We start from the raw sequence: 42,884 nt of genomic DNA on the forward strand, positions 1-42,884 counted from the left end.
GGACCTGCGCCGAGCCTCCCGTCCGCATCTGGGCCCCGCTCGGCGAGCGGGCGAAATGCCGGGCTGGTCCGTCCGCAGCACCCGGCCCTTCCGCCCGTTCGTCTGTTCGTCCGTCCGTCCGTCTGTTCATCCGTGGGCCTGACCGCCTGACCCACCGCGCGACCGGCGGCCCGCCGAGCGGGCGAAGTCGCGGGGTGGCGCGTGCTGCGCACGACGGCATTTCGCCCGCTCGTCCAGGGCGGCCGACGCCGCGTGACGCGGTCGTGGCATCCATGGGCCGGTGCGGCCGACGGCTCACCTTCCCGGTGGTCGAGCGGGCGAAAGCGTCCGGTGCTCGGCCTCGCGGACCGTGGCATTCCGCCCGCTCGTCCGTGGGGAGGCTTGCGGGAGGCGGCCGCGCGGCGGGCCCACGGTCGAGCGGGCGGGAACGGTGGGTCGCGTCAGCGGCGCACCACGGTGTTCCGCCCGCTCGGCCGGGGCTGGCGGCGGTCAGGCGGGCAGGGGGGGGGGGGGCGCAACGGACTGGAGGCCCGGTGCCGGTCTCGTGGACCGGCACCGGGCCTCCAGGGGAAGCGCCGCGGGCGCTCCGCTACGCGTGGAGCGCGGTGTTGAGCTGGATGCCCTCGCCCTGACGCTGGAGGGCCTCGACGGCGCCGGTCAGGCTGTTGCGGCGGAACAGCACGTTCGGGGCGCCCGAGAGCTCGACGGCCTTGACCGTGCGCGGGGTGCCGTCCGGGTTCGGGGCCGCGCCGACGAGGACGACCTTGGTACCGGCGGTGACGTACAGGCCGGACTCGACCACGGAGTCGTCCCCGAGGGAGATGCCGAGCCCGGCGTTCGCCCCGAGGAGTGCGCGCTCGCCGAGGGAGACACGGTGGGTGCCGCCGCCGGAGAGCGTGCCCATGATGGACGCGCCGCCGCCGATGTCGGTGCCGGCGCCGACGACGACGCCCTGCGAGATGCGGCCCTCGACCATGGCGTCACCGAGGGTGCCGGCGTTGAAGTTCACGAAGCCCTCGTGCATGACGGTGGTGCCGGGGGCCAGGTGCGCGCCGAGCCGGACGCGGTTGGCGTCGCCGATGCGCACCCGGTCGGGCACGACGTAGTCGACCAGCCGCGGGAACTTGTCGATCGCGTGGACGGCGATGCCCGCGCGCTGCAGCGACGGACGGAGTCGGGCGAGGTCGTCGGGGTGCACGGGACCCGCGTTGGTCCAGGCGACGATCGGCAGGTGCGCGAAGACGCCGTCGAGGTTCACCTCGTTCGGGCGCACGTGCAGGTGGCTCAGCAGGTGCAGGCGGAGGTAGGCGTCCGGGGTGCTCGTAGGGGGAGCGTCGATGGTGACCTCGGTCGTGACGGCCTCGATCCGGACCCCGCGGCGGGTGTCCTCGCCGAGGTGCTCCTGCAGCGCGAGCGGGAATTCGGCGTCAGCGGGGAGCTCGCCCAGGTGCGTCTCGGGGTACCAGGTGTCGAGTTCCGTGCCGTCGGCGGTGACGGTCGCGAGGCCGTGGCCCCAGGCATGGGTCGGTCGGGCGGCCTCGGTCGGCGCGGTCTGTGCGGTCGTGTCGGTCACCGCCCCAGGGTAGCGAGGCGTCGGGCGGTAGGCTTCAGCGCATGCCGGAGCAGCTCGACCTCACCGCCTCGTCCATCGACATCACCCGTGCCATCTGCGACATCGAGTCGGTGTCGGGCAACGAAGCGGCGCTCGCCGACGCGATCGAGGCGGTGCTCGCGCCGCTGCCACACCTCGACGTCGTGCGCGACGGCGACGCGATCGTGGCGCGGACGCACCTCGGGCGGGAGCGCCGGGTGGTCATCGCCGGGCACATCGACACCGTGCCGCTGAACAGCAACCTGCCGACGGAGTTCCGCACCGCCGAGGACGGCACCGAGATCCTCTGGGGTCGCGGCACCGTCGACATGAAGGCCGGCTGCGCGGTGCAGCTCAAGCTGGCGTACGACCTCACCGACCCCTCCGTCGACGTCACGTGGGTCTGGTACGACCACGAGGAGGTGTCGGACGCGCTGAACGGCCTCGGCCGCCTCGCCCGCACCCGCCCGGAACTGCTCGCCGCCGACTTCGCGATCCTGGGGGAGCCCTCGGGTGCCCAGATCGAGGGCGGCTGCAACGGCAACCTGCGCGCCGAGATCCGCACGTACGGCAAGCGGTCCCACAGTGCGCGCAGCTGGATCGGCGACAACGCGATCCACAAGACGGCGCCGATCCTCGCCACGCTGGCGGCCTACGAGCCCCGCACGGTCGAGGTCGACGGGCTCGAGTACCGCGAGGGCCTGAACGCCGTCGGCATCAGCAGCGGGATCGCCGGCAACATCATCCCCGACGAGGCGATGGTCCACGTCAACTACCGCTTCGCCCCCTCGCGTTCCGCCGAGGAGGCCGTGGCGCACATCCGCGAGCTGTTCGACGGCTACCAGGTGGACATCGTCGACCTGGCCGCCGGTGCCCGCCCCGGGCTCGACGCCCCGCTCGCCCAGGACTTCGTCGCGGCGGTCGGTGGCCCGGAGCCGCGCCCGAAGTACGGCTGGACGGACGTCGCCCGGTTCTCCGCGCTCGGCGTGCCGGCCGTCAACTACGGCCCGGGCGAACCCGTCTTCGCCCACCACGACGACGAGCAGGTCCCCGTCGCGCAGATCACCGCGGTCGAGGACGGTCTGCGCCGGTGGCTGACGGCCTGACGACGGCCGGGGCGGGGTCCCCGGACACCGGGTCGTCGCCGACGCTCCCTGGCGGGCGCAGGTCGACCGACGGGCGCGGACCCTCCGACGGGCGCCGGTCGTCCGAGGGACGCGGGTCGTCCGCGGGGCGCCGGTCGTCCGCGGCCGTCACCTGGTGGCGCGCGCGGTACCGGGTGGTGCCGTGGTGGGTCCGCATCACCGTCGTCTACGTCCTCGCACGGGTCGTCACCGGCGCGATGATGAGCGTCTACGCGGGGATGCAGACCGCCAACTCGTTCACCGGACAGCACCCGCGGTACCTGGCCTTCGCGTCGATCTGGGACGGCGCCTGGTACCGGGTGATCGCCACGGGCGGCTACCCCTCGACGCTCCCCGTCGATGCTGCGGGGCACGTGACCGAGAACGCGTGGGCGTTCATGCCCGCGTACCCGTTCCTCGTCCGGGCCCTGATGACCGCGACCGGAGCGTCGTTCGAGCTCGTCGCCGTGTCGGTCTCGCTCGTCGCGGGGTGGGGCGCCGCCCTGGTGTTCCGTCGGCTGATGGGACGCTTCCTCGACCCGACCCGTGCGACGTTCGCCACCGTGCTGTTCTGTGTCGCCCCGGTCTCGGCGATGTCCCAGGTCGCCTACGCCGAGTCGATGGGGTTGTTCCTGCTCCTCGTCGCCCTGCTGCTGCTGGTCGACCGGCGCTTCTGGACGATGCTGCCCGTCGTCCTGCTGCTCGGGATGACCCGGCCGACCGGGCTCGCCTTCGCACTGCTGATGGGCGCGTTCGTCGTCGTCTGGTTCGTCCGGCCCACCTGGCTCCGGCACGACCACCGCCCGACGGTCCGTCAGCTCGTGCCGCCCGTGGTGGTCGCCGCGGTGTCCGGCCTGGTCGGGCTCGCGTGGCCGGCGATCGCCTGGGCCGTGACCGGGGTGCCGCGGGCGTACACCGACACCGAGCTCGCCTGGCGGTCCTCGTACATCGGGTGGAAGGACCTCGTCCCCTTCGCGCCGTGGGTGCAGGGCTTCGGGTGGTGGTTCCAGCAGCCCGCCGGCAGTGTCCTGCTGGTGGTGGTGCTCGTCGGGTTCGTCGGGTTCGTGGTCATGCCGGCGTCGCGGCGCCTCGGGCTCGAGCTGCGGCTCTGGGCGGTCGCCTACCTCGTGTACCTGCTCGCCGTGTTCTTCCCGCAGTCGAGCACCTGGCGCATCCTGCTGCCGATCGCACCGCTGCTCGGGATCGTGGCGCTCCCGCGGTCACGGCTGTACCGGGTCGTCGTCGTGGTGCTGTTCCTCGTGCTGCAGTGGGTGTGGCTCGACTGGTGCTGGTGGGTCGACGGCTACGACTGGACCCCGCCGTGATCGACGCCCCGCGCTGGGTCCGCCCGATCTGACGTCAGCGCAGCCGACGCGGTCGTCCCGTCCGCGCCACTGACCCCGGCCCCTGCCTCGGCCTCGGCCTCGTTCCCGACCACGTCGCCGTCCTCGGGCCGCCACTGCGCCGCGGCCAGCACCATCGCGTTGACGGTCGCGATGAACGGCACGGCGAAGAACGCGCCGACGACCCCGGCGAGCGTGGTGCCCGCGACGACCCCGAGCGCGACGCCGAGCGGGTGCACCTTGACCGCGCTGCCGGTGAGGAACGGGTGCAGCACGTGGCTCTCGACCTGCTGCACGACGAGCACGACCCCGAGCATGAACAGCGCCGTCACCCAGCCGTTGAACACGAGCGCGAGGACGACGGCCACGGTCCCGGCGACGATCGCGCCGACCACGGGGACGAACGCGCCGAGGAAGACGATCACGGCGATCGGCACCGCGAGCGGGACCTGGAGTGCGAGTGCGCCGATCGCCACGCCGAGGGCGTCGGTCACGGCGACGATGAGCTGCACGCGGATGAAGCTCGTGAGGGTGTGCCACCCGGCCTCGCCGGCGACACCGATCCGCGCTCGGGCGCGGCGCGGGAACAGCCGGACGACCCAGCCCCAGATGCGCCGGCCGTCGATGAGGACGAACAGCGTCGTGAAGACCACGATGAACAGGCCCTCGAGGACGTGCACCGCGCCGGACCCGGCGGCCTGGAAGCCGGACAGGACCGACGAGGCGTGCGCCTGCAGGTAGTCGGTCCCCTTCGAGACCCACGCGTTGACTTCGTGCACGGTGATGCCGAACGGCTGGCTGTCGAGCAGGGTCTGCAGCGACAGGACGCTCCGGTGCAGGCGGTGCTCGAGGGACGGCAGGTCGTAGCGGATCTGCGCGGTGACGACGAGTGCGAGGGTGCCGATCGCCAGGACCAGCAGCACCAGGACCGAGAGCACGGCGCTCCACTTCGGCCAGCGGTGCCGCTGCAGGAACGCCGAGATCGGGGCGAGCAGCGCGCAGAGCAGCAGCGCGATGAGGAACGGCACCACGATGTCCTGCAGCACCACGACGAGCGCGACGACCACGGCCAGGGCGGCGGCGACGATGAGCAGCCGCCACGAGAACGACGCCGCGATCCGCATGCCCGCCGGTACGGCGTCAGGCCCCTCCGGAAGAGCGGCCTGCGGGCTCGGACGAGGCGTGGAGCGGATGATCGGCACGCGCTCAGGCTAGGAAGTCGAACCGCGAGAACGACCCGATCCAGGCCCCCCGACCTGGGCGGTTTCGCAGATGACCCCTCCGTACGGGATAATGGGCGCGCATGTACTGCGCGAAAGGGGACATCTGATGGCAGCCATGAAGCCGAGGACCGGTGACGGGCCGATGGAGGCTGTTAAGGAGGGTCGACTCATCATCGTGCGGGTTCCGCTCGAAGGAGGAGGCCGCCTGGTCGTCTCGGTCAACGACGCCGAGGCCAAGGAACTCCACGACGCACTCGCCGAGGTCGTCTCGGCCTAGGAAGTCGACACTCCACAGCACCACGGTACGACAAGCACCACACGCACCAAGCACCACAAGCACCAAGCACCACGGGAGAGGCCCGGGACACCATCGTCCCGGGCCTCTTGTCGTCCGTCGCCGCCATGATGGAGCCGTGCTCCGACCTCGCCGACCCGTCCGCCGCGTCGAGGAGCACGCCGCCGACCCGATGCCACGCGGGGTCTGGCCGGCGACGCTCGCTCCGGTGGCCCAGGTGCTCGACCACGGCCTCGACCTCGACACGGTGACCGTCTTCGTCGGGGAGAACGGCGCGGGCAAGTCCACGCTGGTCGAGGCCATCGCCCTGGCGTTCGGCATGGGACCCGAGGGTGGTTCGACCATGTCCGGCCACAGCACCCGGCCGAGCGAGTCACCGCTGTGGGAGCACCTCGCGCTGCACCGCGAACCCGGAGCGCCGAAGAGCGGTTTCTTCCTGCGGGCGGAGACCATGCACGGGCTCTTCACGTTCCTCGAGCAGCACCCCGGCGCCCGTCCCGAGCCGGTGTTCCACGAGCGCAGTCACGGGGAGTCGTTCCTCGACTTCGTCATCGACCGCTCGCAGTGGCCCGGCCTCTGGATCCTCGACGAGCCCGAGTCGGCGCTGTCCTTCCAGGGGTGCCTGGCGCTCATCGGGCTGCTGCAGGCCATCGTCGACGACGGCCTCGGGCAGGTGGTCCTGTCGACGCACTCGCCCGTGCTCGCCGCGTTCCCCGGAGCGACCATCCACGAGGTCGGCGAGTGGGGTCTCCGACGCAGTGCCTGGGCCGACCTCGATCTGGTGCGGAACCAACGGGCCTTCCTGAACGCTCCGGAGCAGTACCTGCGCCACCTCGACGCCGCCGCCGACGGCACGCGGCCGCCGACGCAGTGACGACCGGCAGTCACCGATGCCAGCGGCACGCAGCCGCCGACGGCGACCACTGACCGAAGCCGCCTACGCGGTGACCTTCGTCATCTGGAGCAGCCCGTCACCGGCCGGCGACAGGCTGCTGATGACCGCTCCGGACGTGGAGACCTCGGTCAGGAGCAGCCGGAAGTCCGTGGTGGCACGGTCGCGCTTCACCGGGTCCGCGACCCGTCCGCGCCACAGGGCGTGCGGGACGAGCACGGTCCCGCCGAGGCGCGCGAGCCGCAGCCCGTGCTCGACGTACTCGATGACGTGTTCGGGGTCGGCGTCGACGAGGACGACGTCGTAGGAGGCCTCGTTCATCCGGGGCAGCACCTGGTTCGCGCGGCCCGGGATCAGCCGGACGCGGGAGGGGGCCGTGCCGGCGGCGATGAAGGCGTCACGCGCGTACTGCTGGTGGTCCACCTCGACGTCGATCGTCGTCAGCGTCGCCTTCGGGGCCCCGCCGAGCAGGTACAGCCCGGAGACGCCCAGACCGGTCCCGATCTCGATGATGCCCGTGGCTCGGGACGCCGCAGCGATGACCCCGATCTGCGCACCGATCGCCGGCGAGATCGCCTCGACGCCCAGCTCCAGGGAGTGTTCACGCGCTCGGGCGATCGCCTCGGACTCGGAGACGATGTCCTCCGCGAACTTCCAGTTCGACTCTTTCTCTGACACGCACACTCCTCGGTGCACAACTCTAGGTGAGCGTGCGGTGTCAGGCGTTACGCTCGGTGCGTGTCCATCGACTTCAACAAGATCCTGATCATCGGGATCATCGCGGTGCTGCTGCTGGGACCGCAGCGCCTGCCGATGTACGCACAGAAGCTCGCGGAGTTCGTCAAGGCCGTCCGTCGGTTCGCCGACACCGCGAAGGACCGCATGCGCGACGAGATGGGCCCGGACTTCGACGACGTCGACTGGCAGAAGCTCGACCCGCGACAGTACGACCCGCGGCGCATCATCCGCGATGCCCTCATCGACTCCGCCACGGGCGCCGGCATGGCCGACGCCGCCCCGACGCAGGTCACCGCCAGCAGGGTGCGCGCACCGTCACCGGTGGTGCCGCTGGCCGCCGGCGAAGCCGCGCCCTTCGACGTCGAGGCGACCTGACGCCCGTCACGTGACCACGGATCGGACTGGAGGCCCGGTGCCAGCTGGCACCGGGCCTCCAGTCCGTCAGGTGGTCCCGACCTGCTACTTGAGGTCGGCGAGGAACCGGTCGGTCCAGGCCAGTGCCGCCGCGCCGCTGACGGAGCTGCACGTCGCCGACGCGGTGCTCGTCGGGGTGGCGCAGGGGGTGTCACGGTCCAGCGACCAGAGGTGCACGCCGGCGAGTCCGTGCGACTTCGCGTAGGTGGACACCGTGTCGACGTCGGCGAGGGTGAAGACCTCGTCGGAGGCGTCGTTCACGCCGAGCATCGGGGTGACCTCGATCTTCGACGCGGCGATGCCGTACGTGTGCTGCAGGTTCGTGACGGCCTGGATCGTCGACTGGCCCATCTGGCACGTCGAGCCGACGATCACGCAGTTCGCCGAGGTGGCCCGGCCGAAGTCCATGGTCATGAGGTTGACGGTGTAGTTCGTCAGGCTGGAGGCCTTGATCGCCTTCACGGTGGCGTCGCCGGTGCCGTTCAGGCCGCCGTACGACCCGTCCGACGCCGCGAGGGTCGCCAGCGTGAACGAGAACCGCAGACCCGGGTACTTCGCCTGGGCCAGTGCCGCCGCGTTCACCAGGTTCTGCACGTCGGCGGCGGACTGCCCGCTCTCGATGTCGAAGTCGACGCCGATCATGTGCGGGCTGGCGTATCGGGCGATGAAGCTCTGCAGCGCGGTGCCGGAACACTTGAACTGGCCGGCTGCTCCGCCCGTGCTGACGATGTAGTTCACGCCCGCGGCGTCGAGCTTCGGGATGTTCGCGCTCGCGAAGGCGTCGGCGGCGACCCCGCCCCAGTTCTCGCTGCCGCAGGTGCCGGTCGCGAAGGCGAGCGTGATGGCCTTGAGTCCGGGCTCGCGCGTGGACACCAGGCTGTTGCTCGACCCGACGACCGGGATCCGGCTGCCGGTGACCGCGGTGTTCATGACGTTCGTGTTCCAGTCGAGGTTCACGGTGACGTCCTTGTACGGGCTGAAGACCAGGCCGCTCGCGGTGCCCGTGCTCCCGTTGCCCGGTGTCGTGGTGCCGCCGCCCGGTGACGTCGTGCCGCCACCGCCCGTGCTGCCACCGGTGCAGACGCCCTTCGAGGTCCACGGCTGTCCGCTGCCGGTCGCCCCCGAGTGCGTCGCCGGGTCGTCGCCCTGCGTCCACCAGTTGGCGGTGTAGTTCGTGCCGTTCTCACTGACTGAGGTGCCGCCGTTGTAGGCGGTGCTCGATGCCCACGGGCTGGCGCACGTCGTCGCCGCCTGGGCGGTGACCGGTGCGGCGACGATCGTCCCGCCGACGATCGCTGCCACGGCGGCGCCGAGGGTGCCGATCCTGATCCGGGTGGTCCTGTTCACGCGGTTCTCCTGTTCCTCGCCCGGCGTCGTTGCCGGGAGGGTGGGACTCCTGCGCCCTGATTCCGCAGGAGCATTGTGCAATTACCTTGCATAATGCTCGCGACCATGGAGCAGCGTCCATGAGGGGACGTACAGGAAGCGCCGACCGGATGGGACCGGGTCAGGACGGCGAGAGCCCGAGCTTCCGACCGGCCAGCCCTCGGCCCATCGCCGTCACCCGGTCGGCGACGGCGACGAGCGCGAGCGCAGCCGGGTCCGTCGGCGCACCGAGCACCACGGGGAGGCCGGAGTCGCCGCCCTCGCGCAGGGGCACCGAGAGCGGGACGCTGCCGAGGACGGGCACGGGGGAGTCCTGCCCGCGGGACAGCCGCCTGGCGGTCTCCTCCCCGCCGCCCTCGCCGAAGAGGTGCAGCACGGAGCCGTCCGGCTGCACGAGCCCGGACATGTTCTCGATGACGCCGATGACCCGCTGCCCGGTCTGCCGGGCGACGATCCCGCTGCGCTCGGCCACGTCGGCCGCGGCAGCCTGGGGCGTGGTCACGACGAGGACCTCGGCGTGGGGGAGCAGCTGGCCGACGGAGATGGCCACGTCACCGGTTCCCGGCGGCATGTCGAGCAGGAGCACGTCGAGGTCGCCGAACCACACGTCCGACAGGAACTGGTTCACGGTGCGGTGCAGCATCGGCCCGCGCCAGGACACCGCGGTCGAGGCGTCGTCGACGAACATCCCGATCGAGATGACCTTCACGTCGTGGGCGACCGGCGGCAGGATCATGCTGTCGACCCGGGTGGGGCGCGGGGCGACGCCGTGCTCGTCAGTCAGGCCCACCAGCCCCGGGACGCTGAAGCCGTGCACGTCGACGTCGACGACCCCGACCCGCATGCCGCGGCGGGCCAGTGCGACGGCGAGGTTGACCGTGACGGTGGACTTGCCGACACCGCCCTTGCCGCTCGTGACCGCGATGACCCGGGTGAGCGAGTCCGGGGTGAACTGGACGCCCTGGGGCCGGCCCTCGCGGAGTCGCTCCGTCAGGGCGCGGCGCACGGCGGGGTCCATCACGGAGACGTCGACGTCGACGGTCGCCACGCCCGCGACGGAGCCGGCCGCGGCGCGGACGTCCCGTTCGATGGTGTCGGCAGCCGGGCACCCGACGATCGTGAGCTGCAGGTCGACCCGCACCGAGCCTCCTGGCTGGACGTCGACACCACGGATCATGTCGAGCTCCGTGACGGGGCGCCGGATCTCGGGGTCGATCACGCGACCGAGCGCGGTGAAGACCGCGGCGCCGAGCGCTTCGTCGTCCACGGGGCGCGTGGCGTCAGCCACGGAGGTCCGCCGTGCGCTCCGGGTCACCGTCGTCGATCGCGTCGCGGCGGTCCAGCTCCTCGAGCAGGGACCGGAGCTCGGCGCGGATGAAGTCCTTCGAGGCCATGTCGCGCATCGCCAGGCGCAGGGCGACGACCTCGCGAGCCAGGTACTCGGTGTCGGCGAGGTTGCGTTCGGCGCGCTGGCGGTCCTGCTCGAACTGCACGCGGTCGCGGTCGTCCTGCCGGTTCTGCGCGAGCAGGATCAGCGGGGCGGCGTACGAGGCCTGCAGCGAGAGCACGAGGGTCAGGGCGGTGAAGCCGATCGCTGCCGAGTCGAACTGCAGCGCCTTCGGCGTGAGGATGTTCCAGGCCATCCAGACCACACAGAAGAGCGTCAGGCCGACGAGGAACCAGGGCGTTCCCATCGCGCGAGCAATGCCCTCGGTCGCACGACCGAAGGTGTCGCCGCGGCCGTTGCGCCGGCGTGTGGGGAGCACGCGCGTGCGCATGCCCTTCGGGGAGTCGAGCCGTTCGTCGGGCCGCTCGCGTCGGTTCTCATCCGTTCGTGCCACGGGTCGTCCTCCTTCCCGTCGTCATCGGGGTCCTGCGGCTGCGGGTGCGCAGCCGTGCCGGTTCACCGTCGCCCTGACTTCGCCAGTCGTCGGGCAGGACGTGGTCGAGCACGTCGTCGATCGTCACCACCCCGACCAGGCGGTGGGCGTCGTCGACCACGGGGACGGACACGAGGTTGTAGGTCGCCATGACGCGCGTGACCTCGGCGGCGCTGGCGTCCACGCGCACCGGTTCGGTCTGCTGGTCGATGAGCGTGCCGAGGCGTTCGTTCGGCGGGTAGCGCAGCATCCGCTGGAAGTGCACGAGCCCGAGGAACCGGCCGGTCGGCGGCTCGTACGGGGGCAGCGTCACGCAGACGCTCGCACCGAGGGCGGGTGCGAGCTCGTGGCGGCGGATCAGGGCGAGGCCCTCGGCGACGGTGGCGTCCGCGGAGACGATCACGGGCTCGGTCGTCATGAGACCACCGGCGGTGTCGGGCTCGTACTCCAGGAGCATGCGGACGTCCTGCGCCTCCTCCGGCTCCATGAGCTGCAGGAGGGCCTCGCTCCGCTCGTCGGAGAGCTCGGCGAGCAGGTCGGCGGCGTCGTCCGGTTGCATCTGGTCGAGGACGTCGGCGGCGCGGGCGTCCTCGAGTGAGGACAGGATCTCGACGCGGTCCTGGTCGGGCATCTCCTCGAGCACGTCGGCGAGGCGGTCGTCGGGGAGCTCCTCGGCGACCTCGAGCCGCCGTTCGACGGGCAGGTCGAGCAGGGTCGACGCGAGGTCGGCTGCGACGAGGTCCGAGTACGCCGCGATGACGTGCTCGGCGGACTGCGACTCACCGGGGAGCTCGTCCTCGGTGACCTCGTTCCACGTGGCGAACGTCGTCGGGCCCTTGCCGAACGGGGACGGCGTGGTCTTGGGCTTGCGCAGGAACAGCTGCGCCACTTCCCAGTCGCCCTGGCCGCGGTCCTCGATCGCGATGTCCTCGATGGTGGCGCGGATGCGGTCACGGGTGATGAGGACCTTGCGCCCGAGCATCTCCGCGATGACCCGCACCTCGCCGCCGCGCTGCACGAAGCGGCGCATGTTCACGAGGCCGGTGGTGATGACCTGCCCGGCCCCGATCGAGGTGATGCGCCCGACCGACACGAAGATGCGGCGCTTGCCGGGGACCTCGACGATGAGCCCGACGACGTGCGGGGGGTCCGCCCGTCGGTAGACGACCAGGACGTCCCGGACCTTGCCGACGCGGTCGCCGGCGGGGTCGAAGACGGAGCACCCGGCCAGGCGGGCGACGAATACCTTCGTGGCGCTCACCCGACCAGCGTAGCCGCTCGCACGGGCCCTTCCCTGGCGGCTCTCGTGCGATCGCAAGGGGAACGGTGGAAGATGACTGTGTGAGCACTCAGAGCCCCTTCCGTGGACGTACGGCGCAGGTCTTCCCCACGTTGCCCCGCGGCGACGTCCTCGGCACCTTCGACAGCTACCCCGACGCCCAGGCGGTGGTGGCGAAGCTCGCCGAGTCCGACTTCCCGGTCAACAAGCTCTCGATCGTCGGCAACGAGCTCAAGACCGTCGAGCGCGTCACCGGCAAGATGACCTACGGCCGGGCCGCCCTCGCCGGAGCCCTCTCCGGGCTCTGGCTCGGGTTCTTCTTCGGCATCGTCCTGACGCTGTTCTCGCCCACCGCCAGCGGCCTCATCTTCGCCGCCGCCCTCATCGGTGCCGCGTTCGGCGTGCTCTACGGGGTCGTGTCCTTCGCGATCACCAAGCGGCAGCGCGACTTCACGAGCGTGCACCAGGTGCTCGCCACGAACTACCAGATCATCGTCGACCCGCAGCTCGTCGGGCAGGCGCAGCGGATCCTCGGGCAGTTCGGGGCCACGCCGCACGCCGCGTGGAACCCCGGACAGTCCTCGGGCGCGCCCTTCCAGGGACGTCCGCCCCAGCAGCAGGCCCCCCAGCAGCAGCAGCAGCCGCCGCAGCAGCAGTGGCGACCGGGTCCGGACCAGGGCTCGCCGTACGGCGGGCACGCCACGCCGCACAACCAGCCTGGAGGCTCGTCCCAGGCCGGTCCGTCGGCTCCGGCCCCGGGATCCCAGCCGCAGGCGCAGCCGCGGTACGGCACCAACGACGGTCCCCGCTACGGCGAGGTGACCCAGCCGGGGCAGCGACCGCAGCAGCCGGCTGCGCCGTCGGCCGCGCCAGCCCCGCGGGCGGACGAGCCGCCGCGGTACGGCGAGCGGGTCCCCGGTGCGACGCCGCCGGCTGCGTCCGACGAGGCTCCCGAGCGACGCCAGGACGACGACCAGCCCCGGGGTGACGACCGCCGCTGAGCGGTCACGACACCCCGCATCCCGACGCCGAACGGCCACGGATCGTCGCCCGCTGAACAGCGGGTGGACGGTTCGTGGCCGTTCGTCGTCGCGGCGTGTGCCGCTCGGGTCAGAGGAGCTTCGAGAAGCAGATCGACAGTGGAGCACCCTGGTAGGGGCCGAAGTTCGCGATGCGGGTGAAGCCCTCGCGCTCGTAGAACCGGATGGCCCGGGTCTGGGCGGGGCCGGTCTCGAGCACGACGGCGGGGGAGCCGAGGTCGAGCGCGGCTTCTTCGAGCCGGCGGAGGATGTCCGTCGCGACCCCGGCACCGCGGGACTCACGACGGACGTACATCCGCTTGATCTCCGTGATGCCGTCGTCGACGAGTCGCAGACCGCCACACCCGAGCGGGGTGCCGTCCTGGTCGCGGGCGACGAAGAACACCGCCATCGACTCGGCGGTCGGCTTGCGCCCCGGTTCGGTGTCGCCCCCGTAGGTGCTGTCGATCTCGATGCGCTGGGCGGCACGCAGCCGCTGGGCATCGGGCGAGTCGAAGTGCTCGACGTCGATCGTGATGCTCTGCGGGGTGACCTCGGGTGTGCTCACCCGTTCAGGCTAGCGCCGGAGCGGCCGATCCACCCCTCCACGTCCGAGGGGGTCCTGGGGATGCCGACCGACAGGTTCTCGGCCCCGTCGGCGGTCACCAGGACGTCGTCCTCGATGCGGACACCGATGCCGCGGAACTCCTCGGGGACGGTGAGGTCGTCCTGCTGGAAGTACAGCCCGGGCTCGATCGTGAAGACCATGCCCTCCTCCACGACGCCGTCGATGTAGAGCTCGCGGCGGGCCTTCGCGCAGTCGTGGACGTCGAGCCCGAGGTGGTGGCTCGTGCCGTGCACCATGTAGCGGCGGTGGAACTGGTTGTCCGGCTGGATCGACTCCTCGGCTGAGACGGGCAGGAAGCCCCACTCAGCGGTCTTCCGCGCGATGACCTCCATCGCCGTGGCGTGCACCTGCCGGAAGGTGATGCCCGGCTTCACGATCGCGAACGCGGCGTCGGCGGCCTCGAGCACGGCCTCGTAGACCATGCGCTGCACGGGCGTGAACGTCCCGCTGACGGGCAGCGTGCGGGTGATGTCCGCGGTGTAGAACGAGTCGACTTCCACCCCGGCGTCGATGAGGATGAGGTCGCCGGGCTGCACGGCGCCGTCGTTCCGCGTCCAGTGCAGGATGCACGCGTGGTGGCCCGATGCTGCGATCGTGTCGTACCCGACCGTGTTGCCGTCGGCGCGGGCGCGGCGGTTGAAGGTGCCCTCGACGATGCGTTCACCGCGGGGGTGCGCCAGCACGGCGTCGAAGTCGGCGATGACGTCGGCGAACCCGTGTGCGGTGGCGTCGACGGCCTTGCGGAGCTCGTTGACCTCGTACGCGTCCTTGACCAGGCGGAGCTCGGACAGGTCACGGGACAGGACGTCGTCCGTCGCGGCGGCGCCGTCGGTCTCGCTGGCGCCGCCGACGGGGGAGCCGAGGCGTTCGTCGAGCGAGCGGGTGAGCTCGGCGTCGGCGTCCCGGACGACGAGCGCGGTGTCGTCGAGGGCGTCGAGGACGGCGGGGAGATCCCCGAGGTCGGCGGTCGCCAGGCCGAGGTCCGCCGCGACCTCCTCCAGGGACGGACGCGGCCCGACCCAGAACTCGCCGATCTCCGGGTTGGCGTAGAACTCCTCGGAGTCACGACCGGCGGTGGCCCGGAAGTACACGGTGGCGTCGTGGCCGTCGGCGGTCGGCGTCATCACGAGCACCGAGCCGACGACGGTGTCGGTGCCCCAGCCGGTGAGGTGCGCGAACGTGGAGTGCGGGCGGAACGGGTAGTCGCAGTCGTTCGAGCGGACCTTGGCGGTGCCGGCGGGCACGACGACCGTGCGGCCGGGGTGCAGCTCCGACACCCGGGCCCGTCGGGCGGCGGCGAAGGGCGCCTGCTCACGCGGTGCGGGCGCGGGGCGGTCGTGCTCGGCCCACTGGGACCCGATGAAGTCCTTGAACGTGGCGGATCCGGGAGTGGTGGAGCGGTTGCTCGTCGCGCGGGGAGTGGTGTCGGCCATGCCCCCATCATCGCATCGAGGTCGGCCAGCGGTCCGTGCGTCCGCCGACCTGTGGATAGGATCAGCGGCGTGCCTGATCCGTTCATCGACCTGCACACGCACTCGAGTGTCTCCGACGGCACCGAACCGCCCGCAGCACTCGTCCGGGCAGCCGCCGCCGCCGGTCTCGACGGCGTGGCGCTCACCGACCACGACACCACGTCGGGGTGGGACGAAGCCGTCGCCGCGGTGCGTGAACTGCCCCTGACGCTCGTCCCGGGCCTCGAGCTCAGCACGCGTGTCGGGTACCGCAGCGTGCACGTCCTCGGCTACCTGGTGGACCCGGCCGACCCCGGCCTGGTCGCCGAGACCGGTCGGATCCGCGAGGGCAGGCTCTCCCGCGCGCGGCGTATGGTCGACCGCATCGGACAGGACCACCCGATCACGTGGGAGGACGTCCTCGCGCAGGCCCGCAGGGGTGCGACCATCGGCCGTCCGCACATCGCCGACGCCCTCGTCGCCCGCGGCCTCGAGTCCGACAGGAGCGCGGCCTTCCGCGGTATCCTGCACCCGGCCTCCGGCTACTACGAGCCGCACGACGCCCCCTCACCCCTGCGCGGTGTCGAGCTCATCCGCGCTGCCGGCGGTGTCCCCGTGATCGCGCACCCGGCGGCGTCGTCCCGCGGGGTCGTCATGGACGAGGACGACCTCCGCGAGCTCGTCGACGCCGGCCTCGGCGGGGTCGAGGTCGACCACCGCGAGAACGTCGCCCACGGCAAGCGCACGCTCCTCGAGTGGGCCGACCGCTACGGCCTGTTCGTCACCGGGTCGAGCGACTACCACGGCACCGGCAAGCCCAACCGCCTCGGCGAACACCGCACGGCGCGTCGATCGTTCGACGCCATCGTCGCGCAGGCCACCGGCAGCGCGCCCGTGGTCGGCCCCGGCTCGCGCCTGTCCTGACCGACCGAGACTCGCTCGCCCGGACACCGTGCGGGTCGCGGCCCGCGCGGACTGTCCGCATGGGTGAGACTCGGCCCGGACCGTGGGGATGACGAAGGGCCCGTCGCGTCAGCGACGGGCCCTTCTGCCGGGAGGCGCTACTCGCCGTCCGACGCCGGCTGCGGCGACGAGGCGGTCGCCTCGCCCCCCGTGCCGGCTCCGCGACGACGGCGGCGGCGACGCCGCTTGGTGGCGGCTGCCTCGCCGTCCGTGCTGTCCGGACCGGTGCTCTGGGCTTCGGGCTTCGACTCCGGGGCCGACGCTGCCGGCCGGTCGGGGCCTCCTGGGCGGGTACGACGACGCGGACGCGAGTCGCTCGACTCACGCGACTCGCGCGCTTCCCGGGGCGGCCGTGCGCTGCCGGTGCGCGGGGCGGATGCACCGGCGGTCGCGGCGTGCGACGAGGTGCCGGGCAGGCGACCCTTCGTGCCGGCGGGGATGTCGAGCTCCTCGAACAGGTGCGGCGACGACGAGTAGGTCTCGACGGGCTCGGGGATGCCGAACTCGAGGGCCTTGTCGATCAGCGTCCACTTGTGCAGGTCGTCCCAGTCGACGAACGTGACCGCGATGCCCGTCTTGCCGGCACGGCCGGTGCGGCCGGCGCGGTGCAGGTACGTGTCGGGGTCGTCCGGGATCGTGTGGTTGATGACGTGCGTGACGTCGTCCACGTCGATGCCGCGGGCGGCGACGTCGGTCGCGATGAGCACGTCGTGCTTGCCGGCCTTGAAGGCGGCCATGGCACGCTCGCGCTGCTCCTGGTTGAGGTCGCCGTGGACGGCTGCGGCGTTGAAGCCGCGGTCCTTCAGCTCCTCGACCAGCTTCGCCGCCGCACGCTTGGTGCGGGTGAAGATCACGGTCTTGCCGCGGCCCTCGGCCTGGAGGATGCGGGCGATGACCTCGTCCTTGTCGAGCGAGTGCGCCCGGAAGACGAGGTGCTTGATGTTGGCCTGCATGAGGCCCTCGTCCGGGTCCGTCGCGCGGATGTGCACCGGACGCGACATGAACCGGCGAGCGAGCGCGACGATCGGCGCCGGCATCGTGGCCGAGAACAGCATCGTGTGGCGCACCTCTGGCACGGCCTGGAAGATCCGCTCGATGTCCGAGAGGAACCCGAGGTCCAGCATGCGGTCGGCCTCGTCGAGGACGACCTCCTGCACGTGGGAGAGGTCGAGCAGCCGCTGGCGCTGCAGGTCGATGAGGCGCCCGGGGGTGCCCACGACGATCTGCGCGCCGGCCTTGAGCTGGTCGACCTGGCCTTCGTACGCCTTGCCGCCGTAGATCGCGGCGACCGCCGTCGGGCGGTTCGAGGTCGCGAGCTCGAGGTCCTCGGCCACCTGCACCGCGAGTTCGCGGGTCGGGACCACGACGAGCGCCTTGACGCCGTGCGCGGGGTCGGCGCCGAGGCGCTGGATGAGGGGGAGGCCGAACCCGAGGGTCTTGCCGGTACCGGTCTTGGCCTGGCCGATGATGTCCTGGCCGGTGAGGGCGAGCGGGATCGTCTGCTCCTGGATCGGGAAGGGCTCGATGATGCCCTTGCCGGCCAGGGCATCGACGATGTCCTGCTCGATGTTGAGGTCTGAGAAAGTCAAAAAGGTCACCCTGTCCTATCGGGGAGTCCCGGGCAGTCTACCGGCGCGCGGAGCCCTCCGGTCGTTCCCCCTATGCTGGTGGCGTGGTGTCGTGGTGGAACCGGAAGCGCGCGGCGCAGCTCGCGGCCGCGTGGCTCGCGTCGCGGAACCCGAAGAACGCCCCCCAGGTGGAGCGCCTGCAGCTCGATGACGTCAGCCCCGAGCTCGACGTCTTCCTCGGCCAGGCCGCCTACCTCCAGCTCTCGTTGTACGAGACGATGGGCCGCGCCGGAGCCGGCGCCCCGACGCTCTCCGGCCGCCTGGTCACCGGCGTGCTCGCGACCACCGCACTCGAGCGGCACCGGTCGATCGTCGCCGAGATCGAGCAGATGGGGCAGGACCCCGCCGAGCTGATGGCTCCGCACCGCGAGGCCATCGACCGCTTCCTCAAACGGACGAGCGGCGCGGACTGGTACGAGTCGATGCTGACCGGGTACGTCACGGCGGGCATCCTCAACGACCTGTTCGCCAACCTGCTGCGCTCGCTGCCGGCGGACGTCCGCCAGCGCCTGCGCTCGGTGTTCGACTCACGAGAGGCCGCCGCCGTGGTCGAGGAGCTCAGCGCCCGCATCGACGAGGAGCCCCAGGTGGCGTCGCGCCTGGCGATGTGGGGCCGACGACTGGTCGGCGACACGCTGCTCGTCGCCCGCTCGGCCCTGGCGTCGCATGCACGCGAGGACCAGGAGCGGCTCGAGCCGGTCTGGACCGAGCTCATCGCCGCGCACACGCGTCGGATGGACGCCCTCGGGCTCACGGCCTGACCGGCTGACCGCCCGGCGTGCCGTGGTGGCTGGGCTGTCAGACGGGGTTCGCGCCGCGGGCCTTGGCGGCCTCGTAGTACGCGACGTCAGCCGCGGTGCGACGACGACCGAGCAGCCACTCCGCCCCGAGCGCGACGACGGCCGCCCCCACGAGCGCGACGACCCAGATCCAGGTGGCGTCGTACTGCCAGCCCGCCCAGGTCAGGACCTCCCAGAGGACGGCGGCCGTGATGCCGCCGACCACCGGGCCGAGCAGCTGTCCGCGCGTCGAGTGCCACGGCAGCACGAGGTGCGCGACGGCACCGCAGATGACACCACCGAGGACGGCGAAGAGGAGCTCCATGTCTCAGGCGGGGTCGGTCAGGCGACGAAGCCGATGCGACGCGCCTCTTCCGAGCCGAACTCGACGTAGGCGAGGGCTGCGGCGGCCACGACGTACTTGCGGCCCTTCTCGTCCTGGAGGGCCAGGTGCGTCTGGGAGGTGAGCGCCTCGGAGACGGCCTTCTCGATCTCCTCAGCGGTCTGCTTCGACTCGAAGGCGATCTCGCGGGGGCTGTTGATGATGCCGATCTTGATGTCCACGTGCTCACCATATCCGAGCACCTCCGACCGGTCCCGTCCGTTCGCCGCGGGCGCACGCCGGGGCTCGTCACTGCCGTGGCGCGGTGCCCCGGGGATGTCGGTCGCGCTCGGTACCGTACGCACGTGCCCACGACCACGCTGACGCCAGCTCCCGCGCCGACGCAGGTGTCGCGCGCGCTGGTGGACGACCCCGCGCAGGCCCAGGTGCTGGCCCTGCCCGACGGGGTCCACGCGGCGGTCATCGGCGCCCCGGGGACGGGCAAGACCTCGACGCTCGCGCGGCTCGTCGCCGCCCGGCTCCGTCGTCCGGACGCGGTCAGCACCGACGGGCACGCGACCGTGCTCGCGCTGACGTCCTCGCGCACCGCGGCCACCGGGCTCCGCGACCGCCTGGCCGCCACGGTCGAGCGTGTGACGCCGGGCGCCCTGGCCCGCACCGTGAACTCCCTGGCGTTCCAGATCGTCACCCACGCCGCCGCGCAGCAGGGGCAGCCGGCGCCGACGCTCCTGACCGGCGGGGAGCAGGACCGGATCCTCGGCGACCTGCTCGCCGGGCACGACGCCGACGGCACCGGACCGCACTGGCCCGACCCGATCACGTCGGTGGTGCGTGAGCGGGCCGGCTTCCGCACGGCGCTCCGTGACGTCATGATGCGTGCCGTCGCGGCCGGGGTCGAGCCGGACGACATGCGGGAGCTCGCGGACGGCCACGGCCGACCCGAGTGGCGTGCCGTCGGGGACCTCGTCGACGAGTACCGCGCAGCGCTCACGGCGTTCCGGACGACCAGTCTCGACGCCGCCGAACTCGTCGCCTTCGCGACCGCTGCCGTGCTCCGCGGGGAGCTCCCACCGGCCGTGGCCGCACTGCGGCTGCTCGTGGTCGACGACACCCAGGAACTCGTCGAGGGCGAGGTCGCGCTCCTCGGGGCCCTGGCCCGTGCCGGTGTGCAGGTCGTGGCGTTCGGTGACCCGGACATCGCGGCCTCGGCCTTCCGCGGTGCCGAGCCGGACGTGCTCGGTCGGCTGGCGTCACGCCTCGGCGTCGACCGCGTGCAGGACGTCGTGCTCGGCACGGTGCACCGCCACCCCGCCCCGATCCGTGCGCTCGTCACGGGCATCACCGGGCGCGTGGGCGCGGCGGCGGCGGGTCGGCAGCGCACGGCGGTCGCCAGCCGGACGGACGGCCGTGGGGACTCCGTCCTGCACCTCGAGGGCGGCAGCCGGTCGGCGCTCCTCGTCGCGGTGGCCCGGCGGCTCCGCGAACACCACCTGCTCGACGGCGTGCCGTGGCACGAGATGGTCGTCGTCACCCGCAGCGGTGCGGCGATCCCGGAACTCGTCCGGGCCTTGTCCGTGGCCGAGGTCCCCGCCACCGCCGGTGCTGCCCCCACCCGACCCCGCGACGACTCCGCCGCACGGTCGCTCCTCGACGCCGCCGGGGTGGCACTCGGCGTGCTGTCCCTCGACGCCGACCTGGCCACCGCGTTCGCGACGGGGCCGCTCGGTGGGCTCGACACCCTCGCGATGCGCCGACTCCGGCTCGCCCTGCGGCGCGAGGAGCTCGCGGGCGGCGGCACCAGGACCGCCGACGAGCTGCTCGTGGACGCCCTCGGCGCCCCGGAACGGCTCGCCACGGTCGACGCCGCCTTCGCCCGTCGGGCCACCCGGCTGGCGCGCAGCCTCGTGCAGGCCAGGACGGACGCCGACACGGGCGCGAGCATCGAGGAGATCCTCTGGGGGCTCTGGGAACGCAGCGGTCTGGCCAAGGTCTGGGGCGGGCAGTCGCTCGCGGGCGGGGTCGGTGCCGCCGAGGCCGACCGGCACCTCGACGCCGTCGTCGGGCTGTTCACCGCGGCGAAGCGGTTCGTCGAGCGCACGCCGGACGCCCCCGCCCGGGTGTTCGTCGACGACCTGCTCGGTGCCGACCTGGCCGAGGACAGCATCGGCCCGGACCGGACGGCCGGTCGGGTCCGCGTGCTGACGCCCTCCGCGACCATCGGCGTCGAGTGCGAGGTCGTCGTGGTCCTCGGGCTGCAGGACGGCGTCTGGCCGAACACCCGGGTGCGTGGCAGCCTGCTCGACCCGGACGGCCTGGTCCGCGCCGCCGACGGGCTCGAGCAGACCCCGGTGGACGACCGTGCGGCCGTCGTCGCCGACGAGCTCCGGCTCTTCGCCCGGGCCGTGTCCCGCGCCACCACCCAGGTGGTCATCGGCACGATCGCGAACGACGACGAGAGCCCGTCGCCGTTCGTCCGCCTGGTCCCGGTCCCGCCGGACCGGCAGCCGTCCGCCCACCCGCTCTCGCTCCGCGGCCTCGCGGGCACCCTGCGCCGACGGGTGGTGACCACCGGGGACCACGAAGCGGCCTCGGCCCTCGCCCGGTTGGCGTCCGAGGACGTCCCAGGGGCGTCGCCCGACGACTGGTACGGCACCGCGGAGCCCACGACCGAGGACCCGCTCGTCGACCTCACCGCCGACCCCGAGCAGGACCCCGTGACCGGAGAGGACGTCGCCCCGACCGTCTCGGTGTCCCCGTCGCGGATCGGCACGTTCGAGGAGTGCCCCGTGCACTGGTTCGTGCAGACCTTCGGCGGCGGTGCCCCGAGCCCGGCGATGGGCATCGGCACGATCGTGCACGAGACCATGGAGCACGCGACCGAGGTCGACGTCGAGTCGCTCTGGGAGCACGTGGAGTCCCGCTGGGGCGAGCTGACGTTCGAGTCGCCGTGGATCGCCGACCGCGAGCGCGCCAGGACCCGTCGGATGATCGAGGGCCTGAGCGACTACCTCCGCACCTTCGCCAGCGTCGGGCGTCGGCTGCTCGGCGCGGAGACGTCGTTCGCGCTCGTCACCGGCCCTGCCCGGATGCGCGGCAGCATCGACCGGATCGAGATCGACCCGGACGGCCGGGTGAGCGTCGTCGACCTGAAGACCGGCCGGGGCATGCCGAGCGAGAAGAACGACATGCCGGAGCACCCGCAGCTCGGCGCGTACCAGCTCGCGGTCGAGGACGGCGCGGTCGAGGGCGTGCCCGCCGGGTCGCCGATGGCCGATGCCCGGCTGGTGTTCGTGCAGAACCCGAAGGGCGGCCACGCCTACTCGGAGCGCACCCAGCAGGCGTTCGACCCCGACACGCGCCAGGCCTACCGCGATCGCCTGCACGGGGTCGCCCGCGGGATGGCCGACCGTACGTTCATCGCCAACGTCGACGACCACTGCGAGAAGGCCCGCACCGGCGTCGAGTGCCGGATCCACGTCGTCGGAGAGGTCACCTGGTGAACGAGGAGCTGGTGGAGACCACCGCGGAGACGGAGACGGAGACGGAGACGGAGACGGGGACCGCCGCGCCCACCGTCCCCGCGCGCGACGCGGACACCATCGCCGACGCCCTCGGCCGCCCCCGTCCGACCGCCCAGCAGCGGGCCGTGATCGAGTCACCCCTGGCGCCGTCGCTCGTCGTCGCCGGAGCGGGCAGCGGCAAGACCGAGACGATGGCGTCCCGGGTCGTCTGGCTGCTCGCGAACGGCCTGGTCCGCCCCGACCAGGTCCTCGGGCTGACGTTCACCCGCAAGGCAGCCGGCGAGCTCTCGATCCGCATCAACGACCGCATCCGCGCGCTCGAGGACGCGGGCCTGATCGCCCCCGGCGACGCCTTCGAAGCGCCGACGGTCTCCACCTACAACGCCTTCGCGAACAGCGTCTTCCGCGAGAACGCGCTGCTCGTCGGCCGTGACGGCGAGTCCCAGGTCCTCACCGAGCCGTCGGCGTGGCAGCTCGCGCGCCGCGTGGTCGTGGCGGCGCGCGACGACCGTCTCGCCGGGCTCGACCGGAACGTCGACACGATCACGGCGGCCGTCGTGTCCCTCGCCGGTGCCGCGTCGGAGCACCTCGTCGAACCCGAGCAGCTCCGCCGGTTCGCCATCGAGTTCTCCGAGCTGCTCGAACTGCCGGGCAACCGGGGCAAGCCCTACGCCGCGGTCACCGCTGCCGTCTCGGCCATCGGCGCACTCGAGCCCCTGACCGACCTGGTCGCGGAGTTCCGCCGGCAGAAGGTCGACCGGGGCTTCGTCGAGTTCTCCGACCAGATCGCCCTCGCCCTCGCCGCCGCCGAGGCCGCCCCGCGCGTCGTGGCGGACCTGCGGCAGCGCTTCCGCGTCGTGCTCCTCGACGAGTACCAGGACACCTCGGTCGTGCAGACCCGGTTCCTCGCCCGGCTCTTCCGCGAGCACGCGGTGATGGCGGTCGGCGACCCGCACCAGTCGATCTACGGCTTCCGCGGGGCGAGTGCCGCGAACCTCGCCCGGTTCCCCCGCGACTTCGGCGGCGACGGGGAGCAGACGGCCCACACGTTCGCGCTGTCGACGAGCTGGCGGAACCCGGTCGACGTCCTCGCCGCCGCGAACGCCGTCGTGTCGCCGCTGTCCGAGGCGTCGGAGGTCGACGTCGAGCGGCTGTCCCCACGGCCGGGCGCCGACGACGGCACGGTCGACGTCGTCTTCACCGAGACGCTCCCGGAAGAGGCGCTCGCCGTGGCCGCGTGGTTCGAGGACCACCGTCGGCGCAACCCGACCGGGTCGATGGCGCTCCTGCTGCGGGCGCGGAAGGACCTGGCCTCCTTCACCGCGGCGCTCACCCAGCGTGGCGTGCCGTTCCACGTGCTCGGCACCGGCGGGCTGCTCCAGCGGCCGGAGATCGTCGACCTGGTGGCGTGTCTGCGGGTCCTCCACGACCCGGCGGCCGGCAACGACCTCATCCGCCTGCTCGCCGGGGCCCGGTGGCGCGTCGGTGCCGCGGACGTGGCCGCCCTCCACGCACTCGCGCAGTGGCTGTTCAAGCGCGACCACACCCAGCAGCGGCTCGACGACGACGTGACCGCGGCGTTCCGGGCCTCGGTCGCGGTGGGGGAGCACGGCTCGGTGGTCGACGCGCTCGACTTCGTGGCCGTCGCCCCCGACGACCACGGCGCCCTGCAGGGCATCACGGACGCCGGCCGGGACCGCATGCGTCGGCTCGGGCAGCAGCTCGCGGCGCTCCGCTCCCGTGCCGCCGGGGACCTCGTCGACTTCGTGACCCTGGTCATCCAGGAGATGCACCTCGACATCGAGGTCGCGGCGCACGAACAGGGCAGCAGCGCCTACCTCGACGCCTTCGTCGACGAGCTCGCCGGCTTCGTCGGCACGGACGACCGCGCGGACCTCGGCGCCTTCCTCGGCTGGGTCGACGCCGCCGCGCGCCGCGACGACATGGGTCCGCGGTCCGAGGAACCCGAGGACGGGACCGTGCAGATCCTGACCATCCACGGGTCGAAGGGCCTGGAGTGGGACGCCGTCGCGGTGCCCAGGATGGTCGAGGGCGCGTTGCCCGCCCGGCCGCAGGAGGGCTCCTCCGGCTGGATCGGGTTCGGCCGCCTGCCCTACGAGTTCCGCGGCGACGCCGACGAGCTCCCGCGGCTGGCCTGGCGCGGACACGACTCGCAGAAGGACGTCACCCTCGCGATCGAGGCCTTCAAGGACGAGGTCAAGGCCCGCAACGAGGACGAGGAACGCCGGCTGACCTACGTCGCCCTGACCCGCTCGCGGCACGAGCTCCTGGTGAGCGGGTCGTTCTGGGCGGGCGGCGTCAAGCCCACGATGCCCAGCCGGTACCTCGCCGACCTCGTGCAGGCCGAGGTGCTGCCGGCGTCGGCGATCCCGGAGACGACGACCCACGAGGCCAACCCCCTCGGGGACGCCGGCGCGACGCAGTCCTGGCCGCACGTGCCGTTCGGCGACCGGGCGCCCCGGGTGCTGGCCGCCGCCGACCGGGTGCGCAACGCGAACCCCGGTGCCTCGGGCCGGTACGCGGCGGACATCGACCTGCTGCTCGCCGAACGCCGTGCCGCCCGGTCGGCCAGGCACCGGGTCGTCGTGCCGCACCGTGTGCCGGCGTCGGGCTTCAAGGACTACCTGACCGCACCCGACGCGGTGGCCGAGCGGCTGCGGCGTCCGATGCCCGAGCGTCCCTACCGCGCGACCCGTCTCGGCACGCTCTTCCACCAGTGGGTCGAGACCCGCGGTCGGTCCGGCGGCGCGCTCGAGACCCTCGACGTCTGGGACGGCGAACTCGACCTCGACCCGGACGAGGGCCCGACGACGCCGAGCACCCCGACCGACGCGGTCGTCAGCGACGACGACGCCGATCGGCTCGGCGAGTTCCAGGCCACCTTCGCCCGGTCGCGCTGGGCGGAGCTGACGCCGGTCGAGGTCGAGCGCGAGATCCACATCCCGTTCCTCGGACACAGCGTCGTCTGCAAGCTCGACGCCGTCTACGAGATCGACGGCCGCATCGAGGTCGTCGACTGGAAGACGGGCAAGGCGCCGTCCGGGGCCGCGGACCTCGAGCAGCGGCAGCTCCAGCTGGCGCTGTACCGCGTCGCGTACGCCGAGTTCACCGGACGCCCGATCGACCAGGTCGACGCCGTGTTCTACTTCGTGGCCGACGACCTCGAGGTCCGGCCCCGGGAACTGCTCGACCGTGCCGGACTCGAGCGGGCCTGGCAGCAGGCCGTGGGCTGACCGGACCGGCGGGGCGGACGCACCCCGGGCCTCCAGGCCGTGCCAGCCGAACGGACCATGCCAGCCGAGCGGACCGTGTCAGCCGGACGGACCGTGTGAGCCGAGCGGACGACGTCTAGCCGTGCCGGCGCTCCGTCGACGTCAGCAGCTGCTCGACCTCGCCGATCTCCATCGTCTCGGGGGAGACCGACTGCAGCGGTGCCGCCGAGGGCGCGTGCACCGCGTCGACCAGCCGGTGCATCATCGCGACGGCGTCGTCGACGACCTCCGTGCTCTTGGCCTGCACGCCGTGCAGCAGCCACTGCGCGGTCTCGAGCTCGTGGTACACCCGCGCCCGCTGGGCGAGCTGGCGGTCGCGACCGCCACCGTTCGCCTCGTACGCGGTGAGGACGCTGTCGAAGGCCTCGCGTCGGCCGGGGAGCACCCAGGCCAGGTCCTTGGCCGGGTCGCCGAGCCGCAGCTCGCCCCAGCCGAGCACGCCGGTGACCTCGTCGCCGGTGACGAGCAGGGCCTCGGTGCCGAGGGCGCCGTGCACGACGGTCGGGGTGAACTGCCAGAGCTGCTGGTCGCGGGCCGCACCCTCCCAGCGCTCCTGCAGGGCGGCGGGGACGAGCTTGGTCGCGACCGCGCGGTCCATCACGGACACGGCGGAGCGCAGGACCTCGAACGGGGTGAGGGACGGCAGACCGGCGTCGGTCACGAAGCTGGTGGGGAGCACGTGGACGGCGGCGATCGCGCGGCCGACGCTGGTCGCCAGCTCGGGACGCTCGGCGAGGGCGCCGAGGGCCGGATGCGCGCCGGGGACGAAGGTGGTGAGGATGGCACGGGTCGACCCGACGGGCGCCTGTCCGCGGTACTCCGGGACGGCGAACGGGAGGCGCGACCGGATCCCGGCACTCAGCGCCCGGATCGCGAGGAGGTCGGCCGACTGCCGGGCTTCAGCCCGCTGGTTGCGCGGACGCCGGATCACCGACTCGCGTCCCTCGGAGTCGTGGAGGAGCGCCGACTCGTAGTCGCCGGAGGCGACCGAGCCGAGCGTGCGTGTGCCCGTGACCTCGAGTCCGGGAACGGTCGTCGTCGCCAACGCCGCTAGAGTGAACTGGGATCCCGCCATGCCCCACAGGGTAGGTCCGTCGGCGTCACGAACCGTGCGCGCCACGCTGTCCCGCGCGGATGCCCGCCGTCGGCTCGCCGAGTGCGAGCCGGTTCGATCCCGACCCGAGGAGTCACCCTGTGACCGAGGAGTTCGCCGCCCGGCTGCCGCTCGCCCGCAACGAGCTCGACCGCGATGCCGAGTACCGCAGCACGCCAGACCTCGGTCGGGTCCTGCGGGACGACCCCGCCACGCGGTTCCTGCCCGTGCACGGTGCCGCGATGCTGCGGAACGCCGACGGCACGCTGCGGTTCGTCCCCGCCGTGTCCGTCCCGGAGTCCGCTCCGCTGGTCTACCTCGGACGCTCGCTGTCCGACGCCGCCGACGCCCCGGCCGGCACCCGGTTCGTCGCCGCCCTGGTGGACGCCGACACCGCTGGCCGCATCGAGCCCGACTCGGACGTCTGGGAGAACCTGCGGATGTTCGGCACGGAGCTGTCCGCCCGTGACCAGGGCCTGGCGGTCGAGGCCGTGGCGATGGCGAACTGGCACGCCGTGCACGGCTTCTCGCCCCGCACCGGGTCCGACACCGAGGTCGTCACCGGCGGCTGGGTCCGTCGTGACGACCAGGGCCACGAACTCTTCCCCCGCACGGACGCCGCCGTGATCGTCGGCGTGACCGACCGTGACGACCGCATCCTGCTCGGCTCGAACGCCGCGTGGGACGACGACCGCTACTCGCTGCTCGCCGGCTTCGTCGAACCGGGGGAGACGCTCGAGGACGCCGTCCGCCGGGAGGTCTTCGAGGAGTCCGGCGTCCACGTCGAGGAACCCGAGTACCTCGGCTCGCAGCCCTGGCCGTTCCCGGCGTCGCTGATGGTCGGCTTCCGTGCCAGAGCCCTCGACGGCGACCCGTCGACCGTCCGGCCCGACGGCGTCGAGATCATCGACGTCCGGTGGTTCTCGCGGGAGGACATCCGCGAGCGTGCGGGGACCACCCTGATGCTGCCCGGTCGGACGTCCATCGCGCGGGCGATCATCGAGGAGTGGTACGGCAGCCCGCTGGACCTGCCGTGAGCCCAGGCCCGCAGTCGAACGCGTCGCCGCAGCCGCCGTCGCCGGAGGCCCTGCTCGCAGCCCTCGACGCCGAGCAGCGCACCGTCGCGACGACCCTGCTCGGTCCGGTCGCGGTGCTCGCCGGCGCGGGGACCGGCAAGACCCGAGCCATCACGCACCGCATCGCCTACGGGGTGGCGACCGGCACCTACTCGCCGAACCACGTCCTCGCGCTGACGTTCACCACCCGCGCCGCCGGTGAACTGCGGTCGCGCCTGCGCGCCCTCGGTGCCGGCGCGGTTCAGGCACGCACCTTCCACGCGGCGGCGATGTCGCAGCTGAGCTACTTCTGGCCGGACACGGTCGGCGGGCACGCCCCGAAGATCGTCGAGTCGAAGGCCCGGATCATCGCGCACGCGGCGGACACGGTCGGCATGCGCGTCGACAAGCCCGTCCTGCGCGACCTGGCCGGCGAGGTCGAGTGGCGCAAGGTGCAGCGCCTGACCTACGACGAGTACGAGGCCGCCGCCGCCGACCGGGTGATGCCGCGCGAGACCCCGCCGTCGCGCGTGATCGACCTGATGCGCGCCTACGAGCGGCTGAAGGACGACCGCCGCCAGCTCGACTTCGAGGACGTGCTGCTCGCGACGCTCGGCATGGTCGAGTCCGAGCCGCGGGTCGCCAGCTACGTCCGGCAGCAGTACCGGTTCTTCGTGGTCGACGAGTACCAGGACGTCTCACCCGTGCAGCACGACCTGCTCCGCGCGTGGCTCGGCGACCGGCAGGACCTCTGCGTCGTCGGCGACGCCAGCCAGACCATCTACTCGTTCGCGGGCGCGTCGAGCCGGTACCTGCTCAGCTTCGGCTCCGAGTTCCCGCGCGGGTCCGTCCTGCGCCTGGAGCGGAACTACCGCTCGACGCGGGAGGTCGTGCACGCCGCCAACGCCCTGATGCGCGGTCGTCCCGGCGCGCTCGACCTCGCCGCGCAGCAGACCGAGCCGGGCCCGGCGCCCGTCGTGGTGCCGTGCGTGCACGACGGCGACGAAGCGGCCACGGTGTCCCAGCGCATCACCGAGCTCGTGCAGGCCGGGTCGGCGTACGGCGACTGCGCGGTGCTGTTCCGCGTCGGGGCGCAGTCCGCCGCGCTCGAGGCAGCACTCGGCCGCGCCGGGATCCCGTACCGCGTGCAGGGCGGCACCCGGTTCTTCGACCGGCCGGAGGTCAAGCTCGCGGTGCACCACATGCGGGGTGAGGCGATCCGCCAGACGGACGACGAGCTGACCCGGCGCGTCGGCCTGGTGCTGCAGGTCAGTGGGTGGACCCCGACCGCGCCCGACGGCACCGGCGCCGTCCGCGAGCAGTGGGAGGCCCTGCAGGCGATCATGGGCCTCGCCGAGGACGCCCCCGCCGGCACGACCATGCAGGAGTTCACGCAGGACCTGGTCGACCGCGCCGCGACCCACCACGAGCCCGAGCTCGACGCCGTCACGCTGGCGACGCTGCACTCGTCCAAGGGCCTGGAGTGGCAGAACGTGATGATCGTCGGCGCCGCCGAGGGCCTGCTGCCGATCTCGCACGCGACCACCGAGGACGAGGTCGACGAGGAACGCCGGCTGTTCTACGTCGGACTGACCCGAGCGCGGCGCACCGTGACCGTCACGTGGTCACGGCAGGGGTCGTCGCGCGGGGGTGCCCGGGCGCCGAGTCGGTTCCTGGCAGCGCTCGACACGCACACCGCGGGTGCGGCCGCACCGGTCGGCGGCTGACCGACAGGTCGTCCCGCTCGAACACGAGCTGGTCGGTGCCAGCGGCCACGGTGGTGCGCGGCAGGAGCTCGACCACCGACCGCGTGACTGCAGCAGCGACCGCGCCGGTCCGCCACGGGGAGAGCGGTGCCGCTGGACGTCCCCAGACCTGCGCGGCGATGGCCGGCCACGCCGGGTCGTCGTCGACGTGCGCGTACTCCAGGCACTGCAGGCACGGCCCGCTGCCCGGTACGACGAGCGGCCCCACGCGGACCCGGCCGTCGCCCACCACGACCGGCAGGTGCGGCGTGCCGCGCCGGGTCCAGGCCGAACGGAGCGCGGGGTCGACGACGTGGTCCGCGACGACGACGGCGATGCGGGGCTCCGGGTCCGGCAGGGCGACGGGGCCGCCGCGGGGCGCGGTGGTGCGGACGACGGTGATGCCCTCGCCCGTCAGGAAGGCGTCCAGGGTCGACGCGAGCTCACCGGCGCCGTGGACCTCGACCCGGGTGAGCGGCTCCGGCAGCATGTCGAGCACCGCCGGGGACGCGGCACCGAGCACCTGCGCCGCCACCTCGGGGCGACACCGGACGCTCGCGGCCAGGCCGGACAGGGCGTCGCGGCTGGTCTCCCGCCGGAGGGCACAGAGGAAGCGTTCCTCGGCCGTCGTCGGCACGCCGATCACCGCGCGCGGCGGGTCGACGCCGAGCTGGACGGTCGCCGGGTCACGCCAGACGAACTCGAGCGACGGGTCGATGCGGATGCCCATGCGTCCACCGTGGCGGACGCGCGGCGCGGACGGGCGGTCGCCGACGGATCTGTGGAGAACCCGCCGGGCCGACTGTCGACCACCGGACCACCGGACCACCGGACCACCGGACCACCGGTCCATCGGACCCCCGGCCGACCGCCGGGGCCGACCCGGGCCTCCAGGTCGTGTCAGCGCGGGCCGGCGTCCGGGGCTGGACCGGTCGCGTCGGGTCCGTCGCCGGGCTCGTCGTCGATGCCGCCCGACTCGTCCTCGCGTGGGCGTGAGCCGGTCGCGTCGTTCAACAGGTCCTCGAGCGCGCGGTCGAACTCGTCGTCCTCGGGCGTGTGCCCGGGGTTCCGGAGCCGCGCGACGAGCGCGTCGGGGGCGTCGACGTCCTCCGACGTCGGGACCAGGTCGAAGTGCTCCCACAGGGCGTCCCGCTGCTCGGCACCGAGCTCGTCGGTGACCCGCTGCCACATGACCGCGGCCTCGCGCAGTCGACGGGGGCGGAGTTCGAGGCCGACCAGCGTGGCGAACGCCGACTCGGCCGGTCCGCCGGCAGCCCGGCGACGCCGGACGGTCTCGGCGATCGCGCCGGACCGGGGCAGGCGAGCGGTGGCCGCGGCGGTGACGGTGTCGACCCAGCCCTCGACCAGGGCGAGCATCGTCTCGAGGCGGGCCAGGGCGGCGTCCTGCTCGGGGGTGCGCGGCGGGATCAGCGCACCGGACGCGAGGGCGTCGCGGAGCTGCTCCTGGTCCGTGGGGTCGATGTCGGCGGCGAGTTCCTCGACCCGGTCGAACGGGATGTGGATGCCGCGGGCGTACTCCGTGATGGAGGAGATGATGTGCAGTCGCAGCCAGCGCGCCGAGCGGAACAGCCGGGCGTGGGCGAGCTCGCGGACGGCGAGGTAGATGCGGACCTCGTCCACCGGGACGTCGAGGCCCTCGGCGAACTCGGCGACGTTCTGGGGAAGGAGCGCGGCGACCTGCTCGTCGAGGAGGGGCACGCCGACGTCGCCGCCGGACACCACCTCCTTCGAGAGCTGACCGACGACCTGGCCGAGCTGGATCGCGAAGAGCGCCCCGCCGACCCCGCGCATGGCCTTCGAGACGTCGCCGAGCATCGCCTTCAGTTCCTCGGGCGCGCGCTGGTCGATGGCCTCGGTCAGGGCGCCGGCGATGCTCGCGGCCACGGGCTCGGCGATCTGCGTCCACACGGGGGCGGTCGCCTTCGCCCACTGCTCGCGGGTGTACAGGCTCGGCGTGGCGGTCAGCTCGGCGACGGTGGTGACCTCGTCGAGCCACAGCGCCGCGACCTGGAAGGCCTGGTCGCTCGCCTGGCTGGTCGCCGGGTCGATGCCGTGGGCGCCGTCCTTCGCGATCGCGGTGGCACGCTCGGCCGTCACCGTGAAGTCGATGCCGTCGCCGCCGTCCTGTGCCGCACGCTGCAGCTGGCTCATCAGGTTGGCCACGAAGGCCGGGTCGTTCGGCAGGCCAGCGGCGCCCGCGAGCTGCGACGGGTCGATCTGGCCCTCTCCGGCGAGGAGCTTGCGGAGCATCTCCTGGAAGTCGTCGTCCGGCCCCGGCTGCGGTTCATCAGGCATGCCGACTACGCTAATCGCTGCTCGTGGGGCCGCACCTGGGACGGGCCCGTGGGAGCGCTCCTGCGGGTGCGCCGAGGGCGAACAGCCCGTCGACGACCGGTCGGTGACGACCGCGCCGCCAGCTTCCCGAGCACCCTGCCGGAAGGACCCCGTTGACCATCTTCGCGACCGCTCCCCGCCGCCGCTCCCGCCGTCGCACCGTCGGGTGGGCGTTCATCGTCGGCGCCGTCGTGCTCGCGATCGTGGCGAGCGTGCTGCCGAGCCCGTACGTCATCGAGCTGCCCGGCCCGGTCTTCAACACGATCGGCACGCAGGAGCAGGGCACCGGGAAGGACTCCAAGGACGTCGAGCTCATCGAGATCGACGGCCATGAGACCTACCCGACCGCCGGCGCGCTCGACATGCTCACGGTCAGCGTCCAGGGCACGGCGACGCAGCGCCCCCCGTGGACGAGCGTCATCCGGGCGCTCTTCACGAAGTCGCAGGCCGTGGTCCCCGCCTCGGCCATCTACCCACCCGGCACGACGACCGAGCAGGTGGACAAGCAGGACGCCGCCGACATGACGAACTCCCAGCAGTCCGCCGTTGCCGCAGCCCTCATCCAGCAGGGGGAGCGCATCCCGACCGAGCTCGAGGTCGGCACCGTCGCGAAGGGCTCCCCGGCGGACGGCCCGATCCGCACGGGCGACGTCATCACCGCCTTCGACGGCAAGCCGCTCACGACGAACGCGGACGCCACCACGCTGCGCGGCCTCGTGGCCGACCACGGGACGTCCAGCCCGGCCACCGTGACGATCCGCCGCGGGGACGCCACGCGCCAGGTCCGGGTCACGCCGGTCGACCAGGACGGCACCGCGCTGCTCGGGGTCGGCGTCGTGGAGCGGTACGACTTCCCGTTCGACGTGTCCATCAAGCTGCAGGACGTCGGCGGCCCGAGCGCCGGCATGATGTTCGCCCTCGGGATCATCGACGAGATCACCCCGGGCAAGCTCAACGGCGGCAAGCACGTCGCGGGTACCGGCACCATCACCGCCGGCGGCGAGGTCGGCCCCATCGGCGGCATCCGCCAGAAGCTCTACGGCGCCGAGGCCGCGGGAGCCACCGTCTTCCTCGCCCCCGCGGCGAACTGCGACGAGGTCGTCGGCCACGTCCCCGACGGACTCGACGTCTACGCCGTGAAGACCCTGGACCAGGCGGTCTCCGACCTGGGCACGATCGCGAGCGGGAAGAGCACGGCCGGCCTCGCCACCTGCGGTCGCTGACCGACGGTTCCTGGCCGCTGGTCCCGTCGACGGGACCGGCGTCGGTGACGTGCGTCGAGCCTCCAGACCGGTCGGAGGCTCAGGGGGACTTCCTGAGATCGGGTACAGCTTCTCTGTCGGCGGCGTCCCATAGGATCGTGGGACTGACGGCCCGGTGCGCCGGGCCGGCCGGTCCGACACGTCTGGAGCACATCACGTGACGACAACCTCGTCCACCTCGTCCACTGCGGGCCGGCGTTCGCCGCGTGTCCCGATCGTGGTCACGATCATCGTGCTGGCCGCACTGGTGATCGCCTTCTTCATCTTCGCCAGCCTGTACACCGACTACGCGTGGTTCGCGCAGCTCGGCTTCCAGCAGGTGCTGACCACGCGATGGATCGCGGGGGCGGTGATGTTCTTCGCCGGCTTCCTCGGCATGGCCGTGCCGGTGTACCTGAGCATCCTGTTCGCGTTCCGGTTCCGACCGGTCTACGCCAAGCTCGGGTCGCAGCTCGACCGCTACCAGCAGGTCATCGAGCCGCTCCGCCGCGTCGTGATGATCGGCATCCCGGTCGTCCTCGGCATCTTCGCCGGACTCGCGACGGCACCCCGCTGGAGCATGGTCCTGCAGTACTTCAACCGGACCCCCTTCGGCAAGAAGGACCCGCAGTTCGGCCTGGACATCGGCTTCTACGTCTTCGAGCTGCCGTTCTGGCGCTCGGTCGTGGCGTACTCGTCCGCGGTGGTCCTCATCGCCGGGCTCGCCGCGCTCGCCGCGTGCTACCTGTACGGCGCGATGCGCTTCGGTGGGCGTGAGGTCCGGATCTCCCGTGCCGCCCGGGTGCAGCTCGCGATCACGGCGGCGGTCTACATCGCGCTGCAGGCCGTCAGCCTGTGGCTCGACCAGTACGCCGCGCTGACCAAGAACAACTCGCTGATCACCGGTGCGCAGTACACCGAGGTCAACGCCACGATCCCCGGTCGCGAGATCATGGCGGGCATCGCGGCGATCGTCGCACTGCTCTTCATCGTCACGGCGGTCATCGGTCGCTGGCGGATCTCGATCGTCGGCACCGGGCTGCTGCTCGTCTCCGCGATCGTCATCGGCGGCATCTACCCGTGGATCGTCCAGCGCCTGCAGGTGGCCCCGAGTGAGCGGTCGTTCGAGTCCGCGTACATCCAGCGGAACATCGACGCCACCCGAGACGCCTACGACGTGTCCGGGGTGAAGGAGTCGAACTACGACGCCACCACGTCGCCGTCCACCGGCGCCCTCGCGCAGGACGCCCAGACCACGGCGAACATCCGCCTGATCGACCCGAAGATCGTGTCCGACACGTTCAGCCAGCTGCAGCAGTCGCGGCAGTACTACAAGTTCCCGTCCGAACTCGACGTCGACCGCTACCAGATCAAGGGCCAGACCGAGGACACCGTGATCGCGGTCCGCGACATCGACCTCGCCGGCCTGAGCGCGAAGGCGAACACGCAGTACAACCGCACGTTCGTCTACACGCACGGCTACGGCGTCGCGGCGGCGTACGGCAACCAGCGCGCCAGCGACGGCAAGCCGGTGTTCCTCGAGTCCGGCATCCCGTCCTCGGGCGCCCTCGGTGACTACCAGCAGCGCGTCTACTTCGGCGAGACCTCGCCCGGCTACTCGATCGTCGGTGCGCCGGAGGGCTCGAAGAACGTCGAGCTCGACTACCCGTCCGGCTCGGACGACGACAACGGCGGCAACGCGACGACGACCTACAAGGGCGACGGCGGGCCGACGATCGGCAACTTCTTCAACCGGCTCGTCTACGCCGCGAAGTTCCAGTCGGAGCAGATCCTGCTCTCGAACGCGGTCAACAAGGACTCGCAGATCCTGTACGACCGCAACCCGATCACCCGTGTGCAGAAGGTCGCGCCGTACCTGACGCTCGACAGCGACGCCTACCCGGCGATCGTGGACCACCGCCTGCAGTGGATCGTCGACGGCTACTCGACCTCGGACGCGTACCCGTACTCGCAGAGCCAGAGCCTCGCCGACAGCATCAACGGCACCGAGTCCTCGACGTTCCGCACCGACCAGGTCAACTACATCCGCAACTCGGTGAAGGCCACGGTCGACGCCTACACGGGCAAGGTGACCCTCTACACGTGGGACACGAAGGACCCGGTGCTGAAGACCTGGCAGAAGGTCTTCCCGACGTCGCTGAAGCCGGTCTCCGCGATGAGCGCCGACCTGCTCGACCACGTCCGGTACCCGACCGACCTGTTCAAGGTGCAACGCTCGATCCTCGGCACGTACCACGTCACCAACGCGAACTCGTTCTACTCGGGTGACGACGCCTGGACGACGCCGACCGAACCGACGAGCGGGTCGAACGACGCCGACACGACGGCGGCGAACACCACCACGACGACGACCGCACTGGGTACCCAGACGTCGGCGGCACGGGCGAACCTGCAGGACCCGTACTACCTGACGATGAAGGTGCCGGGGCAGGGGACCGCGTACTCGCTCTACACGACGTACATCCCCCAGCAGACGGGGTCGAACGCGCGGAACGTGTTGACCGGGTACCTCGCCGTCGACTCCGACGCCGGAGGCTCCGGCAAGGGCAAGCGGGCGTCCGGCTACGGCAAGCTCACGCTGCTGACGATCCCGAAGACCGACAACATCCCGGGTCCGCTGCAGGTGCAGAACCTGTTCAACTCCGACACCACGGTGTCGCAGGAGCTGAACATCCTGAAGCGCGGGAACAGCACCGTCAAGCAGGGCAACCTGCTGACGCTGCCCGTCGGTGGCGGGTTCCTCTACGTGCAGCCCGTCTACGTGCAGTCCACGTCGAGCGGCTCCTACCCGCTGCTGCAGAAGGTCCTGGTGGCCTTCGGCGACAAGATCGCGTTCGAGGACACCCTCGACGAGGCGCTCAACCAGCTGTTCGGTGGTGACTCCGGCGCTGCCGCGGGTGACCAGGGCGCCGCGGGCGGTTCCGACACCGGCACCGACAACGGGTCGGACAACGGGACTTCGGACTCCGACTCCGATTCCGATTCCGGATCGTCCTCGGGCAGCGGTTCCACCGGTGGATCGTCGTCCAGCTCGGACGACCCCGCCGTGCAGAAGGCCCTCGCCGACGCGAGCGCCGCGCTGCAGGACCGCCAGCAGGCCTACGCGGACAACGACCTCGTCGCTGCCGCCGAGGCTGACCAGCGCCTGCAGGAAGCCGTCCAGGCGGCGGTCGAGGCCGAGGAATCGAGCAGTTCCGGCAACTGACGACACGGGCGGGGTGGCCGATTTGGCACCCCGCCCGTTGCCGTGTAAGCTTCTAAACGTGCCGCGGGGTGGAGCAGTTCGGTAGCTCGCTGGGCTCATAACCCAGAGGTCGTAGGTTCAAATCCTGCCCCCGCAACCAACGCGACACAAGAAGCCCCGGTCCTCACGGACCGGGGCTTCTTCGTGTCCTGGGTAGATTCCGTGCGGACGCCGTTCCGGACAGGAGGCCCGCCGCCAGCTGGTGGGGAGCCTCCCGTCCGTCTCCTGGTTGCGTCGCGACCCGACCTGCTGGCTCAGCCCGTCGCGCGCTTGCCGCGGACGCCGTGACCGAGTGTCGTGATGCGCTCGAGTTCCTCCGAGGAGAAGGTCACGGCTGCTGCGGCGACGTTCTCGGCGACGCGTCCGGGGCTCCGCGATCCCGGGATCGGGACGATGTCGTCCCGCTGGGCGAGGATCCAGGCGAGCGCGAGCTGCGAGAGCGAGATGCCCTTCGCGTCGGCCAGCTCGGTGAGCCCTGCGACGACGGCCGTGTTGGCGTCCCAGTGCTCGGGTGCCCACCACTCCAGGAACTGCCGGATGTCGTCCTGGGCGTAGGCACTCCGAGGCCGGACCGCCCCGCTGAGGAAGCCGCGTGCCAGGGGTGAGTACGCGACGAGGCCGATGCCGAGCTCGTCGACGACAGGGAACAGGTCCTCGGACTCGCGCGCGAAGACCGAGTACTCGGTCTGGAGGACCGAGATCGGGTGGACCGCGTTCGCCCGGCGGATGTTCTCGGCGTCCGTGTTCGACAGGCCGAGGTACCGGACCTTGCCGGCCTGCACGAACTCCTGCATGACGCCGACGACGTCCTCGATGGGGACCTTCGGGTCGTGGACGTGCTGGTAGAGCAGGTCGATCGAGTCCGTCCCGAGGTTCCGGAGGCTGGCGTCGACGACCTCGCGGACGTGCTCGGGACGCGAGTCCTGGCCGTAGGTGTCGGTGAAGCCGAACTTGGTGGCGATGGTGACCTCGTCGCGGACAGGTGCGAGGGCGGTGCCGAGGAGCCGCTCGCCCGTGCCCCAGCCGTAGAGCTCCGCGGTGTCGAAGTGCGTCACGCCGAGGTCGTGCGCGTGCCGGATCGCTGCGATCGACTCCGTGTCGTCGCCCGGGCCGTACGCGAACGTGGTGCCCATCGCGCCGTAGCCGATCGCGCTGACGACGAGGCCCTGTCGTCCGAGTGTGCGGTGGTGCATGGTCGTCCTTCCGAGACGGGTTGTGCGTGCGTGTGGCACTGTACGCCACTCGTGGCAGAGACTGTCAAGTACGGCGGGTGCTGACGACTCGGGTCGGCCGGCGGTAGGCTCGGCGCATGAGCGAGACGACGGCCGGCCGACCAGGCCTGCGGGACATCACCCGTGACGCCGTCCGTGCTCGCATCGCCGCCGTCGCCATCGCGCGGTTCGACGCCGATGGGTTCGACCGTGTCACCGTCGAGCAGGTCGCAGCCGAGGCGGGGATCTCCGCGAGGAGCTTCCACCGGTACTTCCCGGCGAAGGAGGACGCGGTCATCGGCGACCCGGCGCGCCACAGCGACGTGCTCGCGGCGGCGTTCGGCGACCGGGCTCCGGACGAGCCGGTCTGGACCGCGCTGCGCGAGGCCTTCGCGACGATGCTGCTCCGTGGGGACGGCGGCGATCCCGACACGGCCCGCCGGTCCGTCCGGGTGATGACGAGCACGCCGTCGCTCCGGGCGCGGAACCTCGAGAAGCACCATGCCTGGGCCGAGGTGCTCACGCCACTGGTGGCCGCGCGGCTCGGCGGTGCGGACGTCGACCTGCGTGCGCGAACGATGGTGCAGGCGGCGCTGGGGTGCTTCGACGTGTCGATCACGATGTGGGCGACCGGTGACGACGGTGACGTGACGGGTGTCCTTCGTCGGTCGTTCGACGTGCTCGACGTCCGGTAGCTGCGGGGCGGTGCGGGTGTGCCGGGCGGGTGCGCCGGGCGGCGCTGCGGGTGTGCCGGGCGGCGCGCGTCGTCGTGGTGCCGGTTAGCCTGGCCCCGTGACGAGACTGACCATCGCCGCGGCGCAGTTCGCGCCCGTGGACGACCCCTCCGTGAACCTCGAGACCGTGCGGGCGGCAGCGGAGGACGCGGCGGCCCGCGGGGCCCAGCTCCTGGTCACGCCCGAGTACACGTCGTACTTCGCGGCGGAGATCGACGACCGGTTCGTCGCGGCAGCGCAGCCGCTCGACGGACCCTTCGTCACCGGGCTCCGCCGGATCGCCAGGAGCACCGGGGTGGCGCTCGTGGTCGGGGTGGCGGAGGCGGGCTCGGATGCCTCACGGTTCCGGAACACGCTCGTCGCGATCGATCCTGACGGGGCGCTCGTGTGCACGTACCGGAAGGTGCACCTGTACGACGCGTTCGGTTCGCGGGAGTCCGACCGGATCGAGCCAGGCGACCCGGAGCAGCTGCCGGTGTTCGAGCTCGGCGGCGTGTGGGTCGGTCTCGAGACCTGTTACGACCTGCGGTTCCCGGAGGTCACGCGGCGTCTGGCTGCCGGGCCGGCGAGCGCCGGTGCGGCTCGTGGCGGTGGCGCTGCTGCCGACGTCGTCGTGGTGCCCGCCGAATGGGTCCGTGGTCCGGGCAAGGAGCACCACTGGCGGACCCTGCTCACGGCGCGGGCAATCGAGAACACCGTGTGGGTGCTCGGCGTCGGCCAGGCACCGCCGATCGGCATCGGGGGATCGGTCGCGCTCGACCCGTCGGGTGTCGCCGTTGCCGCGCTCGGGGCTGCCCCTGGCTTGCTCGTCACCACGGTGGACACGGACGTCACCGCCGAGGTCCGGCGGGTCAACCCCTCGCTGTCACTGCGGCGGTACGACGTGACGGTCCGGAGCGACGGCGCGGGCGCGGGCGCCGGCGACGTCACGCCCCGCTGAGGGTCGCGAGCCGGGCGGCCGCGTCCTCGAGCACGGACCGCCGCTTGCAGAAGGCGAAGCGCACGAGCGAGCGGTAGCCGGCGGCGTGGTCCGGGCGCACGAACGCCGAGACGGGGACGCCGACGACGCCCGCCGTGTGCGGCAGCTCGAGGCAGAAGGGGCGCGCGTCCTCGTACCCGAGCGGCGCGGTGTCCGCGATGACGAAGTAGCCGCCGTCGGGCCGGTGGACCCCGAAGCCCGCCGCGGTGAGCCCTGCCGCGAGCACGTCGTGCTTGGCCGCGAGGTCGGCCGCGATGCCGGCGAAGACCGTGTCCGGCAGGCGGAGGCCGACGGCCACGGCCGGTTGGAACGGCGCACCGTTGACGAAGGTCAGGTACTGCTTGACGGTCGTGATGGCGATGACGAGCGCCGGGGGAGCGGTCAACCAGCCGATCTTCCACCCGGTGGTGCTGAAGGTCTTCCCGGCGCTGGACACCGTGACTGTCCGCTCGCGTGCCCCGGGCAGCGTGGCGACCGGCACGTGCGGCGCGAGCGCCGTGTCGAAGGTCAGGTGCTCGTAGACCTCGTCGGTGATGATCACCGCGTCGTGGCGCTCGGCGAGCTCGACGACGATGCGTAGGACCTCGGTCGGCAGCACCCGCCCGGTCGGGTTGTGCGGGGTGTTGACGAGGACCGCGCGGGTCCGGTCCGAGAACGCCGCACGGAGCGTGGACTCGTCGGGCAGGAAGTCCGGCGCCGTCAGCGGCACGGTGACGTGGGTCGCCCCGGCCAGGCGGATCAGCGCGCCGTAGGCGTCGTAGAAGGGCTCGAACGTGATCACCTCGTCGCCGGGTTCGACCAGCGCGAGGAGCGTCGCCGCGAGTGCCTCGGTCGCGCCGGCGGTCACGAGGACCTCCTGGTCGGGATCGACCTCGAGCCCGTACCAGTGGCGCTGGTGCTCGGCGATCGCCAGGCGCAGGTCGGCGGTCCCGCGCCCCGGCGGGTACTGGTTCACGCCGTCGCGGATGGCCTGCACCGCGGCGTCGAGGACCTCGGCGGGGCCGTCCTCGTCGGGGAAGCCCTGCCCGAGGTTGACCGAACCGGTGCTGGCCGCGAGGGCACTCATCTCGGCGAACACGGTGGGGGCTGGGACGCCGTCGGGGCCGAGGAGCATCGCGCCCTCCGCCGCTCGCAGCCAGGGTCCGGTGTGCCGCATGGGGTTCCCTCCGACGGGCGCTCGCGCTGGACGGTCCCCAACCTAGTGCGTCCGCTCGGCCCCTCCCGGGAGTGCGTCCACAGGTGACGCATAAGCTCGCCTCAAGGCACTTGCAGGGTCGTCATCAGGACTGCCCAGGCTCGTGCGACAGACTGCACGAGCTTGAAAGGAGCACGTCCAGCATGACCGACACCACGCCCAACGGGCACGGCGACGACATCCGTCCGGACGACACGACCTCTGAGGTCGCCGCCGACGATGCCGCGCAGCAGACGGGCGACGCCGGCGCGTCGACGCCGAACGACGCACCGACCAGCGCGAACGGGCAGGAGGCCCCGGGCGCGAGCACGGATGCCGACCACACCGACGTGATCCACCCAGCTTCCTCGGCCGGCGACACCGACCGGTACACGGCGCCGTACCCCACGGCGCAGTACGGCAGCGACCAGCAGTACGGCGCGGGTCAGCAGTACGGCAGCGACCAGCAGTACGGCGGCGACCAGCAGTACGGGCAGGGCCAGTACGGCCAGCAGTCCGGGCAGCAGTCGCCGTACGGTCAGCAGTCGCAGTACGGCCAGAGCGACTCCGGCCAGAGCCAGTACGGCCAGGGCCAGTACGGGCAGGGCCAGTCCGGCCAGCAGTCCCAGTACGGCCAGTACGGTCAGGGCCAGTACGGACAGCAGGACCAGTACGGGCAGGCCCAGTCCGGCCAGCAGGACCGCCCCCGCTACGGCGAGTACGCACAGGGCTCCGCGCAGGCCCCGGCCTCCGCCCACGAGCAGCCGTCGAGCAGCCAGTACGGGTCCAGCCAGTACGGCTCCGGCCAGTACGGCTCCGCGCAGTCCGGGTACGGCCAGTCGGCGTACGGCCAGTCCGCACCGGCGCCCACCTCCAGTGCCTACGGCGACCAGGACGGCGCACCGCGCAACGGCCACTACTTCTCCGACTCCACCGCAGCCGGTGCGTCCGGCGCGGCGACGGGCGCCACCACTGCGTCGAAGGGCCGCTCCCGCTTCGTCCTCCCCGTCGTCGGTGCGCTCATCGTCGGCGCGCTCGTCGGTGGCGCTGCCGGCGGCGGTTGGGTCGCTGCCACGTCGAACGGCGGCTCCGTCGCCAGCTCATCGGGCTCCGGTGGCGGCAACCTGACGGTCAACGACTACGACTCCGCGACCGTGGTCACCGCGGTGGCCGCGGCTGCCACGCCCTCGGTCGTGACGATCAACGTCTCCGCCTCGAGCGAGGCCGGCACCGGCTCCGGTGTCGTCCTCACGAAGGACGGCTACATCGTCACGAACACCCACGTGGTCACCCTCGACGGCGACAGCTCGGGCGGCACCATCAAGGTGACGACCTCGAACGGCGAGATCTACACCGGCAAGCTCATCGGCACCGACCCCACGGTCGACCTCGCCGTGATCAAGATCGACGCCACCGACCTGAAGCCGATGACCTTCGCGGACTCGTCGGACCTCAACGTCGGTGACACCGCCGTCGCGATCGGCGCCCCGCTCGGACTCTCGAACACGGTCACGGACGGCATCGTCTCGACGCTGAACCGCAGCATCCAGGTCACGTCGAGTGACCCGAAGGCCGGCGGCGACTCGAACGAGGGCCAGGGCAACAACGGCAACGGCCCGTTCGACTTCTGGGGCAACGGCGACAACGGTTCGAGCTCCGGCGCCTCCGCGACCGTCTCGCTCCCGGTCATCCAGACCGACGCGTCGATCAACCCCGGCAACTCGGGCGGTGCGCTCCTGGACTCCAAGGGCAAGCTGATCGGGATCAACGTCGCGATCGCCAGTGCCGGCGCCTCGGACTCGTCCGGTTCGCAGGCGGGCAGCATCGGTGTCGGGTTCTCCATCCCCTCGAACCTCGTCAAGCGCGTCTCGGGCGAGATCATCGACAAGGGTTCGGCCACGCACGGCCTGCTCGGCGCGACCGTCGGCGACGCGAACGAGGACACCAGCGCCACCCAGATGGGCGCTCTCATCAAGTCGGTGTCGTCGGGCGGTGCCGCCGCTGGTGCCGGTCTGCAGAAGGGCGACGTCGTCACCAAGATCGGTGACGCCACCGTCGCGGACGCGACGGACCTCACCGCGCAGGTCCGGTTCTTCGCCGGAGGCGCGAAGACCACCATCACCTACGTCCGGAACGGCGACACCCGCCAGGCCGACGTGACCCTCGGGACGTACGACAGCAAGAGCTGACGCGCCCCACCACAGACGGGAGGCACGGTGCCAGCTGGCACCGTGCCTCCCGT

General features: G+C 72.2%; 34 protein-coding genes and 1 tRNA gene. 18 read left to right on the top strand and 17 right to left on the bottom strand.

The genetic code is table 11. The features are described 5' to 3' along the window. Positions 1-589: 589 nt before the first annotated feature. Positions 590-1,573 (bottom strand): 2,3,4,5-tetrahydropyridine-2,6-dicarboxylate N-succinyltransferase, encoded by a 984-nt coding sequence (dapD, locus tag BIU98_RS03710; RefSeq protein WP_071271678.1) that lies wholly within the window; start codon positions 1,571-1,573, stop codon positions 590-592. 41 nt (positions 1,574-1,614) lie between these two features. On the opposite strand from dapD, the gene dapE reads away from it, so the two are divergent. Both dapE and BIU98_RS03725 read left to right on the top strand, forming a co-directional pair. Next, positions 1,615-2,697, top strand: a complete 1,083-nt coding sequence (dapE, locus tag BIU98_RS03715) for a succinyl-diaminopimelate desuccinylase (protein ID WP_071271681.1) — start codon at positions 1,615-1,617, stop codon at positions 2,695-2,697. Further along, entirely contained in the window at positions 2,682-4,040 is a 1,359-nt protein-coding gene (locus tag BIU98_RS03725; RefSeq protein WP_254787784.1) for a hypothetical protein, read from the top strand. Before dapE ends, BIU98_RS03725 begins: the two co-directional genes overlap by 16 nt. On the opposite strand, the gene BIU98_RS03730 is transcribed toward BIU98_RS03725, so the two are convergent. Further along, positions 4,019-5,260 (bottom strand): AI-2E family transporter, encoded by a 1,242-nt coding sequence (locus tag BIU98_RS03730; RefSeq protein ID WP_139200549.1) that lies wholly within the window; start codon positions 5,258-5,260, stop codon positions 4,019-4,021. The genes BIU98_RS03725 and BIU98_RS03730 overlap by 22 nt on opposite strands. Positions 5,261-5,387: 127 nt before the next feature. Here BIU98_RS03730 and BIU98_RS03735 point away from each other — a divergent pair, with 127 nt between their 5' ends. Then, entirely contained in the window at positions 5,388-5,558 is a 171-nt protein-coding gene (locus BIU98_RS03735) for a DUF3117 domain-containing protein (protein ID WP_017887054.1), read from the top strand. A gap of 190 nt (positions 5,559-5,748) precedes the next feature. Further along, positions 5,749-6,450: an AAA family ATPase gene (locus BIU98_RS03740; RefSeq protein WP_071272057.1), complete on the top strand. Its 702-nt coding sequence runs from the start codon at positions 5,749-5,751 to the stop codon at positions 6,448-6,450. A 63-nt stretch (positions 6,451-6,513) separates the two neighbouring features. Here the strand turns inward: BIU98_RS03740 and BIU98_RS03745 are convergent, their stop codons facing one another. Beyond that, entirely contained in the window at positions 6,514-7,146 is a 633-nt protein-coding gene (locus tag BIU98_RS03745; RefSeq protein ID WP_071271693.1) for an O-methyltransferase, read from the bottom strand. Between the two features lie 60 nt (positions 7,147-7,206). Between BIU98_RS03745 and BIU98_RS03750 the strand changes: the two genes are divergently transcribed. Then, entirely contained in the window at positions 7,207-7,581 is a 375-nt protein-coding gene (locus tag BIU98_RS03750; RefSeq protein WP_071271696.1) for a twin-arginine translocase TatA/TatE family subunit, read from the top strand. An 84-nt stretch (positions 7,582-7,665) separates the two neighbouring features. On the opposite strand, the gene BIU98_RS03755 is transcribed toward BIU98_RS03750, so the two are convergent. The 4 genes from BIU98_RS03755 to BIU98_RS03770 form a co-directional block, all read right to left on the bottom strand. Beyond that, positions 7,666-8,967, bottom strand: coding sequence for a carbohydrate-binding protein (locus BIU98_RS03755; RefSeq protein WP_071271699.1), 1,302 nt, complete (start codon positions 8,965-8,967; stop codon positions 7,666-7,668). Positions 8,968-9,127: 160 nt separating this feature from the next. Further along, positions 9,128-10,294, bottom strand: coding sequence for an Mrp/NBP35 family ATP-binding protein (locus BIU98_RS03760; protein ID WP_254787785.1), 1,167 nt, complete (start codon positions 10,292-10,294; stop codon positions 9,128-9,130). Next, positions 10,287-10,784, bottom strand: coding sequence for a DUF1003 domain-containing protein (locus tag BIU98_RS03765; RefSeq protein ID WP_071272063.1), 498 nt, complete (start codon positions 10,782-10,784; stop codon positions 10,287-10,289). Before BIU98_RS03765 ends, BIU98_RS03760 begins: the two co-directional genes overlap by 8 nt. A gap of 46 nt (positions 10,785-10,830) precedes the next feature. After that, entirely contained in the window at positions 10,831-12,147 is a 1,317-nt protein-coding gene (locus BIU98_RS03770; protein ID WP_071271702.1) for a CBS domain-containing protein, read from the bottom strand. An 80-nt stretch (positions 12,148-12,227) separates the two neighbouring features. Here BIU98_RS03770 and BIU98_RS03775 point away from each other — a divergent pair, with 80 nt between their 5' ends. Continuing rightward, positions 12,228-13,166, top strand: a complete 939-nt coding sequence (locus BIU98_RS03775) for a general stress protein (RefSeq protein ID WP_139200550.1) — start codon at positions 12,228-12,230, stop codon at positions 13,164-13,166. 109 nt (positions 13,167-13,275) lie between these two features. On the opposite strand, the gene BIU98_RS03780 is transcribed toward BIU98_RS03775, so the two are convergent. Both BIU98_RS03780 and BIU98_RS03785 read right to left on the bottom strand, forming a co-directional pair. Next, positions 13,276-13,752 (bottom strand): GNAT family N-acetyltransferase, encoded by a 477-nt coding sequence (locus BIU98_RS03780; protein WP_083392945.1) that lies wholly within the window; start codon positions 13,750-13,752, stop codon positions 13,276-13,278. Next, on the bottom strand, positions 13,749-15,245 hold the full coding sequence (locus BIU98_RS03785) for an aminopeptidase P family protein (RefSeq protein WP_071271708.1): 1,497 nt from the start codon (positions 15,243-15,245) through the stop codon (positions 13,749-13,751). The genes BIU98_RS03780 and BIU98_RS03785 overlap by 4 nt, the downstream gene beginning before the upstream one ends. A gap of 69 nt (positions 15,246-15,314) precedes the next feature. Here BIU98_RS03785 and BIU98_RS03790 point away from each other — a divergent pair, with 69 nt between their 5' ends. Continuing rightward, complete coding sequence (locus BIU98_RS03790; protein ID WP_071271711.1) at positions 15,315-16,187, top strand: PHP domain-containing protein; 873 nt, start codon at positions 15,315-15,317, stop codon at positions 16,185-16,187. Positions 16,188-16,324: 137 nt separating this feature from the next. Here BIU98_RS03790 and BIU98_RS03795 read toward each other — a convergent pair whose 3' ends face one another. Continuing rightward, the gene (locus BIU98_RS03795) at positions 16,325-17,815 is read right to left on the bottom strand and encodes a DEAD/DEAH box helicase (RefSeq protein ID WP_071271714.1); all 1,491 of its coding nucleotides are present in this window, start codon (positions 17,813-17,815) and stop codon (positions 16,325-16,327) included. 83 nt (positions 17,816-17,898) lie between these two features. On the opposite strand from BIU98_RS03795, the gene BIU98_RS03800 reads away from it, so the two are divergent. Next, positions 17,899-18,615 (top strand): ferritin-like fold-containing protein, encoded by a 717-nt coding sequence (locus BIU98_RS03800; protein WP_071271717.1) that lies wholly within the window; start codon positions 17,899-17,901, stop codon positions 18,613-18,615. Positions 18,616-18,652: 37 nt separating this feature from the next. On the opposite strand, the gene BIU98_RS03805 is transcribed toward BIU98_RS03800, so the two are convergent. After that, entirely contained in the window at positions 18,653-18,958 is a 306-nt protein-coding gene (locus BIU98_RS03805; protein ID WP_071271720.1) for a hypothetical protein, read from the bottom strand. Positions 18,959-18,975: 17 nt separating this feature from the next. Continuing rightward, positions 18,976-19,197 carry a DUF3107 domain-containing protein gene (locus BIU98_RS03810; protein WP_071271723.1) on the bottom strand — a complete coding sequence of 74 codons (222 nt, stop codon included), beginning with the start codon at positions 19,195-19,197 and terminating at the stop codon, positions 18,976-18,978. Between the two features lie 123 nt (positions 19,198-19,320). Between BIU98_RS03810 and BIU98_RS03815 the strand changes: the two genes are divergently transcribed. Both BIU98_RS03815 and BIU98_RS03820 read left to right on the top strand, forming a co-directional pair. Then, positions 19,321-22,476 carry a UrvD/REP family ATP-dependent DNA helicase gene (locus BIU98_RS03815; RefSeq protein ID WP_175481283.1) on the top strand — a complete coding sequence of 1,052 codons (3,156 nt, stop codon included), beginning with the start codon at positions 19,321-19,323 and terminating at the stop codon, positions 22,474-22,476. An 11-nt stretch (positions 22,477-22,487) separates the two neighbouring features. After that, the gene (locus tag BIU98_RS03820) at positions 22,488-25,751 is read left to right on the top strand and encodes an ATP-dependent DNA helicase (RefSeq protein WP_083392964.1); all 3,264 of its coding nucleotides are present in this window, start codon (positions 22,488-22,490) and stop codon (positions 25,749-25,751) included. 115 nt (positions 25,752-25,866) lie between these two features. On the opposite strand, the gene BIU98_RS03825 is transcribed toward BIU98_RS03820, so the two are convergent. Next, positions 25,867-26,865 (bottom strand): phosphotransferase, encoded by a 999-nt coding sequence (locus tag BIU98_RS03825; RefSeq protein ID WP_071271726.1) that lies wholly within the window; start codon positions 26,863-26,865, stop codon positions 25,867-25,869. Positions 26,866-26,984: 119 nt separating this feature from the next. Between BIU98_RS03825 and nudC the strand changes: the two genes are divergently transcribed. Both nudC and BIU98_RS03835 read left to right on the top strand, forming a co-directional pair. After that, the gene (nudC, locus tag BIU98_RS03830; protein ID WP_071271729.1) at positions 26,985-27,920 is read left to right on the top strand and encodes an NAD(+) diphosphatase; all 936 of its coding nucleotides are present in this window, start codon (positions 26,985-26,987) and stop codon (positions 27,918-27,920) included. Then, positions 27,917-29,665: an ATP-dependent helicase gene (locus BIU98_RS03835; RefSeq protein ID WP_071271732.1), complete on the top strand. Its 1,749-nt coding sequence runs from the start codon at positions 27,917-27,919 to the stop codon at positions 29,663-29,665. Before nudC ends, BIU98_RS03835 begins: the two co-directional genes overlap by 4 nt. Here BIU98_RS03835 and BIU98_RS18825 read toward each other — a convergent pair. Then, complete coding sequence (locus tag BIU98_RS18825) at positions 29,556-30,413, bottom strand: TOMM precursor leader peptide-binding protein (RefSeq protein ID WP_139200551.1); 858 nt, start codon at positions 30,411-30,413, stop codon at positions 29,556-29,558. The genes BIU98_RS03835 and BIU98_RS18825 overlap by 110 nt on opposite strands. A 170-nt stretch (positions 30,414-30,583) precedes the next feature. Continuing rightward, positions 30,584-31,999 carry a zinc-dependent metalloprotease gene (locus BIU98_RS03840; RefSeq protein ID WP_071271735.1) on the bottom strand — a complete coding sequence of 472 codons (1,416 nt, stop codon included), beginning with the start codon at positions 31,997-31,999 and terminating at the stop codon, positions 30,584-30,586. Between the two features lie 152 nt (positions 32,000-32,151). Here BIU98_RS03840 and BIU98_RS03845 point away from each other — a divergent pair, with 152 nt between their 5' ends. The 3 genes from BIU98_RS03845 (at position 32,152) to BIU98_RS03855 (ending at position 36,644) form a co-directional block, all read left to right on the top strand. Further along, positions 32,152-33,261, top strand: coding sequence for a PDZ domain-containing protein (locus BIU98_RS03845; protein WP_071271738.1), 1,110 nt, complete (start codon positions 32,152-32,154; stop codon positions 33,259-33,261). Positions 33,262-33,517: 256 nt separating this feature from the next. Further along, positions 33,518-36,505 carry a UPF0182 family protein gene (locus BIU98_RS03850; RefSeq protein WP_175481284.1) on the top strand — a complete coding sequence of 996 codons (2,988 nt, stop codon included), beginning with the start codon at positions 33,518-33,520 and terminating at the stop codon, positions 36,503-36,505. Positions 36,506-36,567: 62 nt separating this feature from the next. Continuing rightward, positions 36,568-36,644: transfer RNA gene (locus BIU98_RS03855), tRNA-Met, on the top strand. A gap of 154 nt (positions 36,645-36,798) precedes the next feature. Here the strand turns inward: BIU98_RS03855 and BIU98_RS03860 are convergent. Further along, positions 36,799-37,737, bottom strand: coding sequence for an aldo/keto reductase (locus BIU98_RS03860; RefSeq protein WP_071271741.1), 939 nt, complete (start codon positions 37,735-37,737; stop codon positions 36,799-36,801). A gap of 116 nt (positions 37,738-37,853) precedes the next feature. Between BIU98_RS03860 and BIU98_RS03865 the strand changes: the two genes are divergently transcribed. Continuing rightward, positions 37,854-38,450 carry a TetR family transcriptional regulator gene (locus BIU98_RS03865; RefSeq protein ID WP_071271744.1) on the top strand — a complete coding sequence of 199 codons (597 nt, stop codon included), beginning with the start codon at positions 37,854-37,856 and terminating at the stop codon, positions 38,448-38,450. A 97-nt stretch (positions 38,451-38,547) separates the two neighbouring features. Continuing rightward, positions 38,548-39,429 carry a carbon-nitrogen hydrolase family protein gene (locus tag BIU98_RS03870; RefSeq protein WP_083392948.1) on the top strand — a complete coding sequence of 294 codons (882 nt, stop codon included), beginning with the start codon at positions 38,548-38,550 and terminating at the stop codon, positions 39,427-39,429. On the opposite strand, the gene BIU98_RS03875 is transcribed toward BIU98_RS03870, so the two are convergent. Next, positions 39,416-40,624: an aminotransferase class I/II-fold pyridoxal phosphate-dependent enzyme gene (locus BIU98_RS03875; RefSeq protein WP_071271747.1), complete on the bottom strand. Its 1,209-nt coding sequence runs from the start codon at positions 40,622-40,624 to the stop codon at positions 39,416-39,418. The two genes, BIU98_RS03870 and BIU98_RS03875, sit on opposite strands and share 14 nt — an antisense overlap. 182 nt (positions 40,625-40,806) lie before the next feature. Between BIU98_RS03875 and BIU98_RS19690 the strand changes: the two genes are divergently transcribed. After that, complete coding sequence (locus BIU98_RS19690; protein WP_071271750.1) at positions 40,807-42,831, top strand: S1C family serine protease; 2,025 nt, start codon at positions 40,807-40,809, stop codon at positions 42,829-42,831. Positions 42,832-42,884: the final 53 nt, after the last annotated feature.

It is taken from the genome of Curtobacterium sp. MMLR14_010 (assembly GCF_001865015.1).
Classification (GTDB): domain Bacteria; phylum Actinomycetota; class Actinomycetes; order Actinomycetales; family Microbacteriaceae; genus Curtobacterium.

Coding starts and splice junctions, on each gene's coding strand:
- dapE (WP_071271681.1), top strand. CDS start 1,615: ATGCCGGAGCAGCTCGACCTCACCGCCTCGTCCATCGACATCACCCGT.
- BIU98_RS03735 (WP_017887054.1), top strand. CDS start 5,388: ATGGCAGCCATGAAGCCGAGGACCGGTGACGGGCCGATGGAGGCTGTT.
- BIU98_RS03740 (WP_071272057.1), top strand. CDS start 5,749: ATGCCACGCGGGGTCTGGCCGGCGACGCTCGCTCCGGTGGCCCAGGTG.
- BIU98_RS03765 (WP_071272063.1), bottom strand. CDS start 10,784: ATGCGCACGCGCGTGCTCCCCACACGCCGGCGCAACGGCCGCGGCGAC.
- BIU98_RS03785 (WP_071271708.1), bottom strand. CDS start 15,245: ATGGCCGACACCACTCCCCGCGCGACGAGCAACCGCTCCACCACTCCC.
- BIU98_RS03805 (WP_071271720.1), bottom strand. CDS start 18,958: ATGGAGCTCCTCTTCGCCGTCCTCGGTGGTGTCATCTGCGGTGCCGTC.
- BIU98_RS03825 (WP_071271726.1), bottom strand. CDS start 26,865: ATGGCGGGATCCCAGTTCACTCTAGCGGCGTTGGCGACGACGACCGTT.
- BIU98_RS18825 (WP_139200551.1), bottom strand. CDS start 30,413: ATGGGCATCCGCATCGACCCGTCGCTCGAGTTCGTCTGGCGTGACCCG.
- BIU98_RS03840 (WP_071271735.1), bottom strand. CDS start 31,999: ATGCCTGATGAACCGCAGCCGGGGCCGGACGACGACTTCCAGGAGATG.
- BIU98_RS03860 (WP_071271741.1), bottom strand. CDS start 37,737: ATGCACCACCGCACACTCGGACGACAGGGCCTCGTCGTCAGCGCGATC.
- BIU98_RS03865 (WP_071271744.1), top strand. CDS start 37,854: ATGAGCGAGACGACGGCCGGCCGACCAGGCCTGCGGGACATCACCCGT.
- BIU98_RS03875 (WP_071271747.1), bottom strand. CDS start 40,624: ATGCGGCACACCGGACCCTGGCTGCGAGCGGCGGAGGGCGCGATGCTC.
- BIU98_RS19690 (WP_071271750.1), top strand. CDS start 40,807: ATGACCGACACCACGCCCAACGGGCACGGCGACGACATCCGTCCGGAC.